Consider the following 57,671-nt stretch of genomic DNA (forward strand, 5'->3'; position numbering starts at 1 on the left):
AAATGCGCCAATCAGATTAAAAACAATCACCATTCTACCGCGCCATCCGTGATGAAAGTGACCCCATAACAAAATAATGTAAATAACCCAAGCACAAATAGATAAAATAGCTTTATGGATGTTTTCTTTATTAAAAACATTATCCATAAACATCATTCCTGTCCCGAGGGTGAGTGTCAGTAAAATGACCCCAACTTGTATAATGTGGAACATTTTACGTTCAATAACCATTTATGGTGGCATATCAGGTGTAAATATTAATTTTTTATTTTTTAATTGATAGTCTAATAAAGCTAACTGTAGGGCATATAAAGCGGCAATTATCAGGGTTGCATAGCCTAATAATGCTAGCCCGATATGAATAAAAGTTGCCACACTTGTTTCTAAGTGGGTAATAAATTCACCGGGCATAATGGTTGCTAATAGTAAGTTGATAATAGACAAACTATAATCGATTGGTAGCAGGAACCAGGCGCGGCCGTTAAAGGCAACAATAGTCATAATGATACTGATTAACAAACTGACGATAGAGCCTAAGTTTAATAAAGTTAAATTCTGACCTCCGCTAACAAAGATCAATGTTTTTAATGCGATACCATGACTTACCAGAGCAATAACCGCTAATATGAGTGTTAGCCTGGCATACAGTTTTTGTTTACCAGCTAAAGCTGGCATGATGAGTATCACACTCAAAAAATAGGTACTCATGGCGATAATAGCGAATACTGGCATAATATTTTATTTGTTAGCTAATTTATTAAATGTGAGCTAGTTAGTATAGCGTTTGCCAGCATTGCCTCCAACAGTTGTTCACTATTCTTATGAAACTAGATGCAGAGATTGAATTATCATCGTGTTATAATAAAAATTAACTGACAGCAGATCCCTTTAACAGAATTGAGTTAAGCACATGTTTGATAATTTAACTGACAGACTTTCGCGTACATTGCGCAATATTAGTGGTCGTGGAAGATTGACTGATGACAATATTAAAGAAACATTACGTGAAGTTCGCATGGCGTTATTAGAAGCTGATGTTGCTTTGCCAGTCGTACGCGAATTTATTCAATCGGTAAAAGAAAGTGCAGTCGGTCAAGATGTCAATAAAAGCCTAACACCGGGCCAAGAATTCGTTAAAATTGTGCAAAATGAGCTCATTAAAGCGATGGGCGAGGAGAACAGCGCTTTAAATTTAGCCGTACAACCTCCCGCTGTTATTCTTATGGCCGGCTTGCAAGGTGCGGGTAAAACCACCACTGTGGCTAAATTAGGCAAATTATTAAAAGAAAAACAGAAGAAAAAAGTTTTAGTGGTTTCTGCTGATATTTATCGTCCTGCGGCTATTAAGCAATTAGAAACACTCACTCAAACAGTCGGGATTGATTTTTTTCCATCAACTGCCAGCGAGAAACCCGTTGAGATTGCGACTAATGCGCTACAACATGCAAAATTAAAATTTTATGATGTGCTAATCATCGATACTGCTGGTCGTCTGCATGTTGATGAAGCCATGATGGAAGAAATTCAGGCAATCCATCGGACTATTAATCCAATTGAAACCCTATTTATCGTTGATGCGATGACCGGGCAAGATGCCGCTAACACTGCTAAGTCTTTTAATGAAACGTTGCCATTAACCGGTATTATATTAACGAAAATTGATGGTGATGCTCGTGGTGGTGCTGCATTATCAATCCGCCATATTACAGGTAAACCGATTAAATTTTTGGGTATAGGCGAGAAAATTGATGGCTTAGAACCTTTTTATCCTGACAGAATTGCCTCTCGTATTCTTGGTATGGGAGATGTCTTATCACTGATTGAAGAGATAGAAAGCAAAGTTGACCGTGAAAAGGCGGAGAAGCTTGCTCATAAACTTAAAAAAGGGAATAGTTTTGATTTAAATGATTTTCTTGAGCAGCTTAAACAGATGCGAAATATGGGTGGTATGGCGAGTATGTTAAGCAAAATGCCAAGCATATCCCAAGTTCACGATGCGGTTAAGTCACAAATGGATGATAAAGTGTTGGTTAGAATGGAAGCGATTATTAGCTCGATGACCACTAAAGAACGACAAAAACCAGAGATTATTAAGGGATCACGCAGGCGGCGTATTGCAGCTGGTTCTGGCACACAGGTACAGGATGTTAACCGATTACTTAAACAGTTTGATGATATGCAGCGCATGATGAAGAAAATAAAAAAAGGCGGGTTAGCTAAGATGATGCGTGGGATGAAAGGTATGATGCCACCGGGTTTCCCTGGCGGTTAACAACCAGGCATTAAATAAACAATTCGTGATTTTGATTGCTTTTTATCTGAAAAAAGAGTATAATCTTTAGGCTTTTTATATACAACCAGACTCTATTCCTCGATAGGGTCTGGTTGTTTTGTTAACTAATGAGGATGTTATGGTAACAATTCGTTTAGCTCGTGGTGGCGCAAAGAAGCGTCCGTTTTATCAAATCGTTGTCACAGATAGCCGTAATGCACGTGATGGTCGCTTTATTGAGAGTATAGGCTTTTTTAACCCTATCGCATCAGGTAATGCAGAAGAGTTGCGTCTAGATTTAGATCGTGTTGAAAATTGGGTTGGTTTGGGTGCATCAGTTTCTGATCGTGTTTCGACACTGATCAAACAAGCAAAAAAAGCAGCTTAATTTACTACGGTGGTGGTGGTGAGCAAAGAGGTTTGCCTTAAGATCCCTTTTAATCCTATTGTGTTAGGAAAATTAGGCTCTGCGCATGGCATTCGTGGTTGGCTCAGAGTTTTTTCATCCACCGAATATAGCGAAGATATTTTTGAGTATCAGCCTTGGTTTATTCAACGTTCAGGTCAGTGGCAACAACTGGAATTAGAAGGTTGGAAACATCATAACCAAGATATTATCATCAAAATAAAGCATATTGATGATAGAAGTGCTGCTAATTCAATGGCTAATTACGAAATTATCGTCGATTCAGCACAACTACCTATACTTGAAGGTAGTGAGTATTATTGGAAGGATCTAATTGGTTGCCAGGTCATAACTACTAAAGGTTATAGTTTGGGCTATGTTCATGATTTAATGGAAACAGGCTCAAATGATGTACTGGTAATCAAGGCAAATCTGAAAGATGTATTCGGTATTAAAGAACGGCTAATACCGTTTCTTGATGAACAGGTGATCAAAAACGTTGATCTTACTACTAAGACAATTGAAGTAGATTGGGATCCTGGATTTTAAACGCCGATTGAAGGTTTTATGAGTGGAACGCAAGATGTGGATTGGGATTATTAGCCTGTTTCCAGAAATGTTTCGCGCAATAACCGAGTATGGAGTGATAGGTCGTGCAGTAAAAAATGGCCTATTGAATATACAGTGTTGGGATCCGCGAGATTATACTCACGACAGGCACCGCACTGTAGATGATCGCCCTTATGGCGGTGGTCCAGGTATGCTGATGATGGTGCAACCTCTTAGAGATGCCATTCATGCAGCAAAATCTGAGATCGGTGAAGATGCTAAAGTAATTTATCTTTCACCACAGGGACGCAAACTTAATCAGCAAGGTGTTTGCCAATTGACGGCAAATAAAAAGCTTATTTTGGTTTGTGGTCGATATGAAGGTATTGATGAACGGATCATTGAAACTGAAATTGATAAAGAATGGTCAATTGGTGATTATGTTCTTAGCGGAGGAGAATTACCTGCAATGGTAATGATCGATTCAATTTCCCGGTTTATTCCTGGTGTATTAGGGCATCATGCATCAGCGGAAGAAGATTCTTTCATGACTGGGTTACTTGATTGTCCTCACTATACCCGTCCTGAGGTGTTAGAAGGTATGGAAGTTCCGAGCATCTTATTGTCGGGCAACCATGCTGAAATAGAGCGTTGGAGAAGAAAACAGTCACTAGGCCGAACTTGGCTTAGAAGACCTGAACTTCTAACAAGCCTAGCTCTGACTGACGAGCAGAGAATGTTGTTGGCAGAATTCCAACAGGAATATGAAGAACAGCAACGTATTAATTGAGACATTGTATTATCACACTGTCTTGTATATATCAGTTTACCTAGGGTAAGAGAGTAATTATGAGCAACATTATTAAACAGCTTGAAGAAGAGCAAATGAAGCAAAATATCCCTTCATTCCGTCCAGGAGATACCGTAGAAGTTAAGGTATGGGTGGTTGAAGGTTCTAAAAGACGTTTGCAGGCATTCGAGGGCGTGGTTATCGCTATTCGTAACCGCGGTTTGCATTCAGCATTTACTGTTCGTAAAATTTCTAATGGTGAGGGTGTTGAGCGTGTATTCCAGACACATTCACCAGTTATCGACAGTATCACAGTTAAACGTTGTGGTGCTGTTTGCAGAGCTAAATTGTACTACCTGCGAGAGCGTTCTGGTAAAGCAGCTCGTATTAAAGAGCGCTTGAACACTAAATAATTCGCTTTTCGCTTCATCCTAAAAATCTTAAAGGCTCGCGATTTTTGCGAGCTTTTTTATTAGCTATTTTCAGCTTATTGCATTATTCGTTGTTATTTTCATTAAATCTTTTGTGTAATTTTTTATAAACGGGAAAATATTTTTCTTTATTTGAAGTGTAAATTTTTTTGTTTATTTTCATTATATTATGTGTTTTTTGTTCTGCTTTTATTTTATTAGTAAAGTAAATGTTACTATTTTTCGTCGCCATTGGATTGTATTATTTACAGTGAGTGTTATGGTATAGCTGAATTTCAAATCGGTGTAATGCAATGTAGGAAAAAAATTAAACAGGTAAAAATAATGATCATGCAAAAAAATGAGCTTAATAATGTTAATATTTCCGATGAACACATTTTAATTACACCGAAAGAACTTAAAAAATATTATCCATTGGATCATAAGAACCAGCAAATAATTAGCCAATCTCGCAGAATTATTGCTGATATTATTCAGCATCGTGACCCACGGTTGTTAGTCATTTGTGGCCCCTGTTCTATCCATGATGTAGATGTAGCGCTGGAATATGCTCATCGCTTAAAGCAGCTAGCAATCGAACTGAGTGATAGTTTATATATTGTCATGCGGGTTTATTTTGAAAACCCACGCACCACTACGGGCTGGAAAGGTCTGATTAGCGATCCAATGATGGATGGTTCTTTTGATATGGAAAAAGGATTACATATCGCACGTAAACTACTATTATCGCTTGTCGATATGGGATTGCCATTAGCGACAGAAGCACTTGATCCAAATAGCCCACAATATTTAGGTGATTTATTTAGTTGGTCCGCTATAGGTGCTAGAACAACTGAATCGCAAACACATCGTGAAATGGCTTCAGGACTCTCCATGCCGGTTGGTTTTAAAAATGGTACTGATGGTAATTTAGTTACAGCAATTAATGCAATGAAAGCTGCTGCAATGCCACATCGGTTTATGGGTATCAATCAATCAGGTAAGGTTTGTTTATTACAAACGCAAGGTAACCCTGATGGTCATATCATTTTAAGAGGAGGGGAAAAGCCAAATTACAGTGTGCAAGATATTGCAAATTGTGAAATACAGATGCGCAATGCTAATTTATCACCCTCTTTAATGATTGATTGTAAGCCATGATAATTCCCAAAAAGATTTTCGCCGTCAACCGCAGGTTGTTGAATCTATTATTGAACAAATTACAAATGGTAATCGGTCAATTACCGGTATGCTGCTGGAAAGCCATATTAATGAAGGAAGTCAATCTTCAGAGCAATGACGTTCTAAAATGAAATATGGTGTTTCTATCACTGATGCTTGTATTAGTTGGGAAACAACAGAGGCAGTATTAAGAAAATTACATACTAAAATTCGTTCAGTACTTAAAGAGCGTATTAAAACCCTAGAAAAAGCAAGTTAATTCAAGGTAAATTGATGTCAGCAGAATTATTACAATTACGTCAACAAATTGATGAAATCGATAAATCATTACTAGCTTTATTAGCAAAAAGAATGCAATTAGTGACGGCAGTTGGTGAGGTAAAAAGCCAACAAGGGTTACCTATCTATGTGCCAGAGCGTGAGGCTTCAATGTTGGAGGCGCGTCGCAAAGAAGCGGAAAAAATAGGTATTGCTCCTGATCTGATTGAAGATATCTTACGCCGCATTATGCGAGAATCTTACCTACATGAAAATAATCAAGGATTTAAAAAATTAAATGCTGATCTAGGGCCGATTATCATTGTAGGCGGCCAAGGTCGGATGGGAAAATTATTTAGTCGCTTATTTAGACTCTCGGGCTATGAAGTTCATAGTTTGAGCGAACAAGATTGGGATAGAGCTGATAAATTATTGGCTAATGCGGCGCTAGTAATGATTAGTGTTACCATTCACTCAACGCTAGAAGTTATCCATAAATTGCCAAAATTGTATGAAGATACATTATTGATGGATATATCTTCTATTAAGCAGCAACCGCTTGAAGCTATGTTATCAGTGCATAATGGGCCTGTTGTTGGCTTACATCCCATGTTTGGCTCAGATGTAAATAGTATTGCTAAACAGGTTATTATTTATTGTGAAGGGAGAAATCCACAAGCATACCAATGGTTATTAGAACAATTTACTGTTTGGGGAGCCAGATTACATAAAATTAATGCTGTAGAACATGATAAATGTATGGGATTTATCCAGGCACTTCGTCATTTTACTACTTTTGCTTATGGACGATATTTATCAGAACAAAAAGTCGATCTGCAACAATTGTTAACCCTTTCATCGCCTATTTATCGATTAGAGTTAGCAATGGTTGGACGTCTGTTTGCTCAGGATCCACAGCTTTATGCAGATATTATTATGGCATCCGATCAAGACATTGATTTAATTGCTAAATATTACCAAAGTTTTGGTCATTCTGTTGGATTGCTTAAAGAGAAAGATAAGGAAGAGTTTATTTCTCAATTTGAGAGAATTAGCCAATGGTTTGGTCAAGATGCTAAACGGTTCATGCAAGAAAGTAATACATTATTACAACAAGCTAATGATATTAGCCGTTAATTTACTGTTATTAATACTTTTTAAAAACCGGTTATACAACCGGTTTTTTAGTTAGCAACATCGGTAGATACTAAATTATCAGCTGGGTAGCAGCCTAAAATTTTTATTGAGCGTGTCATTGCAGTTAACTTTTCTAAAGCATGTTGCATATCTAATGAGAGTAAGTTTGCCTGTACATCAATGTAAAACATTTCTTCCCATGGTTTGTTATCGATAGGGCGAGATTCTAATTTACTCATAACAATATTATGTTCTTTCAATACTAATAATGCATCGACTAAAGCACCGGCATGTTGGCTGGTCGCGATCAATAATGTAGTTTTAGCGGTAATTTGCTCTGATACTTGTACTGCATCACGTGCGATAACAATAAAACGGGTCATATTATTCGATTGATTGGCTATATTATGTTCTAAAATGGTCAAGCCATATAACGCGCCGCCAATTTCACTACCCAATACAGCCACTTTAGCTGAATTAATTTTAGCCACTTTTTGCATAGCACTGGAACTACTATCGCAATATTCAATTTTCCAATTAGTATATTGCTGTAGAAATTGATTACATTGTTGAAATGGTTGTGGATGGCTATATACCGTCTCAATATTTTATAATGGTACTTTAGTTATTGCTAGTAGGCAGTGATTAATAGGTAAACGCATTTCGCCTACGATTGAAAGTGGAGTGGTTTGCAGTAAATCATATACATCATTAATTGCACCTGAACTAGAATTTTCTATAGGTAAAATGCCGTAATCAGCTTGCTTTGTCTCGACTAAAGCAAAGATATCTTCGAATTTATCACAACTACATTCAATTGATTGGATAAAATGGTGTGCTGAATATTGACGTGCTGCAAGATGAGAATAGGATCCATTAGGGCCTAAAAAAGCAATTTGGCCAGAATTATTTGGTATCGGATTTAAGTGTTGCTGAAAAACAGCCTGCTGCGTTAACACGAAATCTTGATTGATTGTTTGAAAAAGCCGCGTGATATAAAAGCTATCTAGACCTTGTTTTTTCCCTTCAGCGATTAATCTATTTAGCAATTGCTGTTCATCGTTTGCCTCATTAATAGGCTGATTTATTTTTAATTTAGCGTCAGCGATATTAGTTGCTAAATGGGCTTTGTTGAATAAATCAGAATTAGCCGCCAGGATGGCTCCCTCTGCTACAGCTGTTATCCGATCCTGACGCTGTGTGGCATACCCAACAACGTCATACGGTTCAGCGCTTTGACCATCGCCATTGCTTCACCTACCTGAGCCTCATAGTCACGCAGCCTCAGATGGCCACCCAGCAAAGTTTTTATGCGGAACATCGCTGTTTCTGCCACTGAACGCCGGTGATAACCCACTTTCTTTTTCCACATATCATTACTCCTGCTCAGACGCTGATTCGCCACCGCATGGTTACGTTCATGGTACTTGTCCGGCCAGTATTTCGCTCCGCTTCGCGGCGGGATAAGGGGCCTGATTTTCTTTCTTAGCAACGCATCGTGGCAGTAACAGGCGTCATAAGCACCGTCTGCTGACACTTCCCTGATTTTCCGGTGGGTTTGGTTAATCAGGCCCGGCAGTGCCTGCGCATCTGTCGTTCCGCTGAGCGATAAGTCGGCACAGATAATCTCATGAGTCACACTGTCTGCTGCCAGATGAAGCTTGCGCCACACTCTTCGTCTGTCAGCCCCATGCTGCCTGACTTTCCATTCACCTTCGCCAAAGACCTTCAGACCGGTACTGTCGATGACCAGATGCGAGATTTCACCACGCGTTGGCGTTTTTATGCTGATGTTGACGCTCTTTGCTCGTCTGCTGACCAGCGAGTAGTCCGGACAGCACAGCGGCAAAGACATGAGTTTAAAAATCGAATCAACGAAGCCCTGTAATGCCCGGAGCGACAGGTTAAACACACGCTTCATCATCAGGACAGTGGTAACAGCCATATCGCTGTAGTAAAGCGGCCGGCCACGACCTTCAGGCGAAGAACTGTCAGTCCATCCAGCGATGGCCGACTCATCAAGCCAGACCGTCAGGGAACCGCGTTGTCTGAGTGCCTTGTTGTACGCGGGCCAGTTGGTAATTTTAAACTTTTGCTTTGCCATGGGGACCTGATGTTGAAACGAATTTAGCGATCAGCTCCGCCAATCACCTAAAAGTTCGATTTATTCAACAAAGCCCTGCCAATTATAAGATATAAAATTAAAAAACAAAACAATGAATATTTCAATTACTTAAGCTTAGTCTTTTAATAAAAAAGTTTTTTGTCTTGATTCTCAATGAGTATAGAAACAGCTTAATAACTTTACCTTACGATGAATAAAGAGATCTTTATTGAAATCGGAAATTAGTCACATTATTTATATAAATAGTAAAATATTATCGTGGTACTTACCCTTTCACTCACCAACATTAACTTAAATATTGCTACCTATCGAGTTGATAATTGTTGGTTTCTCATTATATCCATGTCATTATAATAATTATTAACTAACAAAAGCTAATATGAATATGTTGCTAAATAACTGGCTAAATTATCGCATCCATCAACCGGAAAATCCTATCTCTTCAGCTGCGATTGTACTCATCCATGGCCTGTTTGGCGATCGACAAAATTTAGGCCTATTGGCACGCAATTTACAAGATTATTTCACCGTTATTCAACTCGATATTCGCAATCATGGCAACTCGGCATGGGCGGAAACGATGCTGTATTCTGAAATGGCAACAGACGTTTTAAAGCTACTAACGCATTTAAAGCAAACAAGTGTTATCGCTATCGGACACTCAATGGGTGGAAAAATAGCAATGGCGATGACCGCAATAGCGCCACAACTAATAGAAAAAATTGTGGTTATTGATATTGCGCCAGTTACTTATCAAATTAATCGCCATGAGAATATATTTTCCGCTTTAGAAGCAGTAATACAAGCAGACGTAACTTCACGGCAAGACGCGGCTATTATTATGCGTAATATGATCAGTGAAGAAAGTGAAATTCAATTTTTATTAAAATCATTTGATAAAGGTAAATGGAAATTTAATTTGCCTGTCTTAAAAAAAGAATATCGTCAATTGATGAGTTGGAAAACGATTCCAGCCTGGCCGCATCCCGTTCTTTTTATTCGTGGTGGCCTTTCCGATTATATTAGCGAAGCTTATCGCAAAGATATTATTGCTCAATTTCCACAAGCTCACGGACAGATTATTATGGGATGTGGCCACTGGGTGCATGCTGAAAATCCAGCAGCTGTCATCCGAGCTATTCATCGTTTTCTCGCTATTCCAGCTGATAAACAATAAATCATCTACAATATATTATTCCTTTAATTCTTTTCATATTCATAAACTAATTTGCAACAAATAATAATTTTAATTCAGCCTAAAAATGGCTTTGTTGAATAAATCAGAATTAGCCGACAGGATGGCTCCCTCTGCTACAGCTGTTATCCGATCCTGACGCTGTGTGGCATACCCAACAACGTCATACGGTTCAGCGCTTTGACCATCGCCATTGCTTCACCTACCTGAGCCTCATAGTCACGCAGCCTCAGATGGCCACCCAGCAAAGTTTTTATGCGGAACATCGCTGTTTCTGCCACTGAACGCCGGTGATAACCCACTTTCTTTTTCCACATATCATTACTCCTGCTCAGACGCTGATTCGCCACCGCATGGTTACGTTCATGGTACTTGTCCGGCCAGTATTTCGCTCCGCTTCGCGGCGGGATAAGGGGCCTGATTTTCTTTCTTAGCAACGCATCGTGGCAGTAACAGGCGTCATAAGCACCGTCTGCTGACACTTCCCTGATTTTCCGGTGGGTTTGGTTAATCAGGCCCGGCAGTGCCTGCGCATCTGTCGTTCCGCTGAGCGATAAGTCGGCACAGATAATCTCATGAGTCACACTGTCTGCTGCCAGATGAAGCTTGCGCCACACTCTTCGTCTGTCAGCCCCATGCTGCCTGACTTTCCATTCACCTTCGCCAAAGACCTTCAGACCGGTACTGTCGATGACCAGATGCGAGATTTCACCACGCGTTGGCGTTTTTATGCTGATGTTGACGCTCTTTGCTCGTCTGCTGACCAGCGAGTAGTCCGGACAGCACAGCGGCAAAGACATGAGTTTAAAAATCGAATCAACGAAGCCCTGTAATGCCCGGAGCGACAGGTTAAACACACGCTTCATCATCAGGACAGTGGTAACAGCCATATCGCTGTAGTAAAGCGGCCGGCCACGACCTTCAGGCGAAGAACTGTCAGTCCATCCAGCGATGGCCGACTCATCAAGCCAGACCGTCAGGGAACCGCGTTGTCTGAGTGCCTTGTTGTACGCGGGCCAGTTGGTAATTTTAAACTTTTGCTTTGCCATGGGGACCTGATGTTGAAACGAATTTAGCGATCAGCTCCGCCAATCACCTAAAAGTTCGATTTATTCAACAAAGCCTAAATAAGTATAATCCCAATTTTATAATAAAATTACCGGCAATTAGAATACAAAGTGATGCTTACTAAGAATTTGTATCATGACAACTATCAGCACGAAGTATGAGGCGTTGAAATTAATCTTGGCCATCGAAGCGCTACTTATAAACAGGCAAAATATTGAATAGCGCTAATATATGGATAACGGCGTTAATCAAACCAAAAAATATAACAAAATAAATTAATAGATTACCGCCAGGTGCATGATAAACCGCATGAGGAAATTTTTTCCGGCTAGCTTTAGCCATCATTGCCGGCACAATTACTGCCCATATAGTTGCCGCTAGACCAGCAAAACCAATAGCATGAATAAAACCATCAGGGTAGTATAAAGCTAAAAGGGTAGGAGGAATGAAGGTTATCAAAGCGGATTTTAAACGGCCTAGATTATTATCTTTGAATTTAAAAAAATCGGCAATGAAATCAAACAACCCAAGTGTCACACCTAAAAATGAACTTGCAAGAGCCATATAAGAAAACAGATTTAAACACTGTTTTATAATATTGTTATTAGTGCTGTGATCCATTTGTTTTAATAGCGAGTCAATATTACCACCTTCAGTAATAATTTGTTTAAAGGCAGTGCGCGGTATATTACCTTGAATGGCATATTGCCATAAGATATAAATGACTAAAGCAATAAAAGTGCCATATAACAAACTCAGAACAACTGCTTTACTTTCTTTATGATAATATTTCACTAAGCCGGGCACATTACCATGATAGCCAAAAGAGGTTAGTAAATAAGGTAGAGCAATAAATGCATAAGGTAAATAATCTGTATCCAGACTATTTTTGTTGAATAAGATGGAGGATGAAGCACTATTAAACATGCCACTGACAGACATGATAAAAGTAATAACCATACCGCCAATCAAAATTGTACTTAGACGATCAACCGCTTTAGTCGATAGCCAAACAACAAACGCGATCAATAAGCTAAATACTAAACCGGCCATAGGGTGATTTATGGGGATGATCTTATTAAGATTATGTGTAATGATCGATCCACCGGCTGAAATATAAGCATAAGTTAAGATATAAAGAACACATGCAATTGAAATGCTATTTAGCAAATTCCAGCGTGTGCCAAGTAAATCTTTAACCATGGTATGAAAGCTTGCACCAGAAGGATAATTCATGTTGGCTTCTAAAATCATTAAACCAGAAGAAAACATACATACCCAAGTATAAACTAATAAAATGATTGAACCGGTAAACCAGACGCCAGAAGTGACAATAGGAATGGAGAACATACCGGCACCGACGGCAGTGCCAGCGATGATCATAGCACCACCAAATATGGAAGGGCGTTTGATATTTTGTATTACTTCGTTAGCCATTACTATAACTGCCTCTTTTATTATTGATTTTGTGTACTAGCTTGATGATACATTAGGTATGATATTTAAGTAAATTAATATTTTCGCCAGTTAGTTAAAATTGGTTTTAACCCTAGTGTTCGGATGCTGTATTTGATCGAGGGTTGATTTTGATAAATTAATAAAAAGGTTTCTGCTAATTTATTGATCTAATTTTGTTTTAAGCTTTATAAATAATTGCCTAGTGAGATGATGATTAAACAGACAATAATGCAATATTGATCTATTTTTTTACATCATAAAATCACAACAAAAGTTATACACTACGGCTATTTACCAATAAAAAATAGCCGTACTAGATTAATTTTCATCTGTTGTAAGAACGATAAATTTGTTGAAGATTGTTTATTGTTGCGACTTTAACCAGGCGATTTCTTGAGGCCAGAGCTCAGAATTTATGGTTTCTAGGATCAAAGGTATATTATCGAAGCGGTTATCTTTCATAATATAGCTGAAAGCTGTGTAACCGATATTACCTTCTCCTAGGCTTTGGTGGCGATCAACGTGGCTGGCAAATTGGCTTTTGGCATCATTTAAATGCATTGCTCGTAGGTATTGAAAACCGACAATTTTATTAAATTGGGCAAAAGTATTATCGCAAGCTTCTTTTGTTCGTAAGTCGTAACCTGCTGCAAAAGCATGACAAGTATCCAAACAAACACCAACTCGCTGTTTATCTTCAATATCTTCAATTATCGCTGCCAGATGCTCAAATTTAAATCCTAAATTAGAGCATTGACCGGCGGTATTTTCAATCACAGCAATAACATTTTTAGTTTGCGCTAAAGTAATATTGATTGACTCAGCAATACGGGCGAGGCATACATCAGCGCTAATTTTATTCAGATGACTACCTGGGTGAAAATTGAGCAAAGTAATACCTAATTGCTCACAGCGTTGCATTTCATCCAAAAAAGCGGCGCGTGATTTTTTTAGTGCTTCTGTTTCAGGATGGCCTAAATTAATAAGGTAGCTGTCGTGTGGCAGAATTTGCTGTTGGTCAAAACCATATTTTTTACAATTTAGTTTGAATTGTTCAACTGTTTCCGGTTTTAGTGGTGGAGCTTGCCATTGACGCTGATTTTTTGTGAAAAGAGCAAAGGCTGTGGCATTGATTTCGTGGGCACGGAGTACGGCTTGATCAACACCGCCAGCAGCGCTGACGTGGGCTCCAACAAATTTCATTTTTTTCTCCTAATTTTATTTTAATTATGACACTGTTGGCTTAAAAAATGAAATGCATAGGCTTAAGTCATTTAGGCATTAATAATGTCTGTTTGTTAACGACAGGGGAGATAAAAAACAAAATTTTATCTGATGTTAATGAAAAATAGATTGCATCGATGAATTTATAAATAACCCACCGATAGTTAGCCAGCCCAAAAGACACAAAGCCATCACCAGTGGTTTGACCCCGGCTTGTCGAATTGCACTTATATGTGTAGTTAATCCAAGTGCAGCCATCGCCATAGATAATAGAATAGTATCAAGGGTAATAATGGATTGAACTAAAATTTGTGGCAATAAATGAAAATAGTTTATGTATGCAATGATAATAAAAATTATTGCAAACCAAGAGAGCACAATAGTGGGCTTTGATTGCGATAAATTGCTAGTTACCATTTTGCGCTTTAGATAACCTGATAATATCAATAAAAATGGTGCTAACATCATAACGCGGATCATTTTACTGATCACCGCACTGTTTTCTGCCTCAGGGCTGATCGCATGTCCAACAGCAACTACTTGAGCAACTTCATGAACGCTCGAGCCAACAAAAATACCAAACTGAGCCGGATCAAGTGAAAACCAGTGATGTATTTGATTTAGATGATAAAACCACGGATAGAGAACAATAGCCAAGGTACCAAAAATAACGACGGTTGCTACCGCAATGGCAACTTTATCTGCCGATGTTTTGATGACAGACTCGGTTGCTAAAACCGCAGCTGTGCCGCAAATGCTACTACCGTCTCCAATCAAAATGGTGGTTTGACTATCCAACTTGAAAAAATCTTTGCCTAGTAACAGCGCAATTAAGAATGTAGAAGTTAGCATAATTAAATCGGTCATAATACCAATCGTGCCTACATCCATAATTTGTTGAAATCTCAAACGAAAACCGTACAAAATAATCCTGGTTCTTAATAAATAATGTTTAGCGAATCTGATCCCTTCATCACAAACGGGTTTTACGGCAAAATAAACGGTGTTTCCAATCACAATGCCCAATAAAATAGCCAAGCTTAGAGCACTTAGTCCAATATTGGCAAACCATTCGTTATTACCAAGATAAACGGCAATAGTAGTTACAAAACCCGTTAATAATAAGCCAGGGATAAATTTAAAATTTTTATGCTTAATAGGTGTTGCCATAACTGTTTTAACCATAGGTTTATGCAATATGCATTATCTCATTCTTTTATAAGCATATATCATTAGTATCTATCTTGAAAATGGATTATTTTTGTATTATCTATTAATAAAAGTGGTAAATTGATAGTTGGCTAGATTATTATGATAGTTTGATTTATGTGATTAATTAATAAAGTGAGCATTGTTATGCGAATAACCTTTAGACAACTTGAAGTTTTTATTGAAATTTTACAATGTGGCTCAACAACACAGGCAGCTCAATCATTGTCATTATCCCAATCATCTGTAAGTGCTGCTTTAACAGATTTGGAGTCCCAACTTGAGGTGCAGTTATTTGATAGAGTTGGTAAACGTTTAGTTACTAATGAATATGGTCGGCTATTATATCCAAAAGTATTCGCGTTACTTGAACAGGCGACAGAAGTTGAACAGATTTCAAAAAAAGGCTTAGGTGCCGTAAAATTGGCAGCAAGTACGACAATTGGTAACTATATGTTGCCAGGTAAATTGGTACATTATCGTCATGATAATCCGACTATTCCTTTTGAATTATTAATAAATAATACTGCGGAAGTGATTAAAGCGGTACAAGAATTCAAGGTTGACTTAGGATTAATTGAAAGCAGCTGTTATGAATCAGAATTGATCACTATACCATGGAAAAAAGATCAGCTGGTGGTATTTTGTGCGCCAAATAACCCACTTGCAGGCCCGTCAATTAAAGCAACATGAGCTAGAAAATGTGGGCTGGATTTTGCGTGAAAGCGGTTCAGGAACCTGCAATATTGTTGATCAACTGTTATTAAGTAAACTAACTCAGTGTAATATTTTAATTGAATTTAATAATTCTGAAGCCATTAAGCATGCAGTTATGAATAGCATGGGAATAAGCTGTTTATCTTCACTCACGATTGAAGAGCAATTAAAAAATGGCTCATTGGTTGCGTTAAATATCGATAAACTCGAACTTTCACGTACATTATATTTAAATCATCATCAAAATAAGCATTTATCTAAGGCGTTGTTACTTTTATTAGAATATTGTCAGTGAAGTTTTTAATATCAAGATCCTGCGCAATACTAATAAATTTTAGTCAATTATGAAGGGATCTTATAACTGAGAATAAATGCTTATTTATGTAACACTGTCTGTTACAATCACTGACGTTAAGATCCACGTTGAATAAAAGGTCATTAATGTCAGAACAATCAACACATACATCACAGGGCGCTACAACAAAATTGCGCCTAGAACTAAAAGCACGTCATTTGACGATGATAGCTATTGGCGGCTCTATTGGTACCGGATTATTTGTTGCTTCCGGCTCAACTGTAGCGCAAGCTGGGCCAGGTGGTGCTTTATTCTCTTATATTATTATTGGTTTAATGGTTTATTTTTTGATGACCAGTTTAGGCGAGCTTGCGGCTTATTTACCCGTTTCTGGCTCTTTTTCTACTTATGGTTCTCGATACGTTGATGAAGGCTTTGGTTTCGCTCTTGGCTGGAATTATTGGTATAACTGGGCGGTCACTATTGCTGTTGACTTAGTTGCAGCGCAATTAGTGATGGGATACTGGTTTCCTGAGATTGATGGCTGGATTTGGAGTGCGATTTTTCTGTTGATCATTTTTATGCTTAATTATATTTCTGTCAAAGGATTTGGCGAGGCAGAGTATTGGTTTTCTTTAATTAAAGTCATTACCGTCATTATTTTTATTGTGGTTGGCATATTAATGATTATTGGCATTTTTCGTGGAGCAGAAAATGCTGGCTGGCATCACTGGCAGATTGGTGAAGCGCCTTTTGTGGGAGGCTTTTCGGCAATGATGGGGGTTGCTATGATCGTCGGTTTTGCTTTTCAGGGTACGGAATTAATTGGTATTGCCGCTGGTGAATCTCAAGATCCAGGTAAAAATATTCCTAAAGCGGTGCGCCAAGTATTTTGGCGGATTTTGTTATTTTATGTTTTTGCTATATTGGTGATCAGTTTAATTATTCCATATACGGATCCACGTTTGCTGCGTAATGAGGTAGCTGATATTAGTGTTAGTCCTTTTACCTTAGTTTTTGAAAACGCCGGATTATTATCCGCGGCTGCCGTCATGAACGCGGTTATTTTAACTGCAGTATTATCCGCTGGCAATTCAGGGATGTATGCTTCTACCAGAATGCTATTTACCTTAGCCAAAGAAGGAAAAGCACCAAAAATCTTTTCACGCTTATCACCGGGTGGGGTTCCTCGCTATGCCTTGATTGCAACTACCGTTGTGGCAGCACTCTGTTTCTTAAGTTCAATGTTTGGCAACCAGGTTGTTTACTTATGGTTACTGAATACTTCAGGTATGACCGGATTTATTGCCTGGTTAGGGATTGCTATTAGCCATTATCGTTTTCGTAAAGGTTATATGTTGCAAGGCTATGATTTAAATAAGTTACCCTATCGCTCAGGCTTTTTCCCTATTGGCCCTATTTTTGCTTTTGTTCTCTGTTTAGTCATTACATTAGGCCAAAATTATCAGGCATTTTTAGCGGACAAGATTGACTGGTATGGTGTTATTGCTACCTATATTGGTATCCCTTTATTCCTGGTCATATGGTTTGGTTATAAACTCGTCAAGAAAACCCATTTTGTTCATTATCGGCAGATGGATTTCCCTGAATATAATGAAAATTTAAACAAATAATTGACAAAAATCCTATCAATTTTCTATCCAGGCACACTCATTTTATGGGTGTGACGAGCTTTATTTTTTTACTTAGGTCAAAGAATAAAATAAAAAAAGTAACGTTAGCAATAATCGTATTGATAATAATTATTATTTGCTTTATTGTTACGCGCCAATCGGATCAGTTGAATGGATAGGCAATCAAGTGAAGTTTGCGTGTAGTTTTATCACCAAGGGCGTTAATGGTAGTTTATTAGCGGGTGTAACGTTAATGGCATTGTTTGCTGCATGGTCAGTAACGGTTACTGATTTAGCGGGTCGCACTGTTCAGATACCGGAGAAGGTAAATCGCATTCTGTTGAGAGAAGGACGCTTATTTCATGCGATTGCTTTACTGGAAGGAAATAAACCTTTAGCGCGCCTTGTTGGCTGGCAAGGTGATTTTCGTAAACTAGATCCACAATCATATGCGGTTTACAAAGCCAAGTTTCCAGAAATTGACAAAATTCCTTTAATTGGTAATACCAGTGCTGAAAGTGTTAGTGCGGAAAAAGTATTAACCTTAAATCCTGATATTGCTCTTTTTGGCTTATCCGGGCACGGCCCAGGCAAAAATAGTGAATTGGTCATGCAACTCGAAAAGGCTGGTGTACCAGTTGTTTTTGTTGATTTTCGTAGTGAGCCACTAAAAAATACTTTACCGAGTATTCGCTTATTAGGTAAGGCTTTGCATCGGGAGCAACAGGCTGAAAAATACGCCAATTTCTATGAAAAAAATCTTAAGTTAGTAACGGATATTACCAATAAAATTGCTAACGATAAAAAACCCACTGTTTTTATTGAATTAAGAGCGGGCTCGTCCGAAGACTGCTGTGGTACGGCAGGAAACGGTAATATGGGCAATTTTATTGATTTAGCCGGTGGGGTAAATATTGCCAAAAATGCGTTACCCGGACCATTAGGGATGATGAACCTTGAGAAGGTCATTGCTGATGATCCTGCAATTTATATTGCCAGTGGAGCCAAGATGCCTGGCAGCAAAGAGCTAGGAGTACAATTAGGTGCTTGATCGTCAAAGCAAGCAGCCATAACCAGTTTAAGCAAAATAACCGAGCGTAAAGGTATCAAGACCCTTACAGCCGTTAAAGATGGTCGCAGTTATGCTATTTGGCACAATTATTATAATTCGCCCTATAACGTTATCGTGACACAAGTTTTTGCTAAATGGTTCTATCCAGATAAATTTGCCGATCTGGATCCGCAAACTACGATGAAAGAGTTATATCGTCAATTTTTAGCGATAGAGCCAACTGGTATCTACTGGATTAGTCAAGACTCATTAAAAAGCAGGTAATTATTTTCAATGAGTATGACAACTGAACCTATGTCAGCTATTAAGCAGCAAGCTAATCATGATGGCATAAATATTAAGGCTCATTATCAATATATATTGAAACGCCGTATTATATTGATAATGGCAATCATTATGTTAATTGTGCTGTCATTAGTGATTGATTTTACCTTGGGGCCATCAGGTCTTTCAGTAGCCAAGTTATGGCAAACATTGGTCTCACCAGCGAGTGTTGATATTGGTACTCATGTGATTGTTTGGGATATTCGCTTACCCTATGCATTAATGGCTGTCACTGTTGGTATGTCACTTGGACTGGCGGGTGCTGAAATGCAGACCATCTTAAATAATCCGTTAGCCAGTCCTTTCACATTAGGTGTTTCTAGTGCCGCGTATTTTGGCGCCGCATTAGCGATCGTTTCTGGCATTGGCATTGCCGGTATCCCTGAACAATGGTTTATTTCGGTTAATGCTTTTATTTTTGCTTTACTAGCGTTCTTAATGCTAGATGCGATCACCCGTTGGACCCGCATTGCAACTTCCGGCATGGTACTATTTGGTATTGCATTAGTATTTACCTTTAATGCCTTAGTTTCGATGATGCAATTTATTGCCACGGAAGATACCTTACAGGGACTAGTCTTCTGGACAATGGGCAGTTTGGCAAAGGCAAGCTGGACTAAGCTGGCAATGATGGCCACCATTTTTGCGGTCATTTTTCCCATTTCTATCATGAGTGCCTGGAAGTTAACTGCACTACGTTTAGGTGAAGATCGTGCAATCAGTTTTGGTATTGATGTCCGTCGGTTGCGTTTGGCGACATTATTAAGAATTAGTATGTTATCGGCTTTATCCGTTGCTTTTGTCGGTCCTATTGCTTTGATTGGTTTAGTCGCTCCCCACATTGCTCGCATGATGTTTGGCGAAGATCATCGATTTTATTTACCGGCCAGTGCCTTAATTGGTGCTTTAGTGTTATCGCTAGCTTCGATTGCATCAAAGAACATTATTCCAGGAGTCATTATACCTGTTGGTATTGTCACTTCTTTGGTTGGCGTTCCCTTTTTCTTAAGTATGATCTTGCGACATAGAGGTAATATTTAATGATAAAAGGATTACGAATAAATCAATTTAATGCAGGTTATCCTAAATGTCCGGTGATCCAAAATTTATCCACCAATATTTTACCCACTGGGAAAATTAACGTTTTACTTGGGCCACATGGTAGTGGTAAATCTACGTTATTGGGTTCTGTAGCTGGATTAAATAGCGCTGCTGGCCAGTTATGGTTGAATGGGCAGGATTTAATGGCAATGAATTTTGCTCAACGTGCCAAACAAGTGTTTTATTTACCGCAATCATTACCAAATGGTGTTCATTTACATGTGCTGGAATCGATTATTGTTGCCCAACGTGCTGCTGGCGGAAATTGCGATCACATTTGCCAATTAGAGGTTATGAAACTACTACGGCAATTAGGCATAGAGCATCTGGCACTGTGTTATTTAGATCAGCTGTCAGGTGGACAAAAGCAGCTAGTGGGTTTGGCACAATCACTTATTCGGCAACCAAAGCTATTGTTACTCGATGAACCATTAAGTGCACTGGATTTAAATTATCAATTTCATGTTATGGATTGAATTGCTAAAGAAACTAAGCGCAGAGATATTATTACTATCGTTGTTGTGCACGATATTAATATTGCCTTAAGACACGTGAACATATATTAATGTTAAAAGAAGGTCGTTTGGTTGCATAGGGTGCGGCTCGAGAGGTTATTAAACCTGAAAATCTGGCTGATGTTTATGGTGTAGTTGGACGCATCGAGCACTGTTCGCAAGTGGTTCCTCAAGTCTTAATCGATGGATTAGTCGCTAATTTATTCTAATTAAAAATATCAAATTAATTAGGCTGTGCTTTTCGAGTGAAATAAAAAATTAATAAAAAGATAGGGGAAATTAATTTCACTGGCATTTGAGTGTATGTCGATTATCTGACTAATAAATAATCCTGGTATTTCTTGGAGTATAGGGAATTAATTTTTTTAATAAAAATAAATTAACGTTAATTATTATTATCACGTTTATTTCTGCTGCCGGTTATGCTGCTGAAGATAGTGATACCATTATGGTCACTACCGCAGCTGGTTTTAAGCAAAAAAGGCTTTGTTGAATAAATCGAACTTTTAGGTGATTGGCGGAGCTGATCGCTAAATTCGTTTCAACATCAGGTCCCCATGGCAAAGCAAAAGTTTAAAATTACCAACTGGCCCGCGTACAACAAGGCACTCAGACAACGCGGTTCCCTGACGGTCTGGCTTGATGAGTCGGCCATCGCTGGATGGACTGACAGTTCTTCGCCTGAAGGTCGTGGCCGGCCGCTTTACTACAGCGATATGGCTGTTACCACTGTCCTGATGATGAAGCGTGTGTTTAACCTGTCGCTCCGGGCATTACAGGGCTTCGTTGATTCGATTTTTAAACTCATGTCTTAGCCGCTGTGCTGTCCGGACTACTCGCTGGTCAGCAGACTAGCAAAGAGCGTCAACATCAGCATAAAAACGCCAACGCGTGGTGAAATCTCGCATCTGGTCATCGACAGTACCGGTCTGAAGGTCTTTGGCGAAGGTGAATGGAAAGTCAGGCAGCATGGGGCTGACAGACGAAGAGTGTGGCGCAAGCTTCATCTGGCAGCAGACAGTGTGACTCATGAGATTATCTGTGCCGACTTATCGCTCAGCGGAACGACAGATGCGCAGGCACTGCCGGGCCTGATTAACCAAACCCACCGGAAAATCACGGAAGTGTCAGCAGACGGTGCTTATGACGCCTGTTCCTGCCAAGATGCGTTGCTAAGAAAGAAAATCAGGCCCCTTATCCCGCCGCGAAGCGGAGCGAAATACTGGCCGGACAAGTACCATGAACGTAACCATGCGGTGGCGAATCATCGTCTGAGCAGGAGTAATGATATGTGGAAAAAGAAAGTGGGTTATCACCGGCGTTCAGTGGCAGAAACAGCGATGTTCCGCATAAAAACTTTGCTGGGTGGCCATCTGAGGCTGCTTGACTATGAGGTTCAGGTAGGTGAAGCAATGGTGATGGTCAAAGCGCTGAACCGTATGACGTTGTTGGGTATGCCACACAGCGTCAGGATCGGATAACAGGTGTAGCAGAGGGAGCCATCCTGTCGGCTAATTCTGATTTATTCAACAAAGCCAGCAAAAAATTGAAGATGCGCCTGCATCTATTCCAGTCATAGAAAGAAAACAATTAGAAGATAAGGCTTATCGTGATGTTACCGATACATTAAAGGATCTGCCTGGTGTTCATGTGATAGGGGGTGCAAGTAACACTGATATAAGTATTCGAGGCATGCCAGCAAAGTACACCATGATTTTAGTTGATGGCAAACGGGTAGATACACGAAATACTCGACCCAATAGTGATGGCTCTGGCATAGAACAAGGTTGGTTGCCGTTCTTGGTTGCGATTGAACGTATCGAAGTTGTGCGTGGTTAGATGTCTTCACTTTATGGCTCAGATGCCATGGGGGGAGTGATCAACATCATTACTCGCAAAATAGGTAAAACCTGGCATGGTAGTTTGCGAGCGGATACAACTATCGCTGAACGTAGTAACTCGGGTAATGCGGGTCAGGGGAGTTTTTATCTGGCCGGTCCATTAATTGACGGTGTGTTGGGAATGAAAGCAAATGGTCTTTATTCCCATCGTAATGAAGATAAATTTGTTGGTGGTTATAAGAAACAGTCAATGGGTAATGCTGGGGTAACATTCTCATTTACTCCCGATGAGCAGAATAATTTTGATTTGGATTTAAAGCACGATGAACAGCCACGTGACTCGACGATTGGTAAAACCCGTGCTTGCACTAAACGGTCATGTGAAGATGAGAATACCACTTATCGACGTAATAACTATGCATTGACGCATAACGGTAATTATCAGTGGGGTTCAATGGATACATTTATTCAACGTGATGAATCCGAGAACCCAAGTAGAAAGATGAAATATAATGATAACTTACTTAAAAACCAGACAGTATTTGACTTAGATTCACATAAGCTCAGTATTGGTGGTCAGTATCGCTATGAAGATTTACATGATCAAGACAACCAATTACCGACAGCGACCAATGTTAATCAATTAACCCGTTGGCGTTGGGCATTATTTACCGAAGATGAATGGACGATCACCAATGATTTCAGCTTAACCGCTGGTATTAGAATGGATAAAGATGAGAATTTTGGTGCACATTGGACGCCTCGCTTATATGGTGTTTGGCATATCAATGATCAATGGATACTTAAAGGTGGCGTTTCGAACGGATATCGTTCACCTGATTTACGCCAAGTGGCGCCTAGCTGGTGGCAAATAACTGGCGGTCAAACAAGTAAAGGGATCATTCTCGGTAATTCAAATTTAAAACCGGAAAAAAGTATTGGTCAGGAAATTGGTTTGTTATGGAATAATCAGGATGACCTGAATATCGGAGTAACAGTTTTTAATACTGATTTTAAAGATAAAATTATGGAATATCGTCTCTGTGGCGATAAATTAGCCGCTTGTAGTAATGCGATTATTCCCAATGGCAGTCAATATGATTTTATAAGTACACGTGATAATGTTGATAAGGCACACTTGCGTGGTATTGAGGCGACATTTGATTGGCAAATCATGGATCATCTATCAATGGCAGCCAATTACACCTACTCAGATTCTGAGCAACTAAGTGGCAATTTTAAGGGCCAAGCCTTTAGTCAAACACCTAAGCATATGGCGAATGCATCGTTAAGCTGGCAGGCAACCACTGAATTAGAAGCTTGGACACGGGTAAATTTCCGTGGTAGAATCAATCAATATCTTTCTCGTTCATCGATGGCGAATAAATTACCCTCTTATACCTTTGTTGATCTGGGAGTAAATTACGCGCTGAGCAAAAATCTTTCTTTATTCACAGGGGTTTATAATCTTTTAGATAGGCGTTTAGTGGATAATGATAATAAAGCCCTATTAGATGGCCGCCGTTACAATTTAGGATTAAATTATAACTTTTAAAATTATTTTGAGTTAAAAAGTTAGCTAGCTATACTCATGGTAACAGCTAGCTAATTTTTTATTAAAAATTAAAAAAATATTGCTATTTCATAGGATGAAGTGCAGAATGTGCCATCAGAAATAACTGATGCTCATTAATTGCATCAGTTATTTTTTTATTTGTAAGCTGATTTATTTAATTTTATATGAGGCCGGAAACCTGGCCGGAGTTGATACAACTGTTAGAAAAAACGTGTAGTCAAACCAAAGCAGACTACTGTAGTGAGGAATGCTATTATGGCGCAATTATCTATTTTTGCACCTGTGCCAATGGGTCATGGTTGCTGTATTATTGATGACTACGGAGCGTTCGGCTTCGAAGATAACTTATTCTCTCATTTCTCTTTTTTCTCAGCCTATAGGCGTGAGCGAAGTCTTCCTTATAACTATCGATTTAGGCAAAATAGCCAGGCTAAATCGGAAGTTGTAGGAGGTTTTGGCCATGTCTCATGATATCCAATTAGCTCTCAGTAAAGAATCTACCGAGATAAATAATCGTGCGCAACTGGTTAAGACATTAACTTTAATCCAGGTTGTCATGATGGGGCTGGCTTATTTGCAGCCAATGACGGTTTTTGACACTTTTGGTTTAGTGTCATTAAAAACTGATGGACATGTTCCTTCTTCTTATATCATTGCTTTGATTGCTATTCTTTTTACTGCATTGAGTTATGGTAAATTGGTAAAACGATTTCCTTCGGCGGGATCGGCCTATACCTATGCACAAAAATCGATGAGCCCACATTTAGGTTTCATGGTGGGATGGTCATCTTTGCTTGATTATTTATTCATGCCGATGATTAATATACTGTTAGCAAAAATTTATCTGGAAGCTATCTTTCCGGCTGTTGCGCCTTGGATTTTTGTGGTCGGATTAGTTTTTTTGATGACTATTTTTAATCTACGGGGTATCAATTTAGTTGCTAACTTAAATACCATTATTGTGATTATTCAAATCGCTGTTATGCTAGTTTTTTTAGCTGTTTTGATCCATGGATTATCTAAAGGCGAAGGTTCTGGTCAGATTTGGTCACGGCGACCTTTTACCTCCGAACAGGCGCATTTAATTCCGATGATCACCGGGGCGACGATTTTATGTTTTTCATTTCTCGGCTTTGATGGTATCAGTTCATTATCGGAAGAAACACCAAATGCAGGAAAAGTAATACCAAAGGCGATTTTCTTGACGGCCTTAATTGGTGGTTTGATTTTTATTGGCGTTTCTTATTTTTTACAGCTGTATTTTCCTGATGTTTCGCATTTTAAAACACATGATGAATCGCAACCTGAAATTATGCTATATGTTGCTGGTGCACTTTTTCAGTCTATTATTTTGGTTTTCTCTTGTGCAACCGTATTAGCATCAGGTATGGCTGCGCATGCAGGAGTTTCTCGTCTCATGTATGTGATGGGACGAGATGGCGTATTTCCTGAGCGTTTTTTTGGTTATGTTCATCCAACATGGCGAACCCCAGCTTTTAATGTCATTTTAGTTGGCATGCTGGCGTTAACGGCAATTTGGTTTGATATGGAAATTGCCACAGCATTGATTAATTTTGGTGCATTAATTGCTTTTACCTTTGTGAATCTTTCGGTTATTTCGCAATTTTATTTTAGAGAGCGTCGCTGTCATACTTGGCGGGATAAATTTAATTACTTAATTCTACCTATTATGGGCGCTTTAACCGTATCAGTGCTTTGGATCAATTTAGAGAAAACTTCCATGCTATTAGGCATGGTATGGGCAGCGGTGGGGATTTTTTATATGGCAATTATAACCAGCCGTTTTCGTCGGCCATTACCACACATGAATGACGCTTAGTGATCGCAAATTTTAGCGCTATCGACGGTTTCACCACAGCAAAGGCCAATTATTTGGCCTTTTGCTATATTAGCTAACCCGTTTTTGTATGTTATGACGAAACACAATTAACTGGCTATCTGTTTGGCATAATCTACCAGTGCTTTTAGTTGCAGGCACTTTTCTTTATCTTCTTGATGTTCAATAAATAATTGCTCGATAGTTTGCAAATATTCGGTTATTTTCTCGCTGGTCAATCTATCGCGTCGGTGATGTAACAAGGCAAGCTGTTCTTGTTCTGTCAATATGGCCGGATAGTTCCTGGCACGGTAACGAAAAAATAGTTGCTTCATGCGCGGATCGTCAAATTTAAGATCCAATGCGGGTAAATTTTGCGGTAAAGTTTGACGGATAATAGCCATTGTTGAACGATCATTATCACCAAAAAAACCGGAATAAAGCTTAGTATCTACATCAGTTGCTTCAGGAAAGGGTTGCGGTTCGGTAAAAAGCTGAATAACTTTATCCCGCACTTCACTATGTTGTCGCAATATGGCTAAGTTATTCAGACAGACATCGAGATCTAGTGCTATACGTTGTGCATCTGCTGCCCGCAGTGTGTTGGCCGGAGCCAGAATTGGACATTTATTAATATGTATCAGTTTAATAGGAATGGCTAATTCACCGGATAACTCTGCTTTGGGTGTGTATAAACGTTGCCTTAGAGTATCACTATCTAATGTTAACAGTGGGCTAATGTCTGCCGCTAGATCACAGGCAATAATGGCATTACGGTTTTCGGGATGCCAGGCCAGTGGTGCCATTAGACTGGTATTAGCTCGTATTGCGCCCAAAATGCCAGAAACATGCACTAACGGGGTCATGGCAATAATATCAATCAATTGGCGAATTTCATTTTTATTTCTTAATTGAAAGAAGTAATTGAACATCCTTGGCTGTGCTTGCTTAACTAATTTTGCCATTTCGATAGTAGCAAAAACGTCGGCCATTGCATCATGAGCATTTGCATGCTCAATACCGTTTGCAGTGGTCAGATGTTCTAATTTGAAACTAGGTAGTCCTTCATCATTGCTAGGCCAGTTAATGCCATCAGGTCGTAGCGCATAGCAAGCGCGTAACACATCCAGTAAATCCCAACGTGAATTACCTTGCTGCCAGCTATAAGCATAAGGATCATAAAAATTACGGTAAAAAATATGACGAGTCACTTCATCATCAAATCGAATATTGTTGTAACCGACAATACAACTATTGCCTATGCTAAAGATTACATGAATACGTCTAGCAAATTCAGCTTCATTTATGCCATGAGCTATTGCATATTGGGGCGTAATACCCGTGATCATTACGGCTTGAGGTTGAGGGAGATAGTCATCGGCAGGGGCACAGTAAAAAATTTGTGGCTCTTCGATAATATTAAAATTTGAGTCGGTTCTGATGCTGGCAAATTGTGCGGGTCGATCGAGAGCAGGATGCTGCCCAAATGTTTCATAATCGTGAAACAGAAATGAGGATTTTTGCTTATTGGCCAAAATATTTTCCCAATTCTTATGTAGCGCAATATGTTGTTTAATAATATTAAAATATTCCAATCTGACAATGAATGTTTTTTTACTCCCTGTGTTAACTTATTTTTAATGACTGATTGCTGAGTCCAGCAGAAATGAATTTTGTATTTTAAATTATCCGTAATCGCAATAATACGCCGTTAATGGATACTTAAGCTGAATGTCATTATTATGCAATGAATTATCATAGTATTAGTGCTAACTTTGAAAATTTCACTTATTTATCATTTTTTGTTTAACTAAATTTAGGTTATTAATAACACAAAATTAATAAAGACAGAGCAAAAGCGTCATTATCAGTGCAAAGATAATAAAAAAGAGTAAAAATCTTAGAAATTGGATTGTGTCATTAAGTTAATCGCCGTATCGTGTAGTTTATTATTCATAATGCATATGTTTTATTGAAAGGTATAGAAATGACAAGTAAAAATAAGCAGTCATTCCAAAATGTACTGGAGTTTGTACGTATGTTTCGTCGTAAAAATAAGATCAAACGTGAATTTAGCGGATAATGAAAAACAATTCGTGATAATCAGAAACGAGTTTTGCTGTTGGATAACTTAAGTGAATATATTAAAGAAGGTATGACCATTGAAGAGATCAGAGAAATAATTGCTAATATGCGTAGTGATTATGAAGATCGGATCGATGATTATAATATCAAGAACGCAGAATTATCAAAAGAACGTCGGGAGTTATCACAAAAATTGAAAACCACGGCTGATACTAACGGCTAATAGAATTTGCTTAGAGTTATGAATTCCCTGTAACACTTTTTTATTACAGGGATTTTATTAATCGTTACGGCTTTGTTGAATAAATCAGAATTAGCCGACAGGATGGCCCCTCTGCTACAACTGTTATCCGATCCTGACGCTGTGTGGCATACCCAACAACGTCATACGGTTCAGCGCTTTGACCATCGCCATTGCTTCACCTACCTGAGCCTCATAGTCACGCAGCCTCAGATGGCCACCCAGCAAAGTTTTTATGCGGAACATCGCTGTTTCTGCCACTGAACGCCGGTGATAACCCACTTTCTTTTTCCACATATCATTACTCCTGCTCAGACGCTGATTCGCCACCGCATGGTTACGTTCATGGTACTTGTCCGGCCAGTATTTCGCTCCGCTTCGCGGCGGGATAAGGGGCCTGATTTTCTTTCTTAGCAACGCATCGTGGCAGTAACAGGCGTCATAAGCACCGTCTGCTGACACTTCCCTGATTTTCCGGTGGGTTTGGTTAATAAGGCCCGGCAGTGCCTGCGCATCTGTCGTTCCGCTGAGCGATAAGTCGGCACAGATAATCTCATGAGTCACACTGTCTGCTGCCAGATGAAGCTTGCGCCACACTCTTCGTCTGTCAGCCCCATGCTGCCTAACTTTCCATTCACCTTCGCCAAGGACCTTCAGACCGGTACTGTCGATGACCAGATGCGAGATTTCACCACGCGTTGGCGTTTTTATGCTGATGTTGACGCTCTTTGCTCGTCTGCTGACCAGCGAGTAGTCCGGACAGCACAGCGGCAAAGACATGAGTTTAAAAATCGAATCAACGAAGCCCTGTAATGCCCGGAGCGACAGGTTAAACACACGCTTCATCATCAGGACAGTGGTAACAGCCATATCGCTGTAGTAAAGCGGCCGGCCACGACCTTCAGGCGAAGAACTGTCAGTCCATCCAGCGATGGCCGACTCATCAAGCCAGACCGTCAGGGAACCGCGTTGTCTGAGTGCCTTGTTGTACGCGGGCCAGTTGGTAATTTTAAACTTTTGCTTTGACATGGGGACCTGATGTTGAAACGAATTTAGCGATCAGCTCCGCCAATCACCTAAAAGTTCGATTTATTCAACAAAGCCCAAGTTGGTAAGAATTTTTCTAATTGGATTAAAGACCGTATTAAGCATTACGGATTTGTTGAAAATATCGACTATGCAGTTTTCGCCAATTATGGCGAAAACCCCTTAGGAGGTCGTCCGGCAAAGGAATATCACCTTTCCCTCGACATGGCAAAAGAGCTATCAATGGTTGAGCGTAACGAAAAAGGGAAACAGGCAAGGCAGTATTTTATCGAATGTGAACGACGCGTTCTACAACCTCAAACATTACTACCAACAACAAAAGAACTGGCTCTCATGGTTGTTCGTGCCGAAGAAGATAAAGAAAAGTTATTACTGGAAAACAAAAGCCTTTCAACCGAAAACGATTGTCTTAAAAATCTCTTCAAAGAAGGTATGACCCCTACCCAATTTAGCAAAATGCTTAACGGGGTAAACAGTCAACAGATAAATCATTTTCTGGCAGGACTTAAATGGCTCTATAACGAAAGTAAGTCCGGTAACAATTTACGCTGGCGTGTTGCCGCTACCGCTCGGGATAAATATTTAACCGAAAAACAAAACGAAATAAGCCCACATGGTGCGAATAGTGTCATTAGTTATCGCCCTGTTTTACTTAGAAAAGGCACACAGCGACTCTATGACCAGTATTTGGCTGACAAACTCCCTATGAAAAAGAACTGGAACGGATTACATACCCATGACAAAACTATCCAGATTGTCGCCTGAACAAAAGACAATCGCTAAAACCTTCAACACTCGCGCTTACCAAAATCTCATTATCAATCACCTACTCGATATAAAACGCTCAAATGTCTGGGCGGGAATGGGAATGGGTAAAACAGCAGCAACCCTGACGGCATTAGAAAATCTCTATCTTGCAGGCAGTGAAACCAAGCCCACCTTGGTGTTAGCCCCTTTACGGGTAGCCCAATCCACCTGCCCGGATGAAGCGCTTAAATGGAACCACCTCCATAATATCGAGGTACAACCCATCATTGGCACCGCCAAAGCGCGTATTGAAGCACTCAAAAATACCCATGCCAGCGTATTTACTATCAATTATGACAATCTCGTCTGGCTGGTTGACATCCTCGGAGACAGTTGGCCTTTTGGTACGATTATTGCCGATGAGAGCACTCGGTTAAAATCATTCCGGCTACGCAGAGGGGGTAAACGCACCGCAGCCCTTGCCAAAATCGCGCATAAATTTGTTCATCGCTGGGTAAACCTAACAGGCACGCCTTCACCCAATGGCCTGATGGACTTATGGGGGCAAGCGTGGTTTGTTGACCAGGGCGAACGGATAGGCAGAACGCATAGTGCGTTTACGTCCCGCTGGTTTAATCGTATCCAGTTTCCTGGACAACAGTGGAGCAGATTTGAGCCTTTAGGATTTGCTAATCTACAAATTCAGGCAGCTCTCAGTGATGTCACCTTATCCCTTAATGCCACTGACTGGTTTGATATCGAAGAACCGATACACAACGTTATCAACATTACGTTACCCGCTAAAGCGCGAGCGCACTATCAGGCGATGGAAAAAGAACTGTTTCTTGAGTTGGGTGATAGCGCTATTGAAGCGTTAAATGCCGCTGCAAAAACAATAAAAACTTTGCAAATTGCAGCAGGCGCTATTTATAGCGATGACAATCACAACTGGACAGAAATACACGATGCCAAAATCCACGCACTGGAAAGTATTGTCAATGAAGCCGGGGGAATGCCAGTACTGGTTGCTTATCACTGGAAGCATAACCTGGAGTGTTTATTAAAAGCCTTTCCAAAAGGCAAAATGTTAGACGCTAACCCACAAACCCTTACCGACTGGAATAATAGCAAAATTCCGATGCTTTTTGCCCATCCTGCAAGCTGTGGACACGGCTTAAATTTACAGGACGGCGGTAATATTCTGGTCTTTTTCTCCCACTGGTGGGATTTAGAGCAGTACCAGCAAATTATCGAACGTATCGGCCCCACCCGTCAAGCGCAAGCCGGACATAACCGCCCTGTCTTTATCCACCATATCGTCGCTAAAGATACACTCGATGAAGCGGTCATGGAAAGGCGCAATTCAAAACGGGCAATACAGGATTTATTACTGGAAGCAATGAAAAGGAAATAACAGTATTTTCCTAGTTAAGGAGAAAACCGCATGTGGATTTTAATCTTGGCTATGTACGCAAGCCCTTACACATCAAGTAGCGTAGTCAGTCTTCATACCCAAGAATTTGACACTGAAAATATGTGTCACTTCGCCGCTAAACAGTTTGAACGTGAATTTGAAACTGTCAAGGATATCAACGCCAAAGCGATTTGCGTTAAGAAATAAGCTAATTTTACAGAGGTTCAACCATGAAACTTAACATCATCAAATTATTAATCACGACATTATTGTTTATCAGCGCCGCATTTGCTTTTGAATTGATAGTGGGACATGTTGCGCATGCCGATGCCGTCATTGACCCGCAAATTAAATGTAGGCATGGCGAATTAGGCAATATTCATTTAGGTGGGCAAGATACTGGTTATCGGCATTATGATAGAGCCTGCACTTATCGTTTATTTTGGGGTATTTCTTGACACATTGAAGAAGTAGTCTAGAGCGAATAGCCATTACCCCACCTGAATTTACCCCACTCAAATTATCCATACCGAAAAGTAAGCGTTTACCAATTTGATATTTAGTGATAAATATATGCAAAAATTTTATATTGATAAATTAATATATTGAGGTAACCATGCAGATTGCTAAAAAACAATATCAAGATAATGATTTGTTAAATATTGAAGAAGTATGTGAATTAATTGGAGGCATAAGTAGTAAAACTCTTGCAGATTGTAATAATACACACCGACATAGAAAAGTTTTATCCCCTATCCGTTTTACTAGTAAAATAGTTTGATATGAGTATAAAAACGTAAAAGCTTTTATTGAAAAATGCCTAAGTATCTATTAGTATAACTTGCGACGCAATAAAGCAGCCTTAGTAAATACACTATTTTCATGAGCTTCAAAAGCTTGACGTTTCAATACCATTTATTCTTGTAATATCTCTTCTGAAAAATCATAATGTTCAGCCATAGGATCAATACATCCTATCTGAGTGATGTAAGCATAAAAGGCTTATTTCACGTGTATCAGACCGTGAAAAGCCTTTTGCTCTCATCTGAACAATGACATTGCTTTTTAAAAACTTTCTACACATAGTGTTAAATGCCCCAGCTTTGCCCTTCACTGTACCTTCATGAGTAATGCCTTTCACAGCATCCGCAGGACTATTCGTTTTAACTAATTTATCTAATGATCTTTTTGCAAAGGTTAGATTAGGATCTCTAGGTTGCAAGAAAACGAACATATGATTACAATTTGGAACTGAGGCATTCCATTCTCTCTGCTCTTCCAGAATTTTTTGCATTTCACGAGTTATCGGTAATCTAAATTCCTTTTGGGTTTTCATTGCGCCTCGCATACCTGTAACCCCCGCAGGATATATGATTTCCAGATTGTCTAGATCAACATACTCCCAACGTAAATTAGATACATTTATAGGTCTTACACCGGTCACTATCATAAATCTGACTGCATTTTTTTGGTGTATAGAAGAGCAGGAAGAAACATTTAACCAAAGTGTTGCAATGGATTCTAGATCAGTAAAGAATCGTGTTGGTTGGGGTTTTTGAACCCTAGAGGAAACATAGTCATTTGGTAAACTGGCTGCGATATTCTTTCCGTTACAATACAGTGGTGCGGCATATTTCCAAAAACGTCGCAATTCAGCAAATAACTCAAAAGATTGATTATTGGATTTTGTTTGGATCCAATAATCCAGCACTTCAATTAATCGATAATAAGTTACATCGCTAAAAATTTCACGAGGTTCAAAGGTTTCTTTTAATTGTTTAATTCGACAACAATAAGTTTTATAACTATTTTGGCTAAGCTTAGTGCGCTGAACCTTCCCCCATAAGTCTTTCTCGTATAAATCCAATAGTTGGTGAATAGACTCTGCTTGAAGTCCATATTTTGCTAACTCTTGGGCTTTTTCCCTGGCCAATGGCAAGGTCTATTCAGGCCACTCTCCTAATCTTTTCCCTTTTAACCCCATATGCTTAGGAAACTCAGCATATATGGTAACTTTACCGACCTTATTAAAATCTAACCTTAAATTATATTCTTTTTCGTATTTTGATCGACGCGGTTTACCTGAATGTTTTAAAATAGATTTAGCTGCCGCAACACAAATCTTCATGTGGGAGCTAGTATAAAGTGGTTTACACGATTCCCAACGCTTTAAAGCTTCTGAATATTCATCAGAATAAGTATTTTTTTGCTTTTGTGTTGCTATAGCGGCCATTGAATTTACCTTTTAAAACAGAGTATTGAATACAATGCTCACAAACTTAATATTTTTAGATAGTAAAAACAGTATGTGTTGCTATTTTGTGTTACATAATTAGGTTTTTCAATGTAATGTATACTGTATGAAATTACAAATCATAGATAAAAGTAATGAATGGTTATCATACTTAAGTGATTGATATTTATTCAAATAAAGTATAAGGTACTGATATGTCTTTATTAATTACTCAACGCTGTATCAATTGTAATATGTGTGAACCAGAATGCCCAAATGAAGCGATTTTAATGGGAGAAGAATTTTACCAAATCAATCCCAATCTTTGCACTGAATGCATTGGCCACTATGATAAGCCAACTTGCCAATCTGTTTGTCCGATCAACAATACCATTTTAAAAGATCCTGATAATCCTGAAACAGAAGAACAATTATGGGATAAATTTGTCCTATTACATCATGCCGATAAAATTTAACTTTCCATAATCACAGTGGCACAAGCATAATTTTGTTCATCAGATAATGATACATGGATATGTTGTACACCTAAAGAATCAGCCAATATTTTTGCTTGTCCTAATAAATTAAGCCCTGGCTTACCTAATTGATCATGAAAAACTTCAAATTGATTAAGCGCTAAACCGTTTCTGATCCCCGTGCCTAAAGCTTTTGCTGCTGCTTCTTTGACCGCAAAACGCTTAGCCAAAAAACGGACTGGCTGAGAATGATGTTGATATTGTCGCCACTCTTGCGCGGACAATATACGCTTCGCCAGACGTTCCTCTAAACGCTTGATAATTTGCTCAATACGTACAATTTCAACCAGATCAGTACCTAATCCAATAATCGCCATTAACAACGCGCCTCACGAAGAATTTTCTTCATATCACTCACAGCTGTCGCCATGCCACTAAAGAGTGCTCGCCCAATAATCGCATGGCCAATATTAAGTTCATATATATCAGGCAATTGAGCAATACGTTGAACATTATGATAAGTTAACCCATGACCCGCATTGACCTTAAGTTTTTTTGCAGTGGCATAACTTATCGCCTGCTTGATACGTTTAAACTCTTCTTGCTGCTTTAACTCGCTCTTAGCATCAGCATAAGCACCAGTATGAATTTCAATAAAGGGAGCACCAATTTCCACTGCAGCATCAATTTGTTGTTCTTTAGCATCAATGAACAAAGAAACCATGATACCTGCTTCGGTTAATCGTTTGACCGCCGTTGCGACTAATGCTTGTTGCCCAACAACGTCAAGCCCACCTTCCGTCGTAATTTCTTTACGTCGCTCTGGTACCAAGCAGCAAAATTGAGGTTTGATCTGACAGGCAAAATTGACCATTTCATCCGTTATTGCCATCTCCAAATTCATCCGGGTTTGTAACGTCTGGCGAAGTAACTTAACGTCACGATCAGTAATATGACGGCGATCTTCACGCAAATGAACAGTGATCCCATCTGCCCCAGCTTGTTCAGCAAGAAATGCTGCATGTAGTGGATCAGGATATTGTGTTCCCCTCGCATTTCGCACCGTGGCAACATGATCAATATTAACGCCTAATAATAACTCTGCCATATTTAACTCCTGTTATCCATTTCATAGTTTGAATTTCGTTTATCAATGCAATCATAATATATTCAAAGAGGTTTTAATAACCTCGCTTCAACGCGTTTTAGGCAATATGACCTGGTAAAAAAGCTCACGGCTTTTTAATGGACTTCCGCCCAGATAAGGATTTAGCGCAATACGGGTAAAACGCTTGGCTGCTCTTAATGTATCGACATCAGGAAACTGACGATCGGCAAATGCCTTAAGCTGCTTACCGGTAAAACTTAAGTGATCAATAACCATACTGGCAATAAAACCTTTCTCTTCTCGATAACGGTAAGTCATGCTATCTGCCACCAGTTCACCACTACCGGCACAGTGTAAACAATCAACACCATAACCTAAATGAGATAGCAATGATAATTCAAAACGGCGCAATGCATGTTCCGGCGTATATTCACTACCAGCCAATACCTGCAAACAGGTCAGATATTCAAAAAATAGGGTTTGATAAGGGATATTTTGGGCTAAAACTCGCGAAAGCCATTCATTAACATATAGACCGCTATACAGTACGGTACCGGTAAATGGTAGCGCTAGAGAAAGAGGTTCTGCGCCACGCAACGTTTTCATTTCTCCCTTGCCTCCCCAACGGATCAGCAATGGTGTAAAAGGTTGTAAGCAGCCTTTTAAATTAGATCGACGGCTACGAGCACCTTTGGCTAATAGTCGAATACGGCCCTCATTTTCGGTGAAAAAATCTAACAGTAAACTCGTTTCACTATAAGGGAGAGTATGAAGTACAAATTCACGTTGCCAACCGTCCACGGAAACCCACCTTAATGAAGATCGTCCATATAGCCTAAACTACACAGTGCACGTTCATCATCAGCCCATCCGGCTTTAACTTTCACCCAAAGTTCAAGATGAACCTTAGTAGCAAAAAGTTTTTCCATATCCATCCGAGCTTCAATGCCAATTTTCTTAATTTTGCTACCTTTATTGCCAATAACCATTTTTTTCTGGCCATCTCTTTCAACCAAAATCAGGCCATGAATGTTATAGCCACCACGTTCATTTACCACAAATTGCTCAATTTTAACTGTGACCGAATAAGGGAGCTCATCGCCGAGAAAACGCATTAATTTCTCACGAATAATTTCACCAGCCATAAAACGTTGTGAGCGATCAGTGATATCGTCCGCGGGAAAATGATGTGCTGCTTCTGGCATATGTTGACGGACAATTGTAGTAATAATATCGATACCGGTACCTTTTTCTGCACTAATTGGCACAATATCCAGAAAATTCATTTGCTTGCTAAGAAATTCAATATGGGGCAGCAAACGGGTTTTATCCACTACATTATCAATTTTATTGATCACTAATAATACCGGACAAGGCAAATGACGCAGCTTATTTATTACCATCTCATCATCGCTTGTCCAATGTGTGCCTTCAACAACAAAAATAATCAGTTCCACATCACCAATTGAGCTACTTGCTGCCCGATTCATTAAACGATTTATTGCGCGCTTTTCTTCTACATGCAATCCTGGAGTATCGACATAAATTGTTTGATAATTACCTTCTGTCTCAATGCCCATGATGCGATGACGGGTTGTCTGTGGTTTACGTGAAGTAATAGAAATCTTTTGCCCTAGTAATTGGTTCAATAATGTTGATTTACCCACATTTGGGCGCCCTACAATGGCTACAAATCCACAATAGGTTTTCTGTTTGCTCATTCAAGCTCCAATATTTTTAATGCCTGTTCAGCTGCGGCTTGTTCAGCCTTACGACGACTTGAACCCACTCCTTCAACCGGTTCATTTATACCACTAACCTGACAATGAATAGTAAATTCCTGATCGTGCGCTTCACCGCGAACTTGAACTACCAAATAACTTGGTAAAGGTAAATGGCGTCCCTGTAAATACTCTTGTAAACGTGTTTTAGGATCTTTTTGTTTATCGCCGGGGCTAATTTCTATTAATCGAGTGTCATACCAAGCTAAAACAATTTGTTCAGTCGTTTGAATATCACTATCTAAAAAAATACTGCCAATTAACGCTTCGATAGTATCTGCTAATATTGATTCTCGACGAAAACCACCGCTTTTTAATTCACCTGGCCCTAAACGCAAACATTCTCCCAAATCAAACTCTCGTGCAAGCTCAGCCAGTGTATTACCCCTGACCAATGTTGCTCGCATACGACTCATATCGCCTTCATCAACCTTAGGAAAACGATGATAAAGATCATTGGCAATCACAAAACTAAGAATTGAATCGCCTAAAAACTCCAATCTCTCATTGTGACTACTACTGGCACTACGATGAGTGAACGCTTGCTTTAATAATTCAATTTGTTTAAAAGTATAGCCAAGCTTACGCTGTAGCTGTTTAATTTCTTGTCGCTCTGACCACTCAATTAAAGAAAAATTCATGTGCTACCAATTATTTCATTATCAAATTACAAAAAGCATACGCAACAGATCTGCAAAATAAATTTTTACAAAACTGTTGCGTTGGCAGGTTTCCTGATATCGTTCAAGAAACCATCATTTTTGATTATCGTGCTATATTCTATATCGATTACGATATAAATCAATTTAGCATTAATGATTAGTTTATCTCATGATTTTATTAGTTGATTCCACCAATACGACTTAAACGCACTCCAGTTGGCCATTCACCATCATGCTTATCAAGGCTAAACCAGATAATAACTGCACGCCCAACTAAATTTTCTTCTGGCACAAAACTCCACATACGACTATCTGCACTATTATCCCGATTATCTCCCATCATAAAATAGTGTTTAGGGGGAACAATCCATTCATTGTCTGGTAAACCGGGCTGTTGGTAACGTGACTGAGTATATACTTGTGGGATCACTAAGATTTCATGGCTAGTATCATCTAATTTTTCGATTCTTTCCGCTTGACGTAATGCGTTACTTGGTAATGGTTCGCCCAATGGAATTTGATAACTTCCTTTCTGACTTTCGACCATAGAGTCAATATTAAAAAATAAAGACCATTCACTCTCTTTTAATGAAGAATAGATAATTGGTAACGCTCGAACACAGTTTGAAATTGAACAATTCGGATATATACGTAACTCTTTTTGTTCAGGATCATACACAATTTTATCACCAGGTAGACCAATAACACGTTTAACAAAATCTACACTAGGATCCTTAGGATATTTAAATACCGCAATATCACCACGTTTAGGTTTTCCTGTTTCCAATAATGTCGTTTGGGTAACAGGATCTTTTAATCCATAAGCAAACTTTTCTACTAGTATAAAATCACCGACCAATAAGGTAGGCATCATTGAACCTGACGGGATTTGAAATGGCTCATAAATAAACGAACGTATCACTAATACAATCGCTAATATCGGAAAAATAGATGAACAAGTATCAACCCATGATTGTTTATGAATACTTTCAGCTAAATGCGTATGCTTTACGCTTCCGTCAGTAACTTTTTGCTGCTGCGCCATTTTCTTATTACGAGCAGGTGCTAATTTAAAACGATCAATACCCCAGATAATCCCTGTAATCAAGGTCGCCAGCGTCAAGATCAAAGAAAAAGTGTTAGCCATTATGACTCCTTACAACGGTTAGTTATCTTTACCTACGTGAAGAATAGCAAGGAACGCTTCCTGTGGTAGTTCAACATTACCAACCTGCTTCATACGTTTCTTACCTTCTTTCTGTTGCTGTAGTAATTTTTTCTTACGGCTAACATCACCACCATAACATTTAGCTAATACATTTTTACGTAATTGTTTCACCGTTGAACGCGCTATAATATGGGTACCAATTGCAGCCTGGATTGCAATATCAAACTGTTGGCGCGGGATCAGATCTTTCATTTTATCAACTAGCTCACGACTACGATATGGTGCATTTGCACGATGGGTAATCAAGGCTAAGGCATCCACTCTTTCACCATTAATTAACACATCTACACGCACCATATCAGCCGCCTGGAAGCGGACAAAGCCATAATCCAATGAAGCATATCCTCGAGAAGTAGACTTCAAGCGATCAAAGAAATCTAACACCACCTCAGCCATAGGAATTTCATAGGTTAATGCGACCTGATTACCATGGTAAACCATATTAGTCTGAACACCGCGTTTTTCTACGCAGAGCGTAATAACATTACCAAGATATTCCTTAGGCATTAGCATGTTACATTCTGCAATTGGTTCGCGTAATTCATTTATATTATTAAGTGCTGGTAATTTAGAGGGACTATCAACATAGATGACATCACCATTTGTTAACTCAACTTCATAAATAACTGTAGGCGCGGTTGTAATAATATCCAAATCATATTCACGTTCCAAACGCTCCTGGATAATCTCCATATGAAGTAGGCCAAGGAAACCACACCGAAATCCAAAACCTAATGCAGTTGAACTCTCTGGTTCATAAAATAACGAAGCATCATTCAAGCTTAATTTAGCTAAAGCGTCACGAAATGCTTCATAATCATCAGAGCTAACGGGGAATAAACCGGCGTAAACCTGCGGTTTTACTTTTTTAAAACCAGGCAACGCCTGTATTGCAGAATGACGAGCGCCAGTTAATGTATCGCCAACCGGCGCGCCGTGAATATCTTTTATGGCACAGACCAGCCAACCGACTTCACCACAATTTAGTTGTTGACGATCAATTCGTTTGGGTGTGAAAATTCCTAAGCGATCAACATTATAAAGTTGGCCAGAGCTCATCACTTTAATTTTATCACCTTTACAAAGCGTACCATTTTTAATCCGTACCAGCGAAACAACACCTAAATAATTATCAAACCACGAATCAATAATTAATGCCTGCAAAGGCGCTGCCGGATCACCTTCTGGTGTTGGGATCTCGTTAACTAGCCGCTCAATTACGTCTTGTACCCCTAATCCTGTTTTTGCTGAGCATCGAACAGCATCATGAGCATCGATGCCAACAATATCTTCAATTTCTTCAGCTACCCGATCAGGCTCTGCCGCAGGTAAATCGATTTTATTAAGTACAGGAACAACTTCTAAATCCATTTCAATAGCAGTATAGCAATTAGCAAGGGTTTGCGCTTCAACACCTTGCCCTGCATCAACAACCAGTAATGCCCCTTCACAAGCAGCTAATGAACGGGATACTTCATAAGAGAAGTCAACATGGCCAGGTGTATCAATAAAATTAAGCTGATAGGTTTCACCATCACTGGCTTTATAATTCAGGGTAACACTCTGCGCTTTTATTGTGATCCCTCGTTCCCGCTCCAAATCCATAGAATCTAATACCTGGGCTGCCATTTCACGATCAGAAAGACCACCACAGATCTGGATAATACGATCCGACAGAGTTGATTTACCATGATCAATGTGAGCGATGATGGAAAAATTTCTTATATGTTTGATTTTCAAGGTTATATCTTCTTCTAAATGGCCTTATAAAATCAGTTTTAGCGATAGCTTAGCCCTACAAAGCTAAAACTAATAAAAGCTGTTATAACAATCTTGGGAATGCATTTTACATATAAGCGACAAACAACTCAAAGAATCATTGATAATGAAAAAGTCGTTTTTATGAATAAGGCGGTTATAGGCATAGATTAGTGACGATATGTAATTACTAATGATAGGCAGTTAGGCTTACTATGTCATTCATACTTGCTGTTTTAATTCATCAGGCGGTAAACCTATTTGTAAAATGATCGGTTGATATAGCGTCTCTTTTTCCCAATAATGCGCAATTTTTTTTGCCAGAAAAAAGCCAACACAGCCACCAATAACTGCACCTAAAAAGATAATAAATTGATTTAAAAAAAGAAATTGCATAACCCCACTGCCGATAAAAAGGCCAAGTAATGGGGTAAGGTAAACAAGCATTGCTGAACGTAATAAACTGGCTTCAGGGATCCCGACTTCAATTTTCTGACCAACTATCAGAGGCTGACTGACCTCAAGTTCTAATTGATACTCAGTTTTCGGTCCTATTTTATTGAGAATATAAGATCCGCAAGTTGAGCGAACAGCACAACTACCACAACCGGAATTAGAACCATATAGCAACACAGCTCGACCATTATGCCAATACACAACCGTTGCCCACTCTTTAACCATTACTAGCCTCTTTAAAACTAACATTAGCTGCAATCTGGCTAGCGGTTAACAATGGTAACTGGCCAATAACCGTCACTTCGTATTGTCCTTTTATCACCGTATAAATAGTTAAACCACCTTTACGAAATGGTTTTTCACTAAGTTGATGCTCACCTGCTTTAGTAACATGAATAGAAAAACTAAATAACCCATCACTAAATAACATGGCCTCTAAAGATTCATTAGCAGCAATCTCTTTACAACTACGTGAAATTTCTTCAAATCCCAACGGCAGTTGGTTTATTTGCCAGTTAAATCGCTTAGTGATCGATTTGGGGATAAGTAATAAGGGAGGCATATTCAACGATGCGATCACATGCATTGATTTCAGCAACGCTTGACTATTAAAAGCCACAGAGACAAATCTAAATTGCTCTAATATTTCATTCTGACTATCTAAAAGATCAATGCGCAATGGTAACTTGCTTTTTTCATCAATTAATAAGATATAGCTAAAACGTGAATTATCTTTCGGTATAACACGAATAACCTGACAGCTTATATCACCAATATGTGTTCTGCCTAACTTAATGAAATTATAATAGGATTGCAGTTTAATAAAATTAGCAAAAACTACCGACGGCAAATAATCAACGATATAAGCGCCCTCTAAGCTAAAAGAATCAAATCCTGGCTCAAAGTAGCTAACTTGATTACCTTTCTGAATAATTTCACGACGAGAATTATCCCTCTGCATCATTTGAGCAATTGGTTGATTGTCAATAATGACATGACAGTATCTGATCGGCGTTATACCTTGTGGATTGACAATAATAAATGATAATTCGTAGGGTAAAGACTTTACTGCATTACCCATATCAGTTAATAAAGTTTCAGCCGATAATTCTTTCGCATAGGAATGTAAAGGCAACAATAAACCGCCCAGCAAAAAAAAGAGGGCGGATAACCAATGCTTCATTACTACTATTCTGCTCCTGAGTAAGATTTTTCTGCTACTGGTGAAGATGATGTTACACTTTGATTCAGCATTGAACGACGCTCAAGCTCATATTGTTGTAACATCAGACCAAGTCGGCGATTACGTTGTTCTAGCTGCTCGGTTTGTGGATGAGCAAACAATTGATCATTAGATACATTTAAACTCACAGGCGACGCAGCCCCCATGATAGGTACCGTATTAAATATGGGTGAGTCAGATTTGACATCAGTTTCTATGCTAGACGTATTATAATTCTGAACACCTGCAATAACAGCTACGGCAACGCTCGCTGCGACACCAACTTGCGTCATCTGGTTAGCCCAAGGGCGAAGCTTACGCCAAAAAGGCATTAAACACCAGCTAGCAGGTACAGGTTGTGACTCCGGTATTGCATTAGGCGCAATTTGGATAGGCTCACTTGCCAGCGCCTGCTCTACTTTGTCGGTAATATCAAGATGGATAACTTCATTGATATCGCCTCTCAAACTGTCGCGGATAAGATGGTAGCTCTCCCATCGTTTCTGTAACGAAACATCTTGTAAAATGGTATGGATCAATTCTGAATCAAAGATCTCTCCATCCATTAAAGCGGAAAGTCTCTCTCTATGCATGCCAAAGTACCCTTCAGTAAAATGTGCACCACATTTAATTTCGTATTAGCGGTTGCACTTTATTATCAATAGCTTCTCTTGCTCGAAAAATGCGCGAACGAACTGTACCAACAGGACAATCCATAATAAGCGCTATCTCCTCATAACTTAGTCCATCTAACTCCCTAAGCGTAATTGCCAGACGTAAATCTTCAGGAAGTGACTCTATAGTCCGAAAGACTACTTTTCTCAATTCTTCTGACAACATTAAATTCTCAGGGTTCGAAATTTCTTTTAATGCATTAGACGCCTCAAAATTCTCTGCATTAACTACATCCAAATCATTCGATGGCGGTCGACGTCCTTGGGATATAAGATAATTTTTTGCTGTATTTACAGATATCCGGTAAATCCAAGTATAAAATGCGCTTTCACCACGAAATGAACTGATAGCGCGATAAGCTTTAATAAATGCCTCTTGAGCTACATCCGGTACATCTCCCTGCGGCACATAACGAGAAACAAGGCTCACAACTTTATTCTGGTATCTAATAACCAGTAAATTAAAAGCTTTTTTATCCCCTTTTTGTACCCGTTCAACCAGCACCTGGTCTGTTAACTGCTCGCTCATTCGAGGTCACTTCTCACGAAAATAAGCCTCATATTTTCCTTATTTGAACCCGCCATGTTTTCTCTCATTTGTAAGCAAGCATTTTTTTGAGTAACAAAAACTCGCAAAGTTCCAGTCAATTTAAATTATTTATATTTAATCTAAGCTAAACCATAAGAAAAGTTCTTTCAAGGCCATCGTATTTACTCTAAATAAAAGAATAGGCTAACATGGTAATTTATTCTATTCCGAAACCTTAGTAATAAAATATTATGCCATCAACACAACATTATACGGATATTTTAATCATTGGTAGTGGCATCGCCGGTCTGTCGTTAGCACTTCGATTAGCGCCAACCAAATAACGATACTTAGTAAAAACATTTCAACTGAAGGCGCATCTTACTATGCTCAAGGTGGAATTGCAGCGGTTTTTGATCAAACCGATAGTATAGAAGCCCACGTTAATGATACTTTAATTGCCGGCGCCGGGCTGTGTGATAAAAAAACCGTTGAATTTGTCGCTTGCAATGCCCGCCATTCTGTCCAATGGCTTATCAATCAAGGTGTTTTATTTGATAAAGAGCTAAATTTGGCCGGTAAAGAACAATATCATCTTGCAAAAGAAGGTGGCCATAGCCATCGCCGTATTCTTCATCATGCCGATGCAACAGGCAAGCAAGTAGAAACCACCTTGGTTGAAAAAGCCATCAAACATCCGAATATCACGATTAAGGAGCAGCATAACGCGATCGATTTGATCCACTCAGATAAAGATCCAACAACAATTATCGGTGCTTACATTTGGGATCTCAATCAACAACAAATCGTTATTTGCCATGCAAAAGTGACAGTTTTAGCAACCGGAGGAGCCGCAAAAGTATATCAATATACTACCAATCCTGACATTTCATCAGGTGATGGAATTGCTATGGCCTGGCGAGCCGGTTGTCGTGTAGACAATCTTGAATTTAATCAGTTTCATCCGACTTGTCTTTATCATCCTCAAGCGCGCAATTTTCTACTAACTGAAGCGTTACGAGGTGAAGGTGCCTATCTGAAGCGACCTGATGGCAGCCGCTTTATGCCTGATTTTGATAAAAGAGCGGAACTTGCCCCTCGTGATATAGTTGCCCGGGCCATTGATCATGAAATGAAACGCTTGGGGGCAGATTGTATGTTTCTTGATATTAGCCATCAGCCGGCAAGCGAGATAAAACGACATTTTCCAACTATCTATCATAAATTAGCCACATTAGGTATCGACATTACCAATGAGCAAATTCCGATTGTACTGGCGGCGCATTATACATGCGGTGGTGTTATGGTGGATCATTATGGTCAAACCGATCTTCGACACCTATATGCTATTGGTGAAGTCAGTTATACCGGGTTACATGGCGCCAACCGACTAGCATCCAATTCATTATTATAGTGTCTCGTCTATGGATGGTCTGCGGCAAAACAGATAAAACGACATATCGAACAAATTGATATGCCATCTACACTAGCCAAATGGAATGAAAATCAATGTCATAATTTAGATGAACAAGTTGTTATTCAACATAACTGGCATGAGTTAAGACTGTTCATGTGGGATTATATGGGAATAGGCTTTGTTGAATAAATCAGAATTAGCCGCCAGGATGGCTCCCTCTGCTACAGCTGTTATCCGATCCTGACGCTGTGTGGCATACCCAACAACGTCATACGGTTCAGCGCTTTGACCATCGCCATTGCTTCACCTACCTGAGCCTCATAGTCACGCAGCCTCAGATGGCCACCCAGCAAAGTTTTTATGCGGAACATCGCTTATGCGGAACATCGCTGTTTCTGCCACTGAACGCCGGTGATAACCCACTTTCTTTTTCCACATATCATTACTCCTGCTCAGACGCTGATTCGCCACCGCATGGTTACGTTCATGGTACTTGTCCGGCCAGTATTTCGCTCCGCTTCGCGGCGGGATAAGGGGCCTGATTTTCTTTCTTAGCAACGCATCGTGGTAGTAACAGGCGTCATAAGCACCGTCTGCTGACACTTCCCTGATTTTCCGGTGGGTTTGGTTAATCAGGCCCGGCAGTGCCTGCGCATCTGTCGTTCCGCTGAGCGATAAGTCGGCACAGATAATCTCATGAGTCACACTGTCTGCTGCCAGATGAAGCTTGCGCCACACTCTTCGTCTGTCAGCCCCATGCTGCCTGACTTTCCATTCACCTTCGCCAAAGACCTTCAGACCGGTACTGTCGATGACCAGATGCGAGATTTCACCACGCGTTGGCGTTTTTATGCTGATGTTGACGCTCTTTGCTCGTCTGCTGACCAGCGAGTAGTCCGGACAGCACAGCGGCAAAGACATGAGTTTAAAAATCGAATCAACGAAGCCCTGTAATGCCCGGAGCGACAGGTTAAACACACGCTTCATCATCAGGACAGTGGTAACAGCCATATCGCTGTAGTAAAGCGGCCGGCCACGACCTTCAGGCGAAGAACTGTCAGTCCATCCAGCGATGGCCGACTCATCAAGCCAGACCGTCAGGGAACCGCGTTGTCTGAGTGCCTTGTTGTACGCGGGCCAGTTGGTAATTTTAAACTTTTGCTTTGCCATGGGGACCTGATGTTGAAACGAATTTAGCGATCAGCTCCGCCAATCACCTAAAAGTTCGATTTATTCAACAAAGCCATGGGAATTGTTAGAACGACCAAACGACTGACCCGCGCATTGCGGCGCATCCATTTACTACAACAAGAAATAGAGGAATACTATTCAAATTTCCGTTTATCAAATAATTTATTGGAACTGCGTAACCTTGTGCAAGTAGCTGAATTGATGATCCGCTGTGCGCTTGATCGTAAAGAGAGCCGTGGATTACATTACACATTAGATTATCCGCAACAGCAACCAGATGCTAAACCGACTATTTTGACCCCATCAACTAAATAACTAGTGAGGGGAATATAATTAACCCTCTTTCATATATGAAGGAGAAAATGCGACCAAATTGCCATTAATTACTAATAATTATTTATATCATCACTCAAACATTCAACAAAACATTTTAATAGATGAACAATTTGGCCGTTCTGTTTATAATCCATTGCCTAACCAGAGGTATACAATGACTGCCACCACATTTTCTGAACTTGAGTTAGACCAAAGTCTTCTCAATGCACTGGATGATAAAGGCTATGACCGCCCGACAGCCATTCAGCTTACAACTATCCCTGCCGCTATGGAAGGACGCGATATTTTAGGTTCATCGCCTACAGGAACAGGAAAAACTGCCGCTTACTTACTGCCGGTGATCCAACATTTACTTGATTTTCCACGTAAACGATCTGGGCCACCGCGTATTCTCATATTAGCGCCAACCCGTGAACTGGCAATGCAAGTAGCTGAACAAGCAAAAGAATTAGCCAAATACACCCATCTTGATATCGCAACCATTACTGGCGGGGTATCTTATATTAACCACGCTGAAATTTTTAGTGAAAACCAAGATATTGTGGTCGCAACCACAGGCCGCTTACTACAGTATATTAAAGAAGAAAATTTTGATTGTCGGGCGATCGAAACGTTAATTTTAGATGAAGCTGATCGAATGCTTGATATGCGATTTGCCAACGACATTGAAACCATTGCCGGTGAAACACGCTGGCGCAAACAAACTATGCTATTTTCAGCAACACTAGCGGGTGATGTCATTCACGATTTTGCTAATCGATTACTAAATAATCCTTATGAAATTGATGCTGATCCTTCAAGGCGTGAACGAAAAAAGATCCAACAATACTATTATCGCGCTGATAACCTCGAACATAAAACTGCGCTACTTTGCCATCTGTTAAAACAACCTGATGCTACTAAATCTATTATCTTTGTCCGTAAACGCGAAAGAGCACATGAGTTAGTTCAATGGTTACAGCAATCCAAAATAAAAACCTGGTTACTTGAAGGAGAAATGGTTCAAGCAAAACGGACTGAAGCGGTTAAACGCCTAAATAGTGGGCAAATTAACGTCTTAGTCGCGACCGATGTTGCCTCACGTGGCCTTGATATTGACGATATTAGTCACGTATTCAATTTCGACTTACCGCATACTGCTGATGTTTATCTGCATCGAATTGGTAGAACCGCACGCGCGGGACGAAAAGGAATTGCAATTAGCTTAGTAGAAGCCCATGATCAACCGCTATTAGGTAAAATCAACCGTTATCTTAAAGAACCATTAAAAATACGCGTCATCAATAGCCTTCGGCCTACCACCAAAGCGCCGGCTGAAGGTTCACTACGTAAACCCAAACCGTCGAAAAAAATCCAGCTAAAACGACAAGAAAAGAAAAAAATTGACCAACAAAAAAAGAAAAAAACCAAAGAACGCCATCGCGACAGTAAAAATATTGGCAAACGTCGTCGACCATCAGTAAAGCAAACTGATAACAAATAATAAATATTTAAACTATTTATTGATTGATTTGGTAAAATAACAAAAATTAATAGCCTGATAAGATTATCCGGCTATTAATTATCAATAAATTAATTGAGTGCTATTTTATTATCAACTTTGTGTAAAAGTACGCGTAATAACATCGCGTTGCTGCTCAGGTGTTAAAGAATTAAAACGCACCGCATAGCCTGAAACACGAATGGTCAATTGAGGATATTTTTCTTGGTTTTCAATCGCATCTTCTAATTTTTCCCGAGTCAGAACATTAACATTTACATGTTGTCCGCCTTCTACTGACACCTGAGGCTTAACCTCAAGGGGAATTTCGCGATATTCAAACGAACCTAACAACTCCTTGGCAACAATTTGTCCTTCATTAAAATCAGTTTTAGCGCAAATACAGCTAGCTTCATTTTTTTCATCGTCTAATAACCAAAAGGGATTTAATAGTGCTGTATTAGCTGCCTTAGTAATCTGAATTCCAATAACCATGTCGACCTCCAAATTCGAACAAGATTGAAATAACAATTTGAAATTATTTTCAAATTGGCTATTTGCTATAACCATTATTTCTATAAAATATATATCAATTAAATATCAGCAATTCATTGACATTAATCAATAATTTCAAAGCGTTATTAATAATATTATCGACAGGTTACTGTTTTAAATCAATTTTTCATTTAAAAAAATTATAATTTTTAGAAAATATTTTTAATATAAAAATATATAATGAAAAATAAGCGATTTCCTTTTTAAAATTTACCTCATATAACGTAGATGTTAAGTTAAACATGATATTAATCAAAACCTAAAGGAATGGTTATGCCCTCTTTGCCAAGCTGGCACGATGTCATCGGCCTAGAAAAAGAACAAGATTACTTCCGTAACACCCTGGCTTATGTTGCCAAAGCACGTCAACATAGCACAACAATCTATCCACCACAAAAAGATGTCTTCAACGCTTTCCGTTACACCGAACTCAGCGAAGTAAAAGTTGTGATCCTAGGACAAGATCCATACCATGGACCGAATCAAGCGCACGGACTCTCGTTTTCAGTTCGGCCAGGTATTCCTGCACCGCCTTCACTGGTTAATATGTACAAAGAATTGGCAAAAGACATTGCCGATTTCCAATACCCCAATCATGGTTATCTCGTCAGTTGGGCACAACAAGGGGTATTATTATTAAACACGGTTTTAACCGTTGAACAAGGCAAAGCTCATTCTCACGCCCATCTTGGCTGGGAAACATTTACGGATAAGGTTATAGCGGCAATTAATCAACACCGTGCTGGCGTGGTTTTTTTATTGTGGGGATCTCATGCGCAGAAAAAAGGCCAATTTATCGATAACCAAAAACATTTTGTGCTTAAAGCGCCCCATCCTTCACCACTCTCGGCCCATAGAGGTTTCTTTGGATGCAGACATTTTTCCAAAACCAATGAAATACTCATAAAACAAGGATTAAGCCCGATAGACTGGACACCTTTCATTCCAGAACAATAAACTAAATGCCACCACCATATGGGTGGCATTATTTCAGTTTATTTTGCTTTTGACACAATCACCATCGCCGGGCGTAGTAAGCGACCGTTTAAAGTATAACCTTTCTGAATAACATCAATAACTTGATTAGGTTCATGTTCTTCTGAATCGATCATGGTCATGGCTTGATGCAGTTCTGGATTGAAAGCAACATTCTTCTCGGCTACCACCTGAATACCGTATTTGCCAACAGTATCTAAAAAAGATTTTAAAGTTAATTCAAGTCCTTCAAGCATTGACATCGATTCAGAATTTTCCCGATTAACAAGTTCGATTGCTCTTTCCAAATTATCAATAACGGGTAACAACTCATTGGCAAACCTCTCTAGGGCAAACTTGTGTGCTTTTTCAACATCTTGCTCAGTACGGCGGCGAATATTTTCCACTTCAGCCTTAGCGCGTAGCAAAGCTTCACGCTCACGTTTTTGCGCTTCAAGCAATTGCTGCTCTAATTCAGTAATGAGTGGATCAATTAATACTTCTTCAGTAGAACTCACTGGTTGTTCGGTATCAATTGCTTGTTCTTTTGCCTCATTTTTTTGTGATTTTTTTAATTCTTTTTGTTTAGAGGCTTGCTCATCATGCAATTTATGATCTTTACTACTCATGAGTATCTCCACATTCTTTTTAGCATTAATCCAGATTATTAGCTTATTATGGGGATAAAAGTTTGGGATTCAAGAGAACACGCCAACTTGATAAGAGGAAATAAACCATGCTGACCGGAAAAGCAGCAAAAAAGACATTATTTGAATATATTGGCATTGTTGGTCATCCTCGACATCCAGAGGCATTGGCAACTCATGAACAACTTTATAATTGGCTTCGAGCGCAAAAATATAAAGTTATTGTTGAACGACAAATTGCTCAACAGCTTACACTCAAAAATGCCACCATTGGTGGATTAACAGAAATTGGTAAAACAGCTGATTTAATTATTGTTGTTGGCGGTGACGGTAATATGCTTGGCGCTGCTCGTGTTCTATCACGCTATGAAAATAAAGTTATTGGCATCAATCGCGGTAACCTTGGTTTTTTAACTGATCTTGGGCCAGATAACGCGCTACAACAGCTAACAGAAGTATTAGTTGGCCATTTCTATGAAGAACAACGCTTCTTACTGGAAACTCAAATCAGCAAAAAAAATCACAAACCTCGCATTAGTACGGCAATTAATGAGGTAATTTTACACCCCGGCAAAGTGGCTCACATGATTGAATTTGAAGTTTATATTGATGATCGCTTTGCCTTTTCACAACGTTCCGATGGACTAATTATTACTACACCAACTGGCTCAACCGCTTATTCACTCTCTGCCGGTGGCCCGATACTAACTACAAATCTAGAGGCTATCGCGCTAGTCCCTATGTTCCCTCACACCCTCTCATCGCGTCCATTAGTCATCAGCAGCGATAGTAGTATTAAATTAAAATTTAGACAAAAAAACATCAATTATGAAATCAGCTGTGACAGCCAAATTATTTTACCTATCCAAGATGATGATGAAGTATTAATCAAACGAAGTAATAAAAAACTTAATCTCATCCACCCAAAAGATTATAATTATTTCAATACATTAAGTTCAAAATTAGGCTGGTCAAAGAAAACCTTTTGATTTTTTTTAATTACTACTTTACTGTATAAAAAACCAGTTTATACTGTATTTATTAACAGTTGTGTTTTTACATACAGGAGAAACACATGCTTATTCAATTAACCATCAATAATTTTGCCATTGTCCGCAAACTAGAAATTGATTTTCATCCTGGTATGAGTGCTATTACCGGTGAAACAGGGGCTGGCAAATCAATTGCAATTGATGCATTAGGTTTATGTTTAGGCAACCGAGCGGATACCAATATTGTTCGCCCTGGTGCTTCTCGTACCGATATCTGTGCCTATTTTTCTCTTACTGATACTCCTTCAGCGCAAGAGTGGCTTAAAAATTATCAGTTAGATAACCATAATGAATGCTTGCTACGCAGAACCATCACTGCTGATGGACGATCACGTGGTTTTATTAACGGCACAGCGGTTCCCTTATCACAATTGCGCGAACTAGGGACGTTACTTATTCAAATAAATGGCCAGCACGCTCACCAATTATTATTAGATAATCAGCATCAAAAATTTCTGTTGGATACTTACGCTAACCAAACCACTCTCTTGGCTGAAATGAAATCGGCCTGGAAAAATTGGCATCAAAGTTGCCAAGAACTAACGAAATTTCAACAACAAGCAACTGAACGCCTGTCGCGCAAACAACTTATTGAATATCATCTTAAAGAATTGGGTGAATTGATACCACAAGCTGATGAATATCAAAAATTAGAGCAAGAGTATAAACAGCTAGCAAATCGTGAACAATTTCTTTCCTTAAGTCAAAATGCATTACAAATTCTTAATGACAATGAGGAACAAAATATTATCAGTATGCTAAATCATGCAAAGCAAGAAATTAATGAGCTTGTTTCTGTTAGTAATCAATTCAGTCATTTACTTGATATTCTTGAAGAGGCATCGATCCAAATTAATGAAGTGAGTAATGAATTGCGTCATTATGGTTATCGAACGGAGCTAGATCCTAGCCAAATATGTCAATTTAGCCCGTAAACATCGGGTTGCGCCCGAATTATTGTTTTAATTACACCAACAACTACTGTCAGAACAAGAAAAACTAAATCAGCAGCAAGATGATTGTGACCACTTAACTAGTCAGGTCGAAGTTCAACATCAATATGCATTAGAAATAGCCGGCAAACTCCACCAAATACGACAACAATATGCCAGTGAATTAAGTCAATTAATCACCAACAGTATGCACCAACTTTCAATGCCTCATGGCTATTTTACGGTTGATGTAAATTTTAATCCTGAACATTTACAAATTGATGGAGCAATCCAAGTCGAGTTCAACGTGACAACCAATCCTGGGCAACCACATCAAGCATTAATAAAAATTGCTTCAGGTGGAGAACTATCACGCATCGCGCTGGCCATACAAGTCATTACAGCCCAAAAAATGGATACTCCCGCACTTATTTTTGATGAAGTTGATGTGGGTATCAGCGGTGCTACCGCCGCGGTGGTTGGAAAATTGTTACGTGAATTAGGCAATTCAACTCAAGTTATGTGTGTTACCCATTTACCTCAAGTTGCAGCCTGTGGACATCACCATTTTTATGTGAGTAAACAGACCAATGGCTGTGAAACAGAAACACAAATGCAATTATTAGATAAAAAAACTCGCTTACAAGAAATCGCCCGTTTACTGGGTGGTAGTGAAGTAACAAAAAACATCCTGGCTAGCGAAAAAGATCTACTTGCTGCTTAAAAACATCCTCAACTTTATTGTATAGTATAGGTCATAGAAAAATGAGGAAAGGTTTTCAATTTCATCAATGTCGATTATTATCGATATTCTGACTCTTAAAGGAATATATGACCATGCGTTGTAAACTGTTAATTCCTGCTGCTATGTCTGTTGTTGTTTTAACAGCGGGTTGTTCTATAGCAGAACGGCTTGTTTACCGTCCTGACATTAATCAAGGCAACTATCTTTCTGCCAGTGATGTTGCAAAAATCCAAAAAGGAATGACGCAACAGCAAGTAGCCTATACATTAGGAACACCAATGCTAAAGGAACCGTTTGGCCAGCAAGTTTGGTATTATATTTTCCGTCAACAGCTGGGACATGAAAAAGTTAAACAGCAAACACTAACACTCACTTTTGATCGCAATGGGATTTTAGTTGACATCAAAAATAACGATGCATTAGCAGCACAAAAAGCATCAACACTTATGTAGATGCTACATCACGTTATTGATATTTATTTAAATAAATATTAATAGACTGCCAATTAGGCGACATTTAAATTGGCGGTCAACCTACCTCATTACAAACAGATTATTAAGATTTTTGTTTGGCTTTTTCTGCCCGTTTACGACGTATCTCTTTCGGATCAGCAAGTAATGGACGATAAATTTCAACCCGATCACCATCAGAGAAGATATCTGATAATTTAGCGGGTCGACTATAAATACCGACTTTATTTTTACTCAAATCAATGTCATCTCGAAGTGACAAAATACCTGATTGCATAATTGCCTCTTCAACACTCGCACCCTCTGCTAGCTTGACTCGCAACAGAAATTGCCTATCTGGCAATGCATAAACCACCTCAATATTTATTTCAACCATAATAAACCTCGTGAGCACGTTGAGTAAAAGCTTGCACCATATTTCCAGCCAATTCTTTAAAAATCCGACCAAAAGCCAACTCAATCAATTTATTAGTAAATTCAAAATCAAGATATAATTCCACTTTACAGGCATTTTCATTTAAAGGTGTAAATAACCAATTACCCATTAATTTACGAAATGGCCCTTTTACCAACTGTATTTGAATACTCTTATTATCTTGCAATATATTATGCGTAATAAAAGTCTTACTAATACCCGCTTTAGCAACCTCAACCGACGCAGTCATTTCATTATTAACATGATTCAGCACCCGACTGCCCACACAACCTGGTAAAAATTGTGGATATGAATCTACATCATTAACTAAATTGTACATTTTCTCCGCACTATAAGGCACTAATGCAGATCGACTAATTTGCGGCATAATCATTCTCACCAAATAAATCAGAAACAATAATAACATTGATATACACTTAAATAAAAATTCTGCACGACAACTTAGTCTAATAAATGCTCACTTAACACCAAATAATAGATCCTTACCGTGCCATTTATTTATACATACAGTATAATCGCCAATTATGACAAAGAAAAAAGCACACAAGCCCGGTTCGGCAACGATTACGTTAAATAAAAGAGCACGCCATGAATACTTCATCAGTGAAGAAATTGAGGCGGGCTTAGCTTTGCAGGGTTGGGAAGTCAAAGCACTACGCGCAGGTAAAGCCAATATTAGAGACAGTTATGTTTTACTGAAAGAAGGTGAAGCCTATCTTTTTAGTGCAACAATTACCCCGCTAAATGTAGCCTCCTCCCATGTGGTTTGTGATCCAATGCGCACCCGAAAGTTATTGCTAAATCAGCGTGAACTAGATTCGCTATTTGGTAAAATCAATCGCGAAGGCCACACAGCGGTAGCATTATCCCTTTACTGGAAAAATGCCTGGTGTAAAGTCAAAATTGGTGTCGCCAAGGGTAAAAAAGAGCACGATAAGCGTTCTGACATTAAAGATCGCGAATGGAAGTTAGACAAAGCGAGAGTTATGAAAAACGCAGGTCGATAATGAGCTAAGTGCTAGCATTATTAAGTTTTTTTTCTGATATAATTAAAGTAATAAACTTGGGGCTGATTCTGGATTCGACGGGATTTGCGAAACCCAAGGTGCATGCCGAGGGGCGGTTTGCCTCGTAAAAAGCCGCAAAAAAATAGTCGCAAACGACGATAAATACGCACTGGCAGCTTAATAACCTGCGCAGAGCCCTCTCTCCCTAGCCTCCGCTCTTAGGACGTGGATCAAGAGAGGTCAAACCTAAAAGAGATCGCGTGGATGCCTAGCCTGGGGTTGAAGCGTTAAACTTAATCAGGATAGTCTGTTAGTAGTGTGTCTGTCCACAGCTAGCTGGCGAATGTAAAGACTAGACTAAGCATGTAGTACCGAGGATGTAGAAATTTCGGACGCGGGTTCAACTCCCGCCAGCTCCACCAAAATTCTCCATCGGTGATTACCAGAGTCATCCGATGAAGTCCTAATAGCCCGCACGGCGCAAGCCCTGCGGGCTTTTTTGTGCTTTCAATTTGTCCCGCGAAGTCTGATGCCAACTAATTAAATTCGAACCTTTTAGGCACCTCGTAAAGCTTTATTGTTTTTGATGTGCCTAAAACTATGGACACCCGGCAATGGCAAGACAAACCAAACCTCTATACGTTAAAGAAATCGAATCCGCCAAACCCAAAGAAGAGGACTACGTTCTCTATGATGACGATGGCCTTGAACTACTCATCAAATCCAGCGGGAGTAAAATCTGGCAGTTTCGATACATTAGCCCTGTTACCAAGAAACGGGCGAAGAAGAGCATAGGCCCCTACCCGTCAGTTACCCTTGCCGATGCCAGAAACTATCGAGCAGAGTCCCGCTCTCTCCTTGCGAAACAAATCGATCCTCAAGAGCATCAGCAAGAACAACTGCGTAGTTCGCTTGAAGCTAAAACCAACACTTTCCAGCTCGTGGCAGAACGCTGGTGGAATGTGAAGAAAGCCAGCGTGACTGAGGACTACGCAGAGGATATCTGGCGTGCTCTTGAGAGAGATATCTTTCCTGCGATTGGTGATGTAAGCGTTACAGATATTAAAGCTCATACACTGGTTCAGGCCGTTCAACCTGTTCAGGCCAGAGGAGCGCTGGAAACCGTTCGTCGTCTTTGCCAACGTATCAATGAAGTCATGATATATGTCCAGAACACAGGCCTGATTGATGCTGTTCCCAGCGTTAATATCGGTAAAGCCTTCGAGAAGCCACAGAAAAAGAACATGCCCAGCATTCGTCTGGACCAGCTACCTCAACTGATGCAGACGATGCGTACGGCCAGCATTAGCCTTTCAACACGATGCTTGTTCATGTGGGCAACTTCTTACCATCACCCGCCCTGCCGAAGCGGCTGAAGACCGTTGGGAAGAGGTAGACATGTAAGCACGAGAATGGAAGATTCCTGCATCACGCATGAAGATGAACGGTGACCATACTGTGCCATTGTCAGATGAGGCTCTCTCTATTCTGGAAATAATGAAGTCTCTCAGTGGTGGCCGAGAATTTATCTTTCCTAGCCGTATCAAGCCAAACCAGCCGATGAACAGCCAAACCGTCAATGCATCGCTAAAGCGTGCGGGCTTTGGCGGAGTGCTTGTTTCGCATGGCCTGCGATCTATTGCCAGTACGGCCCTTAACGAGCAGGGCTTTCCACCAGATGTGATTGAAGCAGCACTTGCTCACGTGGACAAGAATGAGGTGTGTCGTGCTTACAACCGTAGCGATTATCTTGAGCAGAGACGACCAATGATGCAATAGAGGGATGATTTTGTGAAAGCTGCTGATGCAGGTAGTTTATTCATAAATGGTGTTCAAAACCTACGTTTGGTTATTTAACTTTCAAACGATTGCGCCTGAAGGGGCGCAAAACTTATAATTTTTTTGGCTTAAGAACTTTTTCATTCAAAGCTGTACCCAGCTCAACATTTTTCTTACCCCAAAGCTGGATCTTACTTACTCGATTTTCTTCTTTTAAATCAATGTTGTTATTGTGTTTTTTTTGTTCCTCAATGCACAACCAAAGTGGTCGCTCAATTGCTTCTGCGGCATCAGTCCAACGCTTCCATCCTCCCACGGCTTGAGGAGTAATCTGCAGTAATCGAATAGCCTCTTCCATTATTGGATTATAGACTTCAGCCTTAGTAGCCCCACCTTTAGCTGCGGCCTTAACTTTCGCTTTATAGATTTTTCTCTCTTCATCTATAAGCTCACAGCACATGCATGCGCCAGAACACTCATGCAGCAACGCGAGAGCGACATTTAGAGCCTGAATCGATCGCCGTTTGTTATAATTCCAGGCTGCTTTAGCCCATTGATACGCAATACCTGCTAGTAAGAGATTAAATCTGAAGTTTTCATTCAGCCCTTTGACCACCCATTCGCACGCAAGTGCGAAAGCTCAATATCTAATCGAGGCCTACACTTAATAATCGCATCGTCGCACTTTGAGTAGTTACTCAGCACCTGATTCAAAAAATCATTAACTATCTTATTATTATCATTTAATAAAGAGAACTCATCTAGCATTTTATCACCAGCAGGCCATCTGTCT

48 protein-coding genes, 1 other RNA gene and 16 pseudogenes (2 of these 65 cut by a window edge) are annotated in these 57,671 nt (G+C 39.5%); 36 read left to right on the forward strand and 29 right to left on the reverse strand.

The window, feature by feature from the left end; translation table 11 throughout:
* Positions 1-732, reverse strand: a pseudogene (locus E3U36_RS00585) (cytochrome C assembly family protein) (it extends 57 nt beyond the left edge of the window).
* 178 nt (positions 733-910) lie between these two features.
* On the opposite strand from E3U36_RS00585, the gene ffh reads away from it, so the two are divergent.
* From ffh to tyrA, 7 genes and pseudogenes are all read left to right on the forward strand, one after another.
* Positions 911-2,272 carry a signal recognition particle protein gene (gene ffh, locus E3U36_RS00590; protein WP_180816766.1) on the forward strand — a complete coding sequence of 454 codons (1,362 nt, stop codon included), beginning with the start codon at positions 911-913 and terminating at the stop codon, positions 2,270-2,272.
* A gap of 139 nt (positions 2,273-2,411) precedes the next feature.
* Positions 2,412-2,660, forward strand: a complete 249-nt coding sequence (gene rpsP / locus E3U36_RS00595; RefSeq protein WP_180816767.1) for a 30S ribosomal protein S16 — start codon at positions 2,412-2,414, stop codon at positions 2,658-2,660.
* A gap of 18 nt (positions 2,661-2,678) precedes the next feature.
* On the forward strand, positions 2,679-3,227 hold the full coding sequence (rimM, locus tag E3U36_RS00600; RefSeq protein ID WP_180817468.1) for a ribosome maturation factor RimM: 549 nt from the start codon (positions 2,679-2,681) through the stop codon (positions 3,225-3,227).
* A 34-nt stretch (positions 3,228-3,261) separates the two neighbouring features.
* Positions 3,262-4,017: a tRNA (guanosine(37)-N1)-methyltransferase TrmD gene (gene trmD / locus E3U36_RS00605; RefSeq protein ID WP_180817469.1), complete on the forward strand. Its 756-nt coding sequence runs from the start codon at positions 3,262-3,264 to the stop codon at positions 4,015-4,017.
* Positions 4,018-4,076: 59 nt separating this feature from the next.
* Positions 4,077-4,430, forward strand: a complete 354-nt coding sequence (rplS, locus tag E3U36_RS00610; protein ID WP_180816768.1) for a 50S ribosomal protein L19 — start codon at positions 4,077-4,079, stop codon at positions 4,428-4,430.
* Positions 4,431-4,778: 348 nt separating this feature from the next.
* Positions 4,779-5,868 (forward strand): annotated as a pseudogene (locus E3U36_RS00615) (3-deoxy-7-phosphoheptulonate synthase).
* Positions 5,869-5,882: 14 nt separating this feature from the next.
* Positions 5,883-7,004 (forward strand): bifunctional chorismate mutase/prephenate dehydrogenase, encoded by a 1,122-nt coding sequence (gene tyrA / locus E3U36_RS00620; protein WP_180816769.1) that lies wholly within the window; start codon positions 5,883-5,885, stop codon positions 7,002-7,004.
* Between the two features lie 47 nt (positions 7,005-7,051).
* Here tyrA and pheA read toward each other — a convergent pair.
* Positions 7,052-8,164: pseudogene (gene pheA, locus E3U36_RS00625) on the reverse strand (bifunctional chorismate mutase/prephenate dehydratase).
* Positions 8,165-8,184: 20 nt separating this feature from the next.
* Positions 8,185-9,108, reverse strand: a complete 924-nt coding sequence (locus E3U36_RS00630; protein WP_180816040.1) for an IS5 family transposase — start codon at positions 9,106-9,108, stop codon at positions 8,185-8,187.
* Between the two features lie 406 nt (positions 9,109-9,514).
* Between E3U36_RS00630 and E3U36_RS00635 the strand changes: the two genes are divergently transcribed.
* Positions 9,515-10,306: an alpha/beta fold hydrolase gene (locus tag E3U36_RS00635; RefSeq protein WP_180817470.1), complete on the forward strand. Its 792-nt coding sequence runs from the start codon at positions 9,515-9,517 to the stop codon at positions 10,304-10,306.
* Between the two features lie 143 nt (positions 10,307-10,449).
* On the opposite strand, the gene E3U36_RS00640 is transcribed toward E3U36_RS00635, so the two are convergent.
* Positions 10,450-11,373: an IS5 family transposase gene (locus E3U36_RS00640; protein WP_180816040.1), complete on the reverse strand. Its 924-nt coding sequence runs from the start codon at positions 11,371-11,373 to the stop codon at positions 10,450-10,452.
* Here E3U36_RS00640 and E3U36_RS00645 point away from each other — a divergent pair.
* On the forward strand, positions 11,367-11,516 hold the full coding sequence (locus E3U36_RS00645) for a hypothetical protein (protein ID WP_180816770.1): 150 nt from the start codon (positions 11,367-11,369) through the stop codon (positions 11,514-11,516). The genes E3U36_RS00640 and E3U36_RS00645 overlap by 7 nt on opposite strands.
* A gap of 68 nt (positions 11,517-11,584) precedes the next feature.
* On the opposite strand, the gene mtr is transcribed toward E3U36_RS00645, so the two are convergent.
* From mtr to E3U36_RS00660, 3 genes are all read right to left on the reverse strand, one after another.
* Entirely contained in the window at positions 11,585-12,829 is a 1,245-nt protein-coding gene (gene mtr / locus E3U36_RS00650; RefSeq protein WP_180816771.1) for a tryptophan permease, read from the reverse strand.
* A gap of 384 nt (positions 12,830-13,213) precedes the next feature.
* Positions 13,214-14,053 (reverse strand): deoxyribonuclease IV, encoded by an 840-nt coding sequence (gene nfo / locus E3U36_RS00655; protein WP_180816772.1) that lies wholly within the window; start codon positions 14,051-14,053, stop codon positions 13,214-13,216.
* A 135-nt stretch (positions 14,054-14,188) separates the two neighbouring features.
* Complete coding sequence (locus E3U36_RS00660; protein WP_238337470.1) at positions 14,189-15,244, reverse strand: YeiH family protein; 1,056 nt, start codon at positions 15,242-15,244, stop codon at positions 14,189-14,191.
* 186 nt (positions 15,245-15,430) lie between these two features.
* Between E3U36_RS00660 and E3U36_RS00665 the strand changes: the two are divergent.
* The 5 genes and pseudogenes from E3U36_RS00665 (at position 15,431) to E3U36_RS00685 (ending at position 21,150) form a co-directional block, all read left to right on the forward strand.
* Positions 15,431-16,295: pseudogene (locus E3U36_RS00665) on the forward strand (LysR family transcriptional regulator).
* Positions 16,296-16,441: 146 nt separating this feature from the next.
* Positions 16,442-17,929, forward strand: a complete 1,488-nt coding sequence (locus E3U36_RS00670; protein ID WP_180816773.1) for an amino acid permease — start codon at positions 16,442-16,444, stop codon at positions 17,927-17,929.
* Between the two features lie 253 nt (positions 17,930-18,182).
* Positions 18,183-19,265: pseudogene (locus E3U36_RS00675) on the forward strand (ABC transporter substrate-binding protein).
* Positions 19,266-19,274: 9 nt separating this feature from the next.
* Positions 19,275-20,366 (forward strand): FecCD family ABC transporter permease, encoded by a 1,092-nt coding sequence (locus E3U36_RS00680; protein WP_180816774.1) that lies wholly within the window; start codon positions 19,275-19,277, stop codon positions 20,364-20,366.
* Positions 20,366-21,150: pseudogene (locus E3U36_RS00685) on the forward strand (ABC transporter ATP-binding protein). The gene E3U36_RS00680 and the pseudogene E3U36_RS00685 overlap by 1 nt, the downstream one beginning before the upstream one ends.
* A gap of 211 nt (positions 21,151-21,361) precedes the next feature.
* Here the strand turns inward: E3U36_RS00685 and E3U36_RS00690 are convergent.
* Complete coding sequence (locus E3U36_RS00690; protein ID WP_180816775.1) at positions 21,362-21,505, reverse strand: hypothetical protein; 144 nt, start codon at positions 21,503-21,505, stop codon at positions 21,362-21,364.
* Here E3U36_RS00690 and E3U36_RS00695 point away from each other — a divergent pair.
* The 4 genes and pseudogenes from E3U36_RS00695 (at position 21,499) to E3U36_RS00710 (ending at position 26,198) form a co-directional block, all read left to right on the forward strand.
* A pseudogene (locus E3U36_RS00695) lies at positions 21,499-22,422 on the forward strand (IS5 family transposase). The gene E3U36_RS00690 and the pseudogene E3U36_RS00695 overlap by 7 nt on opposite strands.
* Positions 22,423-22,477: 55 nt before the next feature.
* Positions 22,478-24,337 (forward strand): annotated as a pseudogene (locus E3U36_RS00700) (ligand-gated channel protein); the annotation flags it as partial.
* Between the two features lie 276 nt (positions 24,338-24,613).
* Complete coding sequence (locus E3U36_RS00705) at positions 24,614-24,829, forward strand: hypothetical protein (RefSeq protein ID WP_032114629.1); 216 nt, start codon at positions 24,614-24,616, stop codon at positions 24,827-24,829.
* Positions 24,819-26,198, forward strand: coding sequence for an APC family permease (locus E3U36_RS00710; protein WP_180817472.1), 1,380 nt, complete (start codon positions 24,819-24,821; stop codon positions 26,196-26,198). Before E3U36_RS00705 ends, E3U36_RS00710 begins: the two co-directional genes overlap by 11 nt.
* Positions 26,199-26,305: 107 nt before the next feature.
* Here E3U36_RS00710 and sbcB read toward each other — a convergent pair whose 3' ends face one another.
* Positions 26,306-27,733, reverse strand: a complete 1,428-nt coding sequence (sbcB, locus tag E3U36_RS00715) for an exodeoxyribonuclease I (RefSeq protein ID WP_180817473.1) — start codon at positions 27,731-27,733, stop codon at positions 26,306-26,308.
* 449 nt (positions 27,734-28,182) lie between these two features.
* Here sbcB and E3U36_RS00720 point away from each other — a divergent pair.
* Positions 28,183-28,503 (forward strand): annotated as a pseudogene (locus E3U36_RS00720) (DUF496 family protein).
* Between the two features lie 123 nt (positions 28,504-28,626).
* Here the strand turns inward: E3U36_RS00720 and E3U36_RS00725 are convergent.
* The gene (locus E3U36_RS00725; RefSeq protein WP_180816776.1) at positions 28,627-29,550 is read right to left on the reverse strand and encodes an IS5 family transposase; all 924 of its coding nucleotides are present in this window, start codon (positions 29,548-29,550) and stop codon (positions 28,627-28,629) included.
* A 114-nt stretch (positions 29,551-29,664) separates the two neighbouring features.
* On the opposite strand from E3U36_RS00725, the pseudogene E3U36_RS13105 reads away from it, so the two are divergent.
* The 6 genes and pseudogenes from E3U36_RS13105 to E3U36_RS00750 form a co-directional block, all read left to right on the forward strand.
* Positions 29,665-29,745, forward strand: a pseudogene (locus tag E3U36_RS13105) (hypothetical protein); the annotation flags it as partial.
* Positions 29,746-29,772: 27 nt separating this feature from the next.
* Positions 29,773-30,333, forward strand: coding sequence for a hypothetical protein (locus tag E3U36_RS13110; protein ID WP_369412946.1), 561 nt, complete (start codon positions 29,773-29,775; stop codon positions 30,331-30,333).
* On the forward strand, positions 30,305-31,729 hold the full coding sequence (locus E3U36_RS00735) for a DEAD/DEAH box helicase (protein WP_238337471.1): 1,425 nt from the start codon (positions 30,305-30,307) through the stop codon (positions 31,727-31,729). Before E3U36_RS13110 ends, E3U36_RS00735 begins: the two co-directional genes overlap by 29 nt.
* 30 nt (positions 31,730-31,759) lie before the next feature.
* The gene (locus tag E3U36_RS00740) at positions 31,760-31,936 is read left to right on the forward strand and encodes a hypothetical protein (protein ID WP_180816777.1); all 177 of its coding nucleotides are present in this window, start codon (positions 31,760-31,762) and stop codon (positions 31,934-31,936) included.
* A 23-nt stretch (positions 31,937-31,959) separates the two neighbouring features.
* Positions 31,960-32,187 carry a hypothetical protein gene (locus E3U36_RS00745; protein WP_180816778.1) on the forward strand — a complete coding sequence of 76 codons (228 nt, stop codon included), beginning with the start codon at positions 31,960-31,962 and terminating at the stop codon, positions 32,185-32,187.
* Positions 32,188-32,345: 158 nt separating this feature from the next.
* Positions 32,346-32,510, forward strand: coding sequence for a hypothetical protein (locus tag E3U36_RS00750; RefSeq protein WP_180816779.1), 165 nt, complete (start codon positions 32,346-32,348; stop codon positions 32,508-32,510).
* Positions 32,511-32,560: 50 nt separating this feature from the next.
* Here E3U36_RS00750 and E3U36_RS00755 read toward each other — a convergent pair.
* A pseudogene (locus E3U36_RS00755) lies at positions 32,561-33,962 on the reverse strand (tyrosine-type recombinase/integrase).
* Positions 33,963-34,177: 215 nt separating this feature from the next.
* On the opposite strand from E3U36_RS00755, the gene E3U36_RS00760 reads away from it, so the two are divergent.
* Positions 34,178-34,438, forward strand: a complete 261-nt coding sequence (locus E3U36_RS00760; protein ID WP_180816780.1) for a YfhL family 4Fe-4S dicluster ferredoxin — start codon at positions 34,178-34,180, stop codon at positions 34,436-34,438.
* On the opposite strand, the gene acpS is transcribed toward E3U36_RS00760, so the two are convergent.
* From acpS to rpoE, 11 genes are all read right to left on the reverse strand, one after another.
* A complete protein-coding gene (gene acpS, locus E3U36_RS00765) occupies positions 34,435-34,815 on the reverse strand; it encodes a holo-ACP synthase (RefSeq protein WP_180816781.1) in 381 nt (126 codons plus the stop codon). The genes E3U36_RS00760 and acpS overlap by 4 nt on opposite strands.
* Positions 34,815-35,546 (reverse strand): pyridoxine 5'-phosphate synthase, encoded by a 732-nt coding sequence (gene pdxJ / locus E3U36_RS00770; protein WP_180816782.1) that lies wholly within the window; start codon positions 35,544-35,546, stop codon positions 34,815-34,817. The genes acpS and pdxJ overlap by 1 nt, the downstream gene beginning before the upstream one ends.
* An 87-nt stretch (positions 35,547-35,633) precedes the next feature.
* Positions 35,634-36,347, reverse strand: a complete 714-nt coding sequence (gene recO / locus E3U36_RS00775) for a DNA repair protein RecO (protein WP_180816783.1) — start codon at positions 36,345-36,347, stop codon at positions 35,634-35,636.
* An 11-nt stretch (positions 36,348-36,358) separates the two neighbouring features.
* Positions 36,359-37,267 (reverse strand): GTPase Era, encoded by a 909-nt coding sequence (era, locus tag E3U36_RS00780; protein WP_180816784.1) that lies wholly within the window; start codon positions 37,265-37,267, stop codon positions 36,359-36,361.
* Entirely contained in the window at positions 37,264-37,968 is a 705-nt protein-coding gene (gene rnc / locus E3U36_RS00785) for a ribonuclease III (protein ID WP_180816785.1), read from the reverse strand. Before rnc ends, era begins: the two co-directional genes overlap by 4 nt.
* 199 nt (positions 37,969-38,167) lie before the next feature.
* Entirely contained in the window at positions 38,168-39,136 is a 969-nt protein-coding gene (gene lepB, locus E3U36_RS00790; RefSeq protein ID WP_180816786.1) for a signal peptidase I, read from the reverse strand.
* An 18-nt stretch (positions 39,137-39,154) separates the two neighbouring features.
* The gene (lepA, locus tag E3U36_RS00795; RefSeq protein WP_180817475.1) at positions 39,155-40,951 is read right to left on the reverse strand and encodes a translation elongation factor 4; all 1,797 of its coding nucleotides are present in this window, start codon (positions 40,949-40,951) and stop codon (positions 39,155-39,157) included.
* Between the two features lie 246 nt (positions 40,952-41,197).
* A complete protein-coding gene (gene rseC / locus E3U36_RS00800) occupies positions 41,198-41,656 on the reverse strand; it encodes a SoxR-reducing system protein RseC (RefSeq protein ID WP_180816787.1) in 459 nt (152 codons plus the stop codon).
* Positions 41,649-42,614 carry a sigma-E factor regulatory protein RseB gene (gene rseB, locus E3U36_RS00805; protein ID WP_180816788.1) on the reverse strand — a complete coding sequence of 322 codons (966 nt, stop codon included), beginning with the start codon at positions 42,612-42,614 and terminating at the stop codon, positions 41,649-41,651. Before rseB ends, rseC begins: the two co-directional genes overlap by 8 nt.
* Before the next feature lie 5 nt (positions 42,615-42,619).
* Positions 42,620-43,246, reverse strand: coding sequence for an anti-sigma-E factor RseA (rseA, locus tag E3U36_RS00810; RefSeq protein ID WP_180816789.1), 627 nt, complete (start codon positions 43,244-43,246; stop codon positions 42,620-42,622).
* A 34-nt stretch (positions 43,247-43,280) separates the two neighbouring features.
* Positions 43,281-43,856, reverse strand: coding sequence for an RNA polymerase sigma factor RpoE (gene rpoE, locus E3U36_RS00815; RefSeq protein WP_180816790.1), 576 nt, complete (start codon positions 43,854-43,856; stop codon positions 43,281-43,283).
* Between the two features lie 251 nt (positions 43,857-44,107).
* Here rpoE and nadB point away from each other — a divergent pair.
* Positions 44,108-45,447: pseudogene (gene nadB, locus E3U36_RS00820) on the forward strand (L-aspartate oxidase); the annotation flags it as partial.
* 56 nt (positions 45,448-45,503) lie between these two features.
* Here nadB and E3U36_RS00825 read toward each other — a convergent pair.
* Positions 45,504-46,443: pseudogene (locus E3U36_RS00825) on the reverse strand (IS5 family transposase).
* A gap of 75 nt (positions 46,444-46,518) precedes the next feature.
* Here E3U36_RS00825 and E3U36_RS00830 point away from each other — a divergent pair.
* Together E3U36_RS00830 and srmB are read left to right on the forward strand one after the other, a co-directional pair.
* A pseudogene (locus E3U36_RS00830) lies at positions 46,519-46,779 on the forward strand (L-aspartate oxidase); the annotation flags it as partial.
* Between the two features lie 175 nt (positions 46,780-46,954).
* A complete protein-coding gene (srmB, locus tag E3U36_RS00835) occupies positions 46,955-48,283 on the forward strand; it encodes an ATP-dependent RNA helicase SrmB (protein WP_180817476.1) in 1,329 nt (442 codons plus the stop codon).
* Positions 48,284-48,394: 111 nt separating this feature from the next.
* Here srmB and grcA read toward each other — a convergent pair whose 3' ends face one another.
* Positions 48,395-48,775 carry an autonomous glycyl radical cofactor GrcA gene (grcA, locus tag E3U36_RS00840; RefSeq protein ID WP_180817477.1) on the reverse strand — a complete coding sequence of 127 codons (381 nt, stop codon included), beginning with the start codon at positions 48,773-48,775 and terminating at the stop codon, positions 48,395-48,397.
* 333 nt (positions 48,776-49,108) lie between these two features.
* Between grcA and ung the strand changes: the two genes are divergently transcribed.
* Positions 49,109-49,792, forward strand: coding sequence for a uracil-DNA glycosylase (gene ung / locus E3U36_RS00845; RefSeq protein ID WP_180816791.1), 684 nt, complete (start codon positions 49,109-49,111; stop codon positions 49,790-49,792).
* Positions 49,793-49,830: 38 nt separating this feature from the next.
* Here the strand turns inward: ung and grpE are convergent, their stop codons facing one another.
* On the reverse strand, positions 49,831-50,439 hold the full coding sequence (gene grpE / locus E3U36_RS00850; RefSeq protein WP_180816792.1) for a nucleotide exchange factor GrpE: 609 nt from the start codon (positions 50,437-50,439) through the stop codon (positions 49,831-49,833).
* 107 nt (positions 50,440-50,546) lie between these two features.
* Between grpE and nadK the strand changes: the two genes are divergently transcribed.
* The 3 genes and pseudogenes from nadK to bamE all read left to right on the forward strand — a co-directional run bounded on the left by nadK (position 50,547) and on the right by bamE (position 53,638).
* Positions 50,547-51,446: an NAD(+) kinase gene (nadK, locus tag E3U36_RS00855; RefSeq protein ID WP_180816793.1), complete on the forward strand. Its 900-nt coding sequence runs from the start codon at positions 50,547-50,549 to the stop codon at positions 51,444-51,446.
* An 86-nt stretch (positions 51,447-51,532) separates the two neighbouring features.
* A pseudogene (gene recN / locus E3U36_RS00860) lies at positions 51,533-53,165 on the forward strand (DNA repair protein RecN).
* A gap of 113 nt (positions 53,166-53,278) precedes the next feature.
* Positions 53,279-53,638: an outer membrane protein assembly factor BamE gene (gene bamE / locus E3U36_RS00865; protein ID WP_180817478.1), complete on the forward strand. Its 360-nt coding sequence runs from the start codon at positions 53,279-53,281 to the stop codon at positions 53,636-53,638.
* Between the two features lie 103 nt (positions 53,639-53,741).
* Here bamE and E3U36_RS00870 read toward each other — a convergent pair whose 3' ends face one another.
* Positions 53,742-54,032, reverse strand: a complete 291-nt coding sequence (locus E3U36_RS00870) for an RnfH family protein (RefSeq protein ID WP_180816794.1) — start codon at positions 54,030-54,032, stop codon at positions 53,742-53,744.
* A complete protein-coding gene (locus E3U36_RS00875; protein ID WP_202881824.1) occupies positions 54,025-54,459 on the reverse strand; it encodes a type II toxin-antitoxin system RatA family toxin in 435 nt (144 codons plus the stop codon). The genes E3U36_RS00870 and E3U36_RS00875 overlap by 8 nt, the downstream gene beginning before the upstream one ends.
* A 157-nt stretch (positions 54,460-54,616) precedes the next feature.
* Here E3U36_RS00875 and smpB point away from each other — a divergent pair, with 157 nt between their 5' ends.
* From smpB to E3U36_RS00890, 3 genes and pseudogenes are all read left to right on the forward strand, one after another.
* On the forward strand, positions 54,617-55,099 hold the full coding sequence (gene smpB, locus E3U36_RS00880) for an SsrA-binding protein SmpB (protein ID WP_180816796.1): 483 nt from the start codon (positions 54,617-54,619) through the stop codon (positions 55,097-55,099).
* A 58-nt stretch (positions 55,100-55,157) separates the two neighbouring features.
* Positions 55,158-55,521, forward strand: a transfer-messenger RNA (tmRNA) gene (gene ssrA, locus E3U36_RS00885).
* Between the two features lie 192 nt (positions 55,522-55,713).
* A pseudogene (locus E3U36_RS00890) lies at positions 55,714-56,956 on the forward strand (integrase domain-containing protein).
* A 34-nt stretch (positions 56,957-56,990) separates the two neighbouring features.
* On the opposite strand, the gene E3U36_RS00895 reads toward E3U36_RS00890, so the two are convergent.
* Together E3U36_RS00895 and E3U36_RS12375 are read right to left on the reverse strand one after the other, a co-directional pair.
* Positions 56,991-57,494 carry a hypothetical protein gene (locus E3U36_RS00895; protein ID WP_238337472.1) on the reverse strand — a complete coding sequence of 168 codons (504 nt, stop codon included), beginning with the start codon at positions 57,492-57,494 and terminating at the stop codon, positions 56,991-56,993.
* On the reverse strand, positions 57,479-57,671 hold the 3' portion of the coding sequence (locus tag E3U36_RS12375) for a hypothetical protein (RefSeq protein ID WP_238337473.1). The gene runs 83 nt beyond the window's last position; 193 of the gene's 276 nt are visible here — the last part of the coding sequence; the start codon falls outside the window, past its right edge; its stop codon occupies positions 57,479-57,481. The genes E3U36_RS00895 and E3U36_RS12375 overlap by 16 nt, the downstream gene beginning before the upstream one ends.

This window comes from Arsenophonus endosymbiont of Aphis craccivora (genome assembly GCF_013460135.1).
In the GTDB taxonomy this organism is placed as follows: domain Bacteria; phylum Pseudomonadota; class Gammaproteobacteria; order Enterobacterales; family Enterobacteriaceae; genus Arsenophonus; species Arsenophonus nilaparvatae.

Bases quoted from the DNA above. Each gene is read 5' to 3' on its own strand.
- acpS (WP_180816781.1), bottom strand. From the start codon at position 34,815: ATGGCGATTATTGGATTAGGTACTGATCTGGTTGAAATTGTACGTATT.
- rnc (WP_180816785.1), bottom strand. From the start codon at position 37,968: ATGAATTTTTCTTTAATTGAGTGGTCAGAGCGACAAGAAATTAAACAG.
- ung (WP_180816791.1), top strand. From the start codon at position 49,109: ATGCCCTCTTTGCCAAGCTGGCACGATGTCATCGGCCTAGAAAAAGAA.
- E3U36_RS00630 (WP_180816040.1), bottom strand. From the start codon at position 9,108: ATGGCAAAGCAAAAGTTTAAAATTACCAACTGGCCCGCGTACAACAAG.
- pdxJ (WP_180816782.1), bottom strand. From the start codon at position 35,546: ATGGCAGAGTTATTATTAGGCGTTAATATTGATCATGTTGCCACGGTG.
- rpoE (WP_180816790.1), bottom strand. From the start codon at position 43,856: ATGAGCGAGCAGTTAACAGACCAGGTGCTGGTTGAACGGGTACAAAAA.
- rseC (WP_180816787.1), bottom strand. From the start codon at position 41,656: ATGGTTAAAGAGTGGGCAACGGTTGTGTATTGGCATAATGGTCGAGCT.
- E3U36_RS00760 (WP_180816780.1), top strand. From the start codon at position 34,178: ATGTCTTTATTAATTACTCAACGCTGTATCAATTGTAATATGTGTGAA.
- E3U36_RS00705 (WP_032114629.1), top strand. From the start codon at position 24,614: ATGGCGCAATTATCTATTTTTGCACCTGTGCCAATGGGTCATGGTTGC.
- E3U36_RS00750 (WP_180816779.1), top strand. From the start codon at position 32,346: ATGCAGATTGCTAAAAAACAATATCAAGATAATGATTTGTTAAATATT.
- bamE (WP_180817478.1), top strand. From the start codon at position 53,279: ATGCGTTGTAAACTGTTAATTCCTGCTGCTATGTCTGTTGTTGTTTTA.
- E3U36_RS13110 (WP_369412946.1), top strand. From the start codon at position 29,773: ATGGCAAAAGAGCTATCAATGGTTGAGCGTAACGAAAAAGGGAAACAG.
- nadK (WP_180816793.1), top strand. From the start codon at position 50,547: ATGCTGACCGGAAAAGCAGCAAAAAAGACATTATTTGAATATATTGGC.
- E3U36_RS00740 (WP_180816777.1), top strand. From the start codon at position 31,760: ATGTGGATTTTAATCTTGGCTATGTACGCAAGCCCTTACACATCAAGT.
- era (WP_180816784.1), bottom strand. From the start codon at position 37,267: ATGAGCAAACAGAAAACCTATTGTGGATTTGTAGCCATTGTAGGGCGC.
- lepB (WP_180816786.1), bottom strand. From the start codon at position 39,136: ATGGCTAACACTTTTTCTTTGATCTTGACGCTGGCGACCTTGATTACA.
- smpB (WP_180816796.1), top strand. From the start codon at position 54,617: ATGACAAAGAAAAAAGCACACAAGCCCGGTTCGGCAACGATTACGTTA.
- ffh (WP_180816766.1), top strand. From the start codon at position 911: ATGTTTGATAATTTAACTGACAGACTTTCGCGTACATTGCGCAATATT.
- srmB (WP_180817476.1), top strand. From the start codon at position 46,955: ATGACTGCCACCACATTTTCTGAACTTGAGTTAGACCAAAGTCTTCTC.
- rseA (WP_180816789.1), bottom strand. From the start codon at position 43,246: ATGCATAGAGAGAGACTTTCCGCTTTAATGGATGGAGAGATCTTTGAT.
- E3U36_RS00870 (WP_180816794.1), bottom strand. From the start codon at position 54,032: ATGGTTGAAATAAATATTGAGGTGGTTTATGCATTGCCAGATAGGCAA.
- grcA (WP_180817477.1), bottom strand. From the start codon at position 48,775: ATGGTTATTGGAATTCAGATTACTAAGGCAGCTAATACAGCACTATTA.
- rseB (WP_180816788.1), bottom strand. From the start codon at position 42,614: ATGAAGCATTGGTTATCCGCCCTCTTTTTTTTGCTGGGCGGTTTATTG.
- grpE (WP_180816792.1), bottom strand. From the start codon at position 50,439: ATGAGTAGTAAAGATCATAAATTGCATGATGAGCAAGCCTCTAAACAA.
- E3U36_RS00670 (WP_180816773.1), top strand. From the start codon at position 16,442: ATGTCAGAACAATCAACACATACATCACAGGGCGCTACAACAAAATTG.
- E3U36_RS00875 (WP_202881824.1), bottom strand. From the start codon at position 54,459: ATGCCGCAAATTAGTCGATCTGCATTAGTGCCTTATAGTGCGGAGAAA.
- E3U36_RS00745 (WP_180816778.1), top strand. From the start codon at position 31,960: ATGAAACTTAACATCATCAAATTATTAATCACGACATTATTGTTTATC.
- E3U36_RS00660 (WP_238337470.1), bottom strand. From the start codon at position 15,244: ATGGCAACACCTATTAAGCATAAAAATTTTAAATTTATCCCTGGCTTA.
- rpsP (WP_180816767.1), top strand. From the start codon at position 2,412: ATGGTAACAATTCGTTTAGCTCGTGGTGGCGCAAAGAAGCGTCCGTTT.
- trmD (WP_180817469.1), top strand. From the start codon at position 3,262: ATGTGGATTGGGATTATTAGCCTGTTTCCAGAAATGTTTCGCGCAATA.
- E3U36_RS00635 (WP_180817470.1), top strand. From the start codon at position 9,515: ATGTTGCTAAATAACTGGCTAAATTATCGCATCCATCAACCGGAAAAT.
- E3U36_RS00680 (WP_180816774.1), top strand. From the start codon at position 19,275: ATGAGTATGACAACTGAACCTATGTCAGCTATTAAGCAGCAAGCTAAT.
- nfo (WP_180816772.1), bottom strand. From the start codon at position 14,053: ATGAAATTTGTTGGAGCCCACGTCAGCGCTGCTGGCGGTGTTGATCAA.
- E3U36_RS00710 (WP_180817472.1), top strand. From the start codon at position 24,819: ATGTCTCATGATATCCAATTAGCTCTCAGTAAAGAATCTACCGAGATA.
- E3U36_RS00725 (WP_180816776.1), bottom strand. From the start codon at position 29,550: ATGTCAAAGCAAAAGTTTAAAATTACCAACTGGCCCGCGTACAACAAG.
- E3U36_RS00640 (WP_180816040.1), bottom strand. From the start codon at position 11,373: ATGGCAAAGCAAAAGTTTAAAATTACCAACTGGCCCGCGTACAACAAG.
- E3U36_RS00735 (WP_238337471.1), top strand. From the start codon at position 30,305: ATGACAAAACTATCCAGATTGTCGCCTGAACAAAAGACAATCGCTAAA.
- mtr (WP_180816771.1), bottom strand. From the start codon at position 12,829: ATGGCTAACGAAGTAATACAAAATATCAAACGCCCTTCCATATTTGGT.
- tyrA (WP_180816769.1), top strand. From the start codon at position 5,883: ATGTCAGCAGAATTATTACAATTACGTCAACAAATTGATGAAATCGAT.
- rplS (WP_180816768.1), top strand. From the start codon at position 4,077: ATGAGCAACATTATTAAACAGCTTGAAGAAGAGCAAATGAAGCAAAAT.